Source organism: Thermosynechococcus sp. HY213 (assembly GCF_031460975.1).
In the GTDB taxonomy this organism is placed as follows: Bacteria; Cyanobacteriota; Cyanobacteriia; order Thermosynechococcales; family Thermosynechococcaceae; genus Thermosynechococcus.
This window is the reverse complement of sequence record NZ_JAVKVB010000017.1, coordinates 1-56663: the sequence shown is the minus strand read 5'-3', so window position 1 is coordinate 56663 and position 56663 is coordinate 1. Positions and strand designations below refer to the sequence as shown.

The 56663-nt window shown below is 53.5% G+C and carries 55 protein-coding genes and 1 pseudogene (1 of these 56 running past the window's edge); 30 read left to right on the top strand and 26 right to left on the bottom strand.

What is annotated here, in order from left to right:
• Positions 1–1354, top strand: the 3' portion of a protein-coding gene (locus RHK62_RS12305) for an acetolactate synthase large subunit (protein ID WP_206200397.1). The gene continues 284 nt to the left of window position 1, outside the view; 1354 of the gene's 1638 nt are visible here — the last part of the coding sequence; the start codon falls outside the window, past its left edge; it ends in the stop codon at positions 1352–1354.
• On the opposite strand, the gene RHK62_RS12300 is transcribed toward RHK62_RS12305, so the two are convergent.
• The 5 genes from RHK62_RS12300 to RHK62_RS12280 all read right to left on the bottom strand — a co-directional run bounded on the left by RHK62_RS12300 (position 1351) and on the right by RHK62_RS12280 (position 6692).
• Positions 1351–3090 (bottom strand): FAD-dependent oxidoreductase, encoded by a 1740-nt coding sequence (locus RHK62_RS12300; RefSeq protein ID WP_302677388.1) that lies wholly within the window; start codon positions 3088–3090, stop codon positions 1351–1353. The two genes, RHK62_RS12305 and RHK62_RS12300, sit on opposite strands and share 4 nt — an antisense overlap.
• Positions 3087–3734, bottom strand: coding sequence for a signal peptidase I (gene lepB, locus RHK62_RS12295; protein WP_302677389.1), 648 nt, complete (start codon positions 3732–3734; stop codon positions 3087–3089). The genes RHK62_RS12300 and lepB overlap by 4 nt, the downstream gene beginning before the upstream one ends.
• 132 nt (positions 3735–3866) lie before the next feature.
• A complete protein-coding gene (locus RHK62_RS12290; RefSeq protein WP_302678429.1) occupies positions 3867–4724 on the bottom strand; it encodes a fructosamine kinase family protein in 858 nt (285 codons plus the stop codon).
• Positions 4725–4735: 11 nt separating this feature from the next.
• Entirely contained in the window at positions 4736–4963 is a 228-nt protein-coding gene (locus tag RHK62_RS12285; RefSeq protein WP_011057657.1) for a Calvin cycle protein CP12, read from the bottom strand.
• Between the two features lie 127 nt (positions 4964–5090).
• On the bottom strand, positions 5091–6692 hold the full coding sequence (locus RHK62_RS12280) for an NAD(P)H-quinone oxidoreductase subunit 4 (protein ID WP_302678428.1): 1602 nt from the start codon (positions 6690–6692) through the stop codon (positions 5091–5093).
• A 312-nt stretch (positions 6693–7004) separates the two neighbouring features.
• Here RHK62_RS12280 and RHK62_RS12275 point away from each other — a divergent pair, with 312 nt between their 5' ends.
• From RHK62_RS12275 to RHK62_RS13145, 10 genes and pseudogenes are all read left to right on the top strand, one after another.
• Positions 7005–7346 (top strand): cation:proton antiporter subunit C, encoded by a 342-nt coding sequence (locus tag RHK62_RS12275; protein ID WP_149819866.1) that lies wholly within the window; start codon positions 7005–7007, stop codon positions 7344–7346.
• A 9-nt stretch (positions 7347–7355) separates the two neighbouring features.
• On the top strand, positions 7356–8780 hold the full coding sequence (locus RHK62_RS12270; RefSeq protein ID WP_310453776.1) for a cation:proton antiporter: 1425 nt from the start codon (positions 7356–7358) through the stop codon (positions 8778–8780).
• The gene (locus RHK62_RS12265; protein WP_206200391.1) at positions 8777–9166 is read left to right on the top strand and encodes a Na+/H+ antiporter subunit E; all 390 of its coding nucleotides are present in this window, start codon (positions 8777–8779) and stop codon (positions 9164–9166) included. The genes RHK62_RS12270 and RHK62_RS12265 overlap by 4 nt, the downstream gene beginning before the upstream one ends.
• Positions 9163–9423, top strand: a complete 261-nt coding sequence (locus RHK62_RS12260) for a hypothetical protein (RefSeq protein WP_181495024.1) — start codon at positions 9163–9165, stop codon at positions 9421–9423. Before RHK62_RS12265 ends, RHK62_RS12260 begins: the two co-directional genes overlap by 4 nt.
• Before the next feature lie 14 nt (positions 9424–9437).
• Positions 9438–9716, top strand: a complete 279-nt coding sequence (locus RHK62_RS12255; RefSeq protein ID WP_181496944.1) for a monovalent cation/H(+) antiporter subunit G — start codon at positions 9438–9440, stop codon at positions 9714–9716.
• Positions 9709–10239, top strand: coding sequence for a DUF4040 domain-containing protein (locus tag RHK62_RS12250; protein WP_302678426.1), 531 nt, complete (start codon positions 9709–9711; stop codon positions 10237–10239). The genes RHK62_RS12255 and RHK62_RS12250 overlap by 8 nt, the downstream gene beginning before the upstream one ends.
• Positions 10236–10895, top strand: coding sequence for a Na(+)/H(+) antiporter subunit B (locus tag RHK62_RS12245; RefSeq protein ID WP_302678425.1), 660 nt, complete (start codon positions 10236–10238; stop codon positions 10893–10895). Before RHK62_RS12250 ends, RHK62_RS12245 begins: the two co-directional genes overlap by 4 nt.
• Positions 10850–11095 carry a DUF2887 domain-containing protein gene (locus RHK62_RS12240; RefSeq protein ID WP_399375816.1) on the top strand — a complete coding sequence of 82 codons (246 nt, stop codon included), beginning with the start codon at positions 10850–10852 and terminating at the stop codon, positions 11093–11095. Before RHK62_RS12245 ends, RHK62_RS12240 begins: the two co-directional genes overlap by 46 nt.
• Complete coding sequence (locus tag RHK62_RS13150) at positions 11067–11387, top strand: DUF2887 domain-containing protein (protein WP_399372959.1); 321 nt, start codon at positions 11067–11069, stop codon at positions 11385–11387. Before RHK62_RS12240 ends, RHK62_RS13150 begins: the two co-directional genes overlap by 29 nt.
• Before the next feature lie 151 nt (positions 11388–11538).
• Positions 11539–11640 (top strand): annotated as a pseudogene (locus RHK62_RS13145) (IS630 transposase-related protein); the annotation flags it as partial.
• A 49-nt stretch (positions 11641–11689) separates the two neighbouring features.
• Here RHK62_RS13145 and hisH read toward each other — a convergent pair.
• Both hisH and RHK62_RS12225 read right to left on the bottom strand, forming a co-directional pair.
• On the bottom strand, positions 11690–12343 hold the full coding sequence (gene hisH, locus RHK62_RS12230; protein ID WP_302678424.1) for an imidazole glycerol phosphate synthase subunit HisH: 654 nt from the start codon (positions 12341–12343) through the stop codon (positions 11690–11692).
• A gap of 29 nt (positions 12344–12372) precedes the next feature.
• Positions 12373–12984 (bottom strand): cation diffusion facilitator family transporter, encoded by a 612-nt coding sequence (locus tag RHK62_RS12225; RefSeq protein WP_302678423.1) that lies wholly within the window; start codon positions 12982–12984, stop codon positions 12373–12375.
• Positions 12985–13133: 149 nt separating this feature from the next.
• On the opposite strand from RHK62_RS12225, the gene RHK62_RS12220 reads away from it, so the two are divergent.
• From RHK62_RS12220 to fumC, 5 genes are all read left to right on the top strand, one after another.
• Positions 13134–16772: a helicase-related protein gene (locus tag RHK62_RS12220; RefSeq protein ID WP_302677398.1), complete on the top strand. Its 3639-nt coding sequence runs from the start codon at positions 13134–13136 to the stop codon at positions 16770–16772.
• 143 nt (positions 16773–16915) lie between these two features.
• Positions 16916–20155 (top strand): DUF1156 domain-containing protein, encoded by a 3240-nt coding sequence (locus tag RHK62_RS12215; protein ID WP_310453775.1) that lies wholly within the window; start codon positions 16916–16918, stop codon positions 20153–20155.
• A 71-nt stretch (positions 20156–20226) separates the two neighbouring features.
• Positions 20227–20478 (top strand): Uma2 family endonuclease, encoded by a 252-nt coding sequence (locus RHK62_RS12210; RefSeq protein ID WP_302677400.1) that lies wholly within the window; start codon positions 20227–20229, stop codon positions 20476–20478.
• Between the two features lie 53 nt (positions 20479–20531).
• A complete protein-coding gene (locus RHK62_RS12205; protein WP_310453774.1) occupies positions 20532–23849 on the top strand; it encodes a Swt1 family HEPN domain-containing protein in 3318 nt (1105 codons plus the stop codon).
• 107 nt (positions 23850–23956) lie between these two features.
• Positions 23957–25360, top strand: a complete 1404-nt coding sequence (gene fumC, locus RHK62_RS12200) for a class II fumarate hydratase (RefSeq protein ID WP_310453773.1) — start codon at positions 23957–23959, stop codon at positions 25358–25360.
• Here fumC and RHK62_RS12195 read toward each other — a convergent pair.
• The 4 genes from RHK62_RS12195 to psbB form a co-directional block, all read right to left on the bottom strand.
• Positions 25312–26577: a dihydroorotase gene (locus tag RHK62_RS12195; RefSeq protein ID WP_302678418.1), complete on the bottom strand. Its 1266-nt coding sequence runs from the start codon at positions 26575–26577 to the stop codon at positions 25312–25314. The two genes, fumC and RHK62_RS12195, sit on opposite strands and share 49 nt — an antisense overlap.
• Before the next feature lie 3 nt (positions 26578–26580).
• Positions 26581–27915, bottom strand: a complete 1335-nt coding sequence (locus RHK62_RS12190) for a histidine phosphatase family protein (protein ID WP_255521539.1) — start codon at positions 27913–27915, stop codon at positions 26581–26583.
• 218 nt (positions 27916–28133) lie between these two features.
• The gene (locus RHK62_RS12185) at positions 28134–28232 is read right to left on the bottom strand and encodes a photosystem II reaction center protein T (RefSeq protein ID WP_011057371.1); all 99 of its coding nucleotides are present in this window, start codon (positions 28230–28232) and stop codon (positions 28134–28136) included.
• Between the two features lie 19 nt (positions 28233–28251).
• Positions 28252–29784 carry a photosystem II chlorophyll-binding protein CP47 gene (psbB, locus tag RHK62_RS12180; protein WP_149819834.1) on the bottom strand — a complete coding sequence of 511 codons (1533 nt, stop codon included), beginning with the start codon at positions 29782–29784 and terminating at the stop codon, positions 28252–28254.
• Between the two features lie 189 nt (positions 29785–29973).
• Between psbB and RHK62_RS12175 the strand changes: the two genes are divergently transcribed.
• Positions 29974–30300 carry a 2Fe-2S iron-sulfur cluster-binding protein gene (locus RHK62_RS12175; RefSeq protein WP_206200381.1) on the top strand — a complete coding sequence of 109 codons (327 nt, stop codon included), beginning with the start codon at positions 29974–29976 and terminating at the stop codon, positions 30298–30300.
• 28 nt (positions 30301–30328) lie between these two features.
• Here the strand turns inward: RHK62_RS12175 and RHK62_RS12170 are convergent, their stop codons facing one another.
• From RHK62_RS12170 to RHK62_RS12160, 3 genes are read right to left on the bottom strand one after another with little or no spacing between them, the layout of a single operon-like run.
• Positions 30329–31456: a DUF4350 domain-containing protein gene (locus tag RHK62_RS12170; protein ID WP_310453772.1), complete on the bottom strand. Its 1128-nt coding sequence runs from the start codon at positions 31454–31456 to the stop codon at positions 30329–30331.
• Complete coding sequence (locus RHK62_RS12165; RefSeq protein WP_310438599.1) at positions 31453–32076, bottom strand: DUF4129 domain-containing protein; 624 nt, start codon at positions 32074–32076, stop codon at positions 31453–31455. Before RHK62_RS12165 ends, RHK62_RS12170 begins: the two co-directional genes overlap by 4 nt.
• A 15-nt stretch (positions 32077–32091) precedes the next feature.
• On the bottom strand, positions 32092–32946 hold the full coding sequence (locus RHK62_RS12160; protein WP_302678415.1) for a universal stress protein: 855 nt from the start codon (positions 32944–32946) through the stop codon (positions 32092–32094).
• A gap of 278 nt (positions 32947–33224) precedes the next feature.
• Between RHK62_RS12160 and RHK62_RS12155 the strand changes: the two genes are divergently transcribed.
• The 3 genes from RHK62_RS12155 to RHK62_RS12145 are packed head-to-tail and all read left to right on the top strand — an operon-like array spanning position 33225 to position 34532.
• A complete protein-coding gene (locus RHK62_RS12155) occupies positions 33225–33746 on the top strand; it encodes a photosystem I assembly protein Ycf3 (RefSeq protein ID WP_149819824.1) in 522 nt (173 codons plus the stop codon).
• A gap of 10 nt (positions 33747–33756) precedes the next feature.
• The gene (gene gatC, locus RHK62_RS12150; RefSeq protein WP_302678414.1) at positions 33757–34050 is read left to right on the top strand and encodes an Asp-tRNA(Asn)/Glu-tRNA(Gln) amidotransferase subunit GatC; all 294 of its coding nucleotides are present in this window, start codon (positions 33757–33759) and stop codon (positions 34048–34050) included.
• An 11-nt stretch (positions 34051–34061) separates the two neighbouring features.
• Entirely contained in the window at positions 34062–34532 is a 471-nt protein-coding gene (locus RHK62_RS12145; protein ID WP_206200376.1) for a hypothetical protein, read from the top strand.
• 3 nt (positions 34533–34535) lie between these two features.
• Here the strand turns inward: RHK62_RS12145 and RHK62_RS12140 are convergent, their stop codons facing one another.
• The gene (locus RHK62_RS12140) at positions 34536–35495 is read right to left on the bottom strand and encodes an ARPP-1 family domain-containing protein (RefSeq protein WP_310453771.1); all 960 of its coding nucleotides are present in this window, start codon (positions 35493–35495) and stop codon (positions 34536–34538) included.
• Between the two features lie 162 nt (positions 35496–35657).
• Here RHK62_RS12140 and RHK62_RS12135 point away from each other — a divergent pair, with 162 nt between their 5' ends.
• Entirely contained in the window at positions 35658–36257 is a 600-nt protein-coding gene (locus RHK62_RS12135; RefSeq protein ID WP_206200374.1) for a hypothetical protein, read from the top strand.
• On the opposite strand, the gene folP is transcribed toward RHK62_RS12135, so the two are convergent.
• From folP to RHK62_RS12120, 3 genes are read right to left on the bottom strand one after another with little or no spacing between them, the layout of a single operon-like run.
• Entirely contained in the window at positions 36254–37096 is an 843-nt protein-coding gene (folP, locus tag RHK62_RS12130) for a dihydropteroate synthase (protein ID WP_302678412.1), read from the bottom strand. The genes RHK62_RS12135 and folP overlap by 4 nt on opposite strands.
• Positions 37093–38526 (bottom strand): MFS transporter, encoded by a 1434-nt coding sequence (locus RHK62_RS12125; RefSeq protein WP_302678411.1) that lies wholly within the window; start codon positions 38524–38526, stop codon positions 37093–37095. Before RHK62_RS12125 ends, folP begins: the two co-directional genes overlap by 4 nt.
• A 36-nt stretch (positions 38527–38562) precedes the next feature.
• Positions 38563–40041, bottom strand: a complete 1479-nt coding sequence (locus tag RHK62_RS12120; RefSeq protein ID WP_310453770.1) for a phosphoglucomutase/phosphomannomutase family protein — start codon at positions 40039–40041, stop codon at positions 38563–38565.
• A 192-nt stretch (positions 40042–40233) separates the two neighbouring features.
• Between RHK62_RS12120 and RHK62_RS12115 the strand changes: the two genes are divergently transcribed.
• From RHK62_RS12115 to cofG, 5 genes are all read left to right on the top strand, one after another.
• A complete protein-coding gene (locus RHK62_RS12115) occupies positions 40234–40836 on the top strand; it encodes a superoxide dismutase (protein ID WP_149819807.1) in 603 nt (200 codons plus the stop codon).
• Positions 40837–41039: 203 nt separating this feature from the next.
• Positions 41040–42032, top strand: a complete 993-nt coding sequence (locus RHK62_RS12110; protein WP_206200371.1) for a CHAD domain-containing protein — start codon at positions 41040–41042, stop codon at positions 42030–42032.
• A gap of 119 nt (positions 42033–42151) precedes the next feature.
• Entirely contained in the window at positions 42152–42397 is a 246-nt protein-coding gene (locus RHK62_RS12105; RefSeq protein WP_206200370.1) for a ferredoxin-thioredoxin reductase variable chain, read from the top strand.
• An 11-nt stretch (positions 42398–42408) separates the two neighbouring features.
• Positions 42409–42642 carry a hypothetical protein gene (locus RHK62_RS12100; RefSeq protein WP_149819801.1) on the top strand — a complete coding sequence of 78 codons (234 nt, stop codon included), beginning with the start codon at positions 42409–42411 and terminating at the stop codon, positions 42640–42642.
• A 58-nt stretch (positions 42643–42700) separates the two neighbouring features.
• Complete coding sequence (gene cofG / locus RHK62_RS12095; protein WP_206200369.1) at positions 42701–43648, top strand: 7,8-didemethyl-8-hydroxy-5-deazariboflavin synthase subunit CofG; 948 nt, start codon at positions 42701–42703, stop codon at positions 43646–43648.
• Here cofG and rsmI read toward each other — a convergent pair.
• The 3 genes from rsmI to RHK62_RS12080 are packed head-to-tail and all read right to left on the bottom strand — an operon-like array spanning position 43629 to position 45580.
• Positions 43629–44474, bottom strand: a complete 846-nt coding sequence (rsmI, locus tag RHK62_RS12090; protein WP_206200368.1) for a 16S rRNA (cytidine(1402)-2'-O)-methyltransferase — start codon at positions 44472–44474, stop codon at positions 43629–43631. The two genes, cofG and rsmI, sit on opposite strands and share 20 nt — an antisense overlap.
• Complete coding sequence (gene cbiT / locus RHK62_RS12085) at positions 44474–45076, bottom strand: precorrin-6Y C5,15-methyltransferase subunit CbiT (protein WP_206200367.1); 603 nt, start codon at positions 45074–45076, stop codon at positions 44474–44476. The genes rsmI and cbiT overlap by 1 nt, the downstream gene beginning before the upstream one ends.
• 18 nt (positions 45077–45094) lie before the next feature.
• Complete coding sequence (locus tag RHK62_RS12080; RefSeq protein WP_206200366.1) at positions 45095–45580, bottom strand: RNA-binding protein; 486 nt, start codon at positions 45578–45580, stop codon at positions 45095–45097.
• A gap of 341 nt (positions 45581–45921) precedes the next feature.
• Here RHK62_RS12080 and bchI point away from each other — a divergent pair, with 341 nt between their 5' ends.
• Positions 45922–46989, top strand: a complete 1068-nt coding sequence (bchI, locus tag RHK62_RS12075) for a magnesium chelatase ATPase subunit I (protein WP_310438593.1) — start codon at positions 45922–45924, stop codon at positions 46987–46989.
• A gap of 13 nt (positions 46990–47002) precedes the next feature.
• On the opposite strand, the gene RHK62_RS12070 is transcribed toward bchI, so the two are convergent.
• Both RHK62_RS12070 and ylqF read right to left on the bottom strand, forming a co-directional pair.
• Positions 47003–48520 (bottom strand): hypothetical protein, encoded by a 1518-nt coding sequence (locus tag RHK62_RS12070; protein ID WP_302678407.1) that lies wholly within the window; start codon positions 48518–48520, stop codon positions 47003–47005.
• Between the two features lie 28 nt (positions 48521–48548).
• Positions 48549–49397: a ribosome biogenesis GTPase YlqF gene (gene ylqF, locus RHK62_RS12065; protein WP_310438591.1), complete on the bottom strand. Its 849-nt coding sequence runs from the start codon at positions 49395–49397 to the stop codon at positions 48549–48551.
• A 413-nt stretch (positions 49398–49810) separates the two neighbouring features.
• Between ylqF and RHK62_RS12060 the strand changes: the two genes are divergently transcribed.
• The 3 genes from RHK62_RS12060 to RHK62_RS12050 are packed head-to-tail and all read left to right on the top strand — an operon-like array spanning position 49811 to position 52059.
• The gene (locus RHK62_RS12060) at positions 49811–51238 is read left to right on the top strand and encodes a form I ribulose bisphosphate carboxylase large subunit (protein WP_149819787.1); all 1428 of its coding nucleotides are present in this window, start codon (positions 49811–49813) and stop codon (positions 51236–51238) included.
• A 53-nt stretch (positions 51239–51291) separates the two neighbouring features.
• Complete coding sequence (rcbX, locus tag RHK62_RS12055) at positions 51292–51672, top strand: RuBisCO chaperone RbcX (protein ID WP_310438590.1); 381 nt, start codon at positions 51292–51294, stop codon at positions 51670–51672.
• Positions 51673–51702: 30 nt separating this feature from the next.
• The gene (locus tag RHK62_RS12050; protein ID WP_206200361.1) at positions 51703–52059 is read left to right on the top strand and encodes a ribulose bisphosphate carboxylase small subunit; all 357 of its coding nucleotides are present in this window, start codon (positions 51703–51705) and stop codon (positions 52057–52059) included.
• 134 nt (positions 52060–52193) lie between these two features.
• Here RHK62_RS12050 and RHK62_RS12045 read toward each other — a convergent pair whose 3' ends face one another.
• The 3 genes from RHK62_RS12045 to RHK62_RS12035 form a co-directional block, all read right to left on the bottom strand.
• A complete protein-coding gene (locus RHK62_RS12045) occupies positions 52194–54923 on the bottom strand; it encodes a valine--tRNA ligase (protein WP_302677424.1) in 2730 nt (909 codons plus the stop codon).
• A 25-nt stretch (positions 54924–54948) separates the two neighbouring features.
• Positions 54949–55686 (bottom strand): 3-oxoacyl-[acyl-carrier-protein] reductase, encoded by a 738-nt coding sequence (fabG, locus tag RHK62_RS12040; RefSeq protein ID WP_206200359.1) that lies wholly within the window; start codon positions 55684–55686, stop codon positions 54949–54951.
• Positions 55687–55814: 128 nt separating this feature from the next.
• On the bottom strand, positions 55815–56663 hold an 849-nt coding region (locus RHK62_RS12035; RefSeq protein ID WP_310453769.1), incomplete at its 5' end, for an Rpn family recombination-promoting nuclease/putative transposase.

Here is a 56663-nt window from a genome sequence, read left to right as displayed (position 1 = left end):
TACAGGGCAGGTAGGCACCGATCGCATGCACATCGAGTCCCACCAATATCTAGACTTGGTGGCCATGTTTAGCCCGGTAACCAAATGGAATGCCCAGATTGTCCGCCCCAGCATTACGCCAGAAATTGTCCGCAAGGCCTTTAAGATTGCCCAGAATGAAAAGCCAGGGGCGGTTCACATTGATGTGCCCGAAAACATTGCCGCCATGGAAGCTGAGGGCTATCCCCTCAAGCCTAGCCCGCCCGAAAAAACCTATGCCTCGTTCCAGAGCATTCTCAAGGCCGCTGAACTGATCAATGCTGCTGAGAACCCCCTGATCTTAGTGGGGAATGGCGCTATTCGTGCCCACGCTGCCGCTGCCCTCACCCATTTTGCCGAAAAGCTGAATATCCCCGTGGCCAATACCTTCATGGGTAAAGGGGTCATTCCCTATCAGCACTCCCTTGCCCTGTGGACGGTGGGACTCCAGCAGCGGGATTACATTAGCTGCGGCTTTGATCATGCTGACTTAGTGATTGCCGTTGGCTATGACTTGATTGAGTATTCCCCGAAAAGCTGGAACCCCGATGGCCGCTTGCCCATTATCCATATTGCGGCCACCCATGCCGAAATTGACAGCAGCTATATTCCTGTGATTGAGGTGGTGGGAGATATTTCTGATTCCCTCTATGAAATTCTCAAGCGGGCCGATCGCCAAGATAAGCCCACCCCCTATGCCGTGCAACTGCGCCAAGACATTGTGGCTGACTACTGCCAATATGCCCAAGATGAGAGTTTTCCCGTCAAGCCGCAAAAGCTCATCTACGACCTGCGTCAAGTCATGGGGCCAGAGGATATCGTCATTTCTGATGTGGGTGCCCACAAGATGTGGATTGCCCGTCACTACCATTGCGATCGCCCCAATACCTGCCTGATTTCCAATGGCTTTGCCGCAATGGGGATTGCCGTACCAGGGGCAATAGCGGCGAAATTAGTCTATCCGCAGCGGCATGTGGTGGCAGTCACCGGCGATGGCGGCTTCATGATGAATTGCCAAGAACTGGAAACCGCGCTGCGCATAGGAACCAACTTTACAACCATCGTCTTTAATGACGGCGGCTATGGCCTCATCGAGTGGAAGCAGCAGCGCTACTTTGGTGAATCTGCCTATGTCCACTTTGGTAACCCGGACTTTGTCAAGTTGGCCGAGAGCATGGGACTCAAGGGGTATCGCATTGAAGCCACCGCTGATTTTATCCCAACGTTGAAAACTGCCCTTGCGCAGTCTGTGCCCAGCATTATTGATGTCCCCGTGGACTACAGTGAGAATCTGCGTTTTAATCAACGCCTTGGGGAGCTAAGCTGCGAAACTTAGGCCACGCACGCCACCCGAATCCAAGGGGCGTAGGGGTTCATAAACCCCGTTACTGTGATTCGCTGCCCACTTTGATAGGTTTGCAGTTGCTCGTTGACGGTGGGGTGGAGTGTTACCAAAGGCCAAGACCACTGATCCGTGCGGAGTTGATACGCCTGTTCCCCTAGTTTCACAAATTCGCCGCTAACCGTTTGCATGCCGGCGCTCACGATCATGGGTGTCGGTTGGGCGATCGCCACCGTCGGCGGTAGGGGAACTGTGGGATCAAATGTATTGAGTGTCTGGAGTTGCCAAGCTTCCCATTCGGGATGTTGCGGCGGCAGGTTAAAGAAGGGAAAGATTGCCTGTCGGCACTCCTGAATCAGGGGCTTCAGATCAAGGGTGCCCACCAGTTGGTGCAGCGATTTCCCTTGGCGAATGGCTGTGGCGGCTAGCCACCCTGCCCCCTGTCCAATGCCCATTACCAGCGGTTGCAAGCGAGTGGCACCATTGGCAATATGGGTCACCGAGATATTTTTCTCTGCCACTAGAAAGCCCTCTACCGTCTGGGGAATCAACGACGTATAGGGAATCACGAAGGGCGTCCCCGTCCAACGACCGCCCCAACGAATGGACTTAGGGACAAGGGGGAGTTCCATCCCCGGATAGTGGTGATCGTTCGGATAGTTGCCGATGGCAATGCCCGTGTAGTGACCTTGGGCATCAACGGGTGGTGGCGCAGTGGGGAGAATATCCTGCTCGTGAATTGTGGTGACACCCATCAGGCGCCGACTTTCGCGGTAATAGGGATGGAGGGCATAGGCACCGCCCCCCAGTTGGTCAGGGAGTTGGGGAAACGTCTCTTCCGCTAAGCCATAGCGGCGACCCAACTGTTGCTGCACATAACGGGCAAAATCTTGGGCGTGCCAGCGTGCCTCTTGGCAAAAGGCCTGTCGCTCTTGGGCAGAGCCAATCAGCCGTTCCAGACCCACCCCATAGTCATTCCCCTGCTGCGGCCAGTTGAGGATAAAGCGGTTTCCCGGCAGGCGGCCATAGTTGAGAAAGTGCAGCGGGTCATAGCCTGCCCAAGCACCGTTAAACTTGTGCTCATCCCAAAGGGGAGAAGGGGGAATCTCTGGGGCAGTGGCACCCTCACCGTAGTCCTGTAAAACGACAATCCATGTGGGGGCTTGAACGGGATAGGTTTGAGTCAAGGCTGTGGGTGCTGGGGGGGCTGAGGGTTCTTGGGTGTCTGCCTGCCACTCCCACCCCCAGCGATGGGGAATTTCCCCCAAGGCAAGGAGATCCCCGAGTTCTGTGGCGTCAATCGTGATTTGGGCATGGAGGGTGAGGGTGGTCAATTCCACCCCGAGGACGCGATCGCCTTGGCGCAAAACCGCTTGGGGAAGTTCACCGACAAGCCACGTCAGGTTGGGGGTTGCCTTGACCCACTCGGCAAAAAGATCAGCGGCGACCTTTGGCTCAAAGGTAAAAAAACTCACCCAAGCATGATCTAGCCCCCCCACTTGGCGTTGGGCGATCGCCCGCAGAAACTCACCCCACAGCCCGGTTTGCCACGCCATGAGTTCATTGCCATCGGGCGCCGCCACCCCAGCACTGGTGAGCATGCCCCCTAGCCACGGCGTTTCACTGACCAGCACCGTTTGCGCTCCCATACGAGCCGCCGTTAAAGCAGCAGCTACCCCCCCTGTGCCACCACCCACAACGAGTACCTCGGTGCGCAGGGTTTGCCTCACTGTTGCGGTTCCTTGGGATCGGTAATCAACCCCCAACGATCGGGGGGCCAAAAGCGAATCGCCGCACGACCAATAATGTAATTGCGCGGTACCACGCCCCAGCAGCGGCCATCAAAGCTGTTATTGCGGTTATCCCCCAAGACCAAGTAGCTGTTGGCAGGAATCACCTGCGGTTGAGCCAGATAGGGCTGAATACCGGCACAGGTATCGACGGAGGTCAATGTCGAGGGAGCTAGATAGGGTTCGGGTAGGGGTTGATTGTTGATATAGACGCGCCCTTGGCGGAGTTCCACGCGATCCCCAGGCAAGCCCACCACCCGCTTGATAAAGGCATCACGAAAGCCTGCCTGTTGCAAGGCCGGAGTTGGATTGAAAACAATAATGTCGCCGCGATGGGGGGCATGGAAATAGTAGCTGATCTTTTCAATAATCAGGCGATCGTTAATCAGCAGGGTTTCTTCCATCGAGCCGGTGGGGATATAGCGCGCTTCTGCTACAAAGGTACGAATACCAAAGGCCAAGAGAGCAGCCAGCCCCAAGGTTTTGGCCATCTCCAGCCACCAAGGTTCTGTCGTCTTTTCGGCCTTGGCTGTCACTGATTCAGGGGTAGAAGCATTTGTGGGTGGCACTTTGCCATCGGACATAGGAAGGAATCTCGCAAACACTCAAAAATTGAAGCCATGCACTCCACGATACTACAGGGATGTGAGGCGAGGGAGCACTGTTTGATTTTAGAGTGCTTTGGCAAACGTTCTGTTCCACAGGGCAGCTTGTAGTTAAAGGATCTGCTCAATCATGTACTGGGCTTGAGTCCCATAACTGCCGCCAAAGAGATTGAAGTGATTGAGGATGTGGTACAGGTTGTAGATGGTTTTCCGTTGCCTATAGTCAGCCGCTAAGGGATAGGTGGCGTTGTAGCCCTCATAAAAGGCCGCAGGAAAGCCACCAAAGAGTTCACTCATGGCCAAGTCCACCTCGCGATCGCCATAGTAACTGGCGGGGTCGAAAATGACGGGTTCCCCCGTACGACAAAAGGCAGCATTTCCCGACCAGAGATCGCCGTGCACTAGGGTAGGGGTTGGCTCATGGTTCAGGAGTTCTGGAATGGCTGCTAGGAGCTGCTCCGCCTTGGGAAAGTGTCCACCCCGACGGCGAGCCAGATCAAACTGATAACGCAGGCGAGCATCGCGGAAAAACTCCCCCCAGTTGTCTGACCAAGGGTTGATTTGAGGAGTGGCACCAATGGTGTTATTCTCCGACCAGCCATAGCGATCGCCAGTGCTCTTGAGGTGCAACTGTGCCAGCTCTACCCCCATTTGCCACCAATCTCCGGCACTGGTGAGGGGCAAGTATTCCAACACTAAAAAACTCGCGTCCTCAACCACTCCCCATAGCAGGGGAAGGGGAACACGAATCGCTTGAACCTTGGCGATCGCCCGCAGGGCATTGGCTTCGGCAGCAAACATGGCCTGACGTTCAGGGCGATTGAATTTAACAAAGAGGGGTTGCTCAGGATGTTGCCACACATAGGTGGTGTTGATACTGCCGCCCCCTACCGCAAGGGCTTTACCCCCATGGAGCCGCTGACCCGTCGCTGCGGCAAATTGATCCCACAACTGTTGCCAGCGACCCACACCCTCAACCCTTAGTCGTCGTAAATGCGGCACTCAGCAGCATCAGGGTTGTCATCACAGTACTGCTGGAAGGAGGTTTTGTGATCTTGCTGCTCAGCGCGTTGGTGGGCAGCTTCCGCTTGCAGTTCCTCAAGGGCATCCCAAGCGGCGGCACACTGTCCAGAGGTTGCCCCTTCGGTGTCACAGATTTTGTGGGCTTCCTCGCGGGCTTGTTCAATTTGTTTCTCGAGATTACTCATAGAGCCTTTATTGAATCACCGTATTCAGTTTATGCAATCTGCCCAAGGGCAGGAATGCCGTTACTCCACTCTAGCAATGAATGCCCTGAACTGCCAGTTGGAGACGGTGCATTCCCACCCCTCACCCCTAGAGGGTACTGTCGGCAACGGTTGCTTCACTAACTAGGCTGGGGGCGGATTGGGTCAGTTGGGCATAGAGGGGCAGATGGTGCTGCACTACCGCCGGCAGAGCCGCATGGACATGGCTAGCGATCGCTGTCGTGGTCACATCGTAGGTTTGGGTGGCTAGCTTGGGATACATCCCCACAGCAATAATCGGCACCAACAGGGACAGGGCAATGAAGGTTTCACGGGGATTGATGTCCAACAGCAGTTTGTCAAACATATCGCCCGCTTGTTTGCCCGTAAAGACACGGCGCACCATCGAGAGCAGATAGACGGGCGTAATAATCACCCCAACAGCGGCAAGGAAAATCACCCCCACTTTGAAGGTCGTGGAGTAGGCATCACTGTTGGTCAAGCCCAAAAAGACCGTCAGTTCACTGACAAAACCACTCATACCGGGCAGCGCCAGCGAAGCCATAGAGCCGGCAGTAAAGAGGGCAAAGGTTTTCGGCATGGATTGGGCAATCCCGCTCATTTTTGCCATGGCCAATGTGTGGGTGCGATCGTAGGTCACCCCGGCCAAGAAGAAGAGAACAGCCGCAATCAAACCGTGGGAAAGCATTTGCAGCATCGCCCCATTGAGACCAATGCCATTGAGGGCACCAATGCCCAGCAGCACAAAGCCCATGTGGGAAATCGAGGAGTAGGCCAGCCGCCGCTTCAGGTTTTCTTGGCCAAAAGCAGTCAGGGCACCATAGACAATATTCACGACCCCAAGGGCAATCAGAACAGGGGCAAAGTAGATGTGGGCATCCGGCAACATTTGCAGGTTGAAGCGAATCAGGCCATAGCCCCCCATTTTCAAGAGCACGCCTGCCAGCACCATTGACACGGGCGCCGAGGCTTCACCATGGGCATCGGGTAACCAAGTGTGTAGCGGAAAAATCGGCAGCTTGACACCAAAGGCAATCAGGAAACCACCATAGGCCAGCAGTTCCAGCGCCAAGGGATAGTCCTTGAGACCCAAGGCCGCCATGCTGAGCGTAAAGTCCCCCCCATAGAAGGCCATCCCGAGGCCAGCAATGAGGATAAAGAGGGAACCAACGGCAGTGTAGAGGATGAATTTTGTAGCGGCGTATTGGCGTTTGGCTCCCCCCCAGATGGAAATGAGTAGATAGACGGGCACCAGTTCCAATTCCCAAATCAGGAAGAAGAGGATGAGGTCTTGGGCGGCAAAGACGCCAATTTGGGCACTGTAGAGCGCCAGCATCAGGAAATAAAATAAACGCGGCTTCTGCTTTACTTGCCAAGCCGCAAAGATTGCCACTGTGTTGACCAGACCCGTCAGCAACATCAGGGGGACGGCAAGGCCATCAACCGCTAGGGACCAGTTCAGGCCGATTTGCGGCAGCCAAGGCACGGTTTCCACCATTTGGATCTGGGCGGATTGGGCATCGTAGTGCTGCCAGAAAACCATTGCCGAGAGGCCAAATTCGAGGAGGGCGATCGCTAGGGCATACCAGCGGACTGTCTTCCCCTCACGGTCGGGCAATACGGGAATGAAAAAGGCTGCCACTAAAGGCAGCAGTGTCAGTACAGTCAGCCAAGGAAATTGGACATTCATCAGACAACCCCCCAAGGGACGAGTCCAGTACTCTGTTCACGCATCTGAATAAGAATATATACCTATTTGCCAAATGTTGCAAATTGTTAAGCATTTTTCTAAATTATAAAGTTTGTGGCACTTCTATTGACAAAAATCTATTCTATAAAGAATTAATATTGATCTGAATAAAGTCAAGATGGGGGTTGACGGGCTTAAGGTTCCTCACCGTTGGTTGCGGCAGTGCAGTTTTATAGCAACAGGCAAGGTGTAACGGCAAAGCAGAATGTTACAGTTTGTTCTAAATACCAGAGTGTCTGGGGGTGGGGTCTCATGATTTTCTTGGAAGCCAGTGTTTTTGTCACTATCCTCGTCGGGTTTCTAGCAACGATCGTCAAGAAAAACCTGCTAATGAAGATTGTGACGATGGATGTCATGAGCACCGGCGTAGTGGCTTTGTTTGTGGTCATTGCCACCCACAGTGGTCTGGTCACGCCCATTGCCCGTGGCGGAGCCTTTGATGCTGCCTATGCCGACCCCGTACCCCAAGCCGTGATTTTAACCGCGATCGTGATTGGCCTTTCGATTCAAACGCTGATGCTGGTGGCAGCAATGAAGCTAGCGCGGGATAACCCGACGTTGGAAACCCCAGAAATTGATCAAAAGTACCTGTAGGGAGCGGCAATGACGGCGCTGGCGATCGCTTGGATTTTGTTGCCCTTTGTGGCGGGTTTAACGCTTTACTTATTGCCCCCCTTAGCGCGGGGTCTGCCGCTGGCGATCGCCCTTGTTTCCCTCTGTGTCGGCTTAGGCATCACCATTAACCAAGTCAACACTGCGTTTGTCCTACTCGATAGCTTTGGCATTTCCCTGAGCATTGACCCCCTCAGTGGCTACTTTATTGTCACCAATGCCCTCGTCATTTTGGCAGCACTGTTACATACGTGGCAGGAGGGTTATAAAGCGTTCTTCTATGTGCTGCTGTGTCTGCTCCACGGCTGTGCCAACACCGTCTTTATTTCAGCGGATTTCCTCAGTCTCTACGTCAATATTGAGGTGCTGGGGATTGTTGTCTTTTTGTTGATTGCCTATCCCCGTAGCGATCGCCCCCTCTGGATTGGCCTACGCTACCTGATGGTGAGCAACGTGGCCATGCTCTTTTATCTAATGGGGGTGGCGCTCGTCTATCAGACAAACCATACCTTTGCCTTTAGTGCCCTGATGCAGGCACCGCCAGAGGCTGTGGCGCTGATTTTGATGGCATTGTTGGCCAAGGGCGCCATTTTCATTAGTGGGCTTTGGTTGCCCCAAACTAACGTCGTTGCTGCTCCCATTGTTGCTGCTCTCCTGGCCGGCATTGTCGAAAATGCTGGGGTGTTTAGCCTTGCTCGCGTCAGTCTGCTCCATAGCAACATTGCCGATATTGTGCAGCTGTTTGCCCTCGCCTCGATCTTTTTTGGCTCAATATTTGCCTTGGTGGCCGATGATGTACGACGGATGCTCAGCTTTAGTACCCTTGGCCACCTGGGATGGGTGATCATTGCCCCACCGGCAGCGGGTTTGTATGCTCTGATGCACGGCTTAGCCAAGGCCAGTCTTTTTTTGAGTGTGGGGGAACTGTGCCACTATCGTCTTAGTGAATTGCGCCAAGAGGGTCTGCCGCGCCCAGTGGCGATCGCCCTGATTATTGCCGGTTATGGCATTGTCGGTGTGCCCTTCCTTGCTGGATTCCCCGCTAAGGCCTTGACCCTGAGTTACCTTGATCCGTGGCAGCAGGGACTGCTCTATGGTGCTGGCTTTTTGACCGCCACAATTTACAGCAAATTCCTCTTTTTGCCCCGCTATCCCAGCAAGACCCCTATGGGCTATAGTGCCGCCACAATGGTGCTCTTGGGTGGGCTATTTCTGGCCAATGCCGGCTACATGGAAGCCTACAGTAGTGGCATGAGTTTGTTACGCGCCTTTTTGCCGCCCTTGGTGGGGTGTGGCCTAGTGGCCTTGGGGGTCTCCCGCTGGGAATCCGCTTGGCGAGGGGCTTGGGAGCGCCTAGAGCATCTTCTAGGGGTGATGCTGTTACTCTTACTTGGCTTGGTGGGGTTAGCGCTATGAATTATTTGAACTTTGCCCTGCGCCTGACGATTTGGCTACTGCTGACGGCGGACTTTGGCTTGGTCAATCTGGCGATTGGGATTTTGGTTTCGCTCCTGCTGCCCCAAGGGCGAGGGGGTGTGGCAACACTGCGGCAGTGGCTGAGTACCCTAGGAAAAGTGGCGATGGCTGTTCCCCGTGCCTACTTTGAGACAATTGAAATGATGGTGCGTCCCCATCGTCATGAAGCGATCGTCCGTGAACCCGTTGATCCTACCCGTGCCCCCGGTCTGATTTTTCTGGATATTTTTACGATTACCTTCACCCCCAAGACGATCGTGCTGCACTACGACGAGGAGGGCTGGTTTGAAGTGCATCAACTAGTGGAGCACAGACCCGAAAAATGACCGCCTTTTTAGTCATCATGCTGTTGATTCTGGGCATTCCCCTCTATGCTGCTTGGAAGGGGGAGCACATCTGGTCGAAGATGTTGGCCTTTGCCAGTATTGCCACAAAGGCAGCCATTATGATCTTGCTGGTGTCGGTGCAGCGGGATGATTGGATGATTGGCATTGTGGGGGTGATCATCCTTAGTGTGGGCAATGGTGCCCTGATGCTCTTGGCGCAGATTCTGCGGCGACTACGGGATGTCGCCAATCTTTAGGGAGGGGGTCAGTGATTTTACAGTGGATCAGTTATGCCTGTATTAGTTTTGGTCTCTTTCTTTGGCTGTGGGGAACATGGCCGCTGGTGGGTCGGCGATCGCCCCTCTATAAACTGCATTTTTTGTCAGTCTCCGATACCTTAGGTTCGATGGCGATCATGATCGGGGTGTTACTGCGCATTCCCCGCGAATGGCCGCTTCTGGTCTTGGCGTTGATCTCCCTCGCCCTCTGGAACACCATTCTGGGCTACGTTTTGGCCTACTGCTCCCAAGGGGAGGACACTGATGGATAGCTGGCTCATTGCTGTCACTGCACTCTTGCCTCTAACGGCTCTGATGCTGGTGTTTCAGGAGAATCCCTACCACGCCCTTGTCATTCGTGGCATTATTGGTGCGGTGGCGGCCCTGCTCTATGCCATTCTCGGCGCTGCCGATGTGGCGCTGACCGAAGCCCTTGTGGGAACAATGCTCTCAATTATGCTCTACGCCGTTGCAGTACGCTCTTCCTTGGTGCTGCGATTGGGCATCTTAGCTTCGGCACTCTCCAGCGATAGCTTGGATCACTTACTGGCAGCCATTCGTGAAGCCGTTGCTCCCTATCATTTGCGTGTTGAATTAATCATTTATCCCACCTTTGAGCAACTTAAAATAGCGCTCCGCGATCGCGAGATTCATGCCCTATGTGCTGAAGAAACCACTCAATTATTAACGATGACCCGTGTAGCACGCCTTTACACCATCCTCAAGCCCCAGCTCACCAATCTCACAGAACTCGTGTATTACCCCTTGCCCAGTGAAGAGGAGTCAGCGACATGATTTGGCTCTATGGCATTGCGGCAGTGCTGCTGCTGGTGAAAATGCTGATGATCCCCACCCTACCTGCGGTACCAACGCTTCCCATTGTCGAAACCCTTGTTAACCAGAGTGGCATTCCCAATGCCGTTACGGCTGTGATTTTGCGCAATCGCCTGTACGACACCATTTTTGAAGTGGTGGTATTCACTCTTGCCATCATGGGGGCACAGTATCTACTCAGCAATGAAAAACCCCTTGGCCACGTTAGCCGCTTTAATGATCAGCCCTCGATTGTTTTGGCAAGATTTGGCGCCACCATTTGCTCCCTTGTGTGTATTGAGTTGGCCTTGCGGGGGCACCTGAGTCCGGGGGGTGGATTTGCGGCTGGCGTTGCTGGCGGGACGGCGATCGGGCTTGTGGCCATTACCTCAGCTCCAGAATGGCTAGAAAGCATCTATCGTCGCTTCCATGCCGCCAGATGGGAAAAAATCTCCGTGATTGTTTTCATTCTCTGCGGTGCCAGCCTGTTGATGGGGGTGGCCTTGCCGGCGGGTCAGTTTGGCACGCTCCTCAGTGGTGGCTGGATTCCTTGGCTGAATATCCTCATTGCCCTGAAAGTGGCTTTGGGGTCGTGGGCGGCAGTGCTGACATTTATTCGCTATCGCGGCCTGCTTTAATCCATGCTCCCGTGATATATTCCCTAGCCCATGCGCCGCGACTCCCTCTTTTACCAACTTTTGCTCAACTGCCTCAGACGCTCTTTGAGCTGCTTGGAATTGACTATCCTAGGGGCTACCGCTTTGACTCCGTTGAACTCAAGCAAACCGCCTTCCGCATTGACGGTGTCTTTGTCCCCCCTGATCCCTTATTTTTGTGAAGTCCAGTTTCAAAGAGATAATACCTTCTACGAACGCTTCTTTGCTGAAGTCTTTCTCTATTTGCGTCTGTATCGCCAGACCTTCTCTGATGGGCAAGCCGTGGTCATTTATCCCAATCGATTACTTGCGCAGCGGAGTCAGACAGAAACAGACCTGAAGCAGCAAGCCATAATAGAGTTAATCATAACAACTGTCCTGTACAAGTTCACCACACTAAGTCGCGAGGAGGTGCTGCGGATGCTGGGGTTTACGACTGAAGAGCTGAAGCGGACGCGGTTTTATCAGGACTGACCTTGGGGAAGTGTCTGATTGGCTTGATTTCTATGCTTAGCCCATGCCCCCTGACTCCCTTATGAGCTATAGCTCGGACTTACGAGAGCGGGTTGTCTCCTAATATCAAGCAAGGCGGCAAAATCAGTGAAGCGACTCAAAGCATCCCGATGACCGTTTAATCGATCGTGCCCAGCGATTTGGGGTACAAGTTTCCACCGTTGGTTACACCCTCAATCAGATGGGCATCACCCGAAAAAAACAGATGCGCTAGCAAGAACGGTGTGATGAGCTGATTCGCAATTATTGGACTGGATAATATCTCATTCTTGATTAAAATGGCCATACTGGTGTTTGACGAGAGTGACAAAGTTGCGCAGTAGTTGCAGGCCGATCTTGCCCGACTTTTCGGGGTGAAATTGACAAGCAAAGACATTGGTGCGGGCGATCGCGGCTGTGACAGTTTGCTGACCATGACGGACGGTGGCGGCCACTAACTCTGGATCCTCAGGGGCGACAAAGTAGGAGTGAACAAAATACACCCAAGGGGTTGGCGGTAAATTCTGCCAGAGGGGACAGGCGGGTTGCGTCAAGGTCAGTTGGTTCCAGCCCATGTGGGGGATGGGGAGACCGGGTTCAGATTGAAAGCGTTTGACTTTCCCCGCAAAAATACCAAGGCCGGGTTCTCTGCCTTCTTCACTGCACTCAAACAAGACTTGCAGACCCAGACAAATCCCCAAAAAGGGCATCCCCTGCTGAATCACCCGCTGAATGACAGGCACCAGTTCCCGCTCGTGGAGATGGGTCATGGCGGGGTCAAAGGCACCGACACCGGGGAGAACCACGGCATCCGCAGCACAAATGTCACTGGCGCGATCGCTCACTAAGGGCATTGCCCCCACCACATCAAGGGCTTTACTCACGGAATGCAGGTTGCCCATATCGTAGTCAATAATGGCGATCGCGGGTGTGCTCACAGAAAGCCTCTCCCAAAGGGTAACCCTACCTATTCTACAGGGGTACTCATCCCTGCTTGCCTTGCATCCCGAATAATGCGAATCCCGCCCCAAAGCACAAGGCTGGCGATGCCAAACCCCACAATCAAATCAGGATAAGGAGACTGAAAAACGACCACTAGCGCCCCTGCTCCAATCACGCTGACATTGGCAATGACATCGTTTTGGGTAAAAATCCAGCTCGCCCGCATATGCACCTCCCCCCGCCGATGTTGGGCAATTAGATACAGACAGCAAGTATTGGCTACTAGCCCAAGGAGGGCGATCGCCATCATCCAATCTGCCTCTGGGGCACTACCGCTGACAAAGCGACGGATCACATCCAGCAAAATTAGGGCGGCTAGCGTTATTTGAAACAGGCCACTTAGACTTGCTGCACGGGTTTTCTGCTTGAGCGATCGCCCCACGGCATAGAGGGAGAGGCCATAGACGAGAGCATCGGCCAGCATATCAAGAGAATCAGCAATCAAGGCAGTGGACTGGGCAAGGACGCCAGTAATCACCTCCACAAAAAACATGAGCACGTTGATCAGCAGCACAATTCGCAGGGTTTTGCGCTCCGCCGCATTTCTTGCTTCGATGTGGCAACCACAATCGGACATGGGCTATTCCCAAACGTATCTAAATATCATGGCTGAAGTAGCTATAGGGTTGCTAGACCTCGAATAGCACAATTGTTTGGTTAATGAATGCTGTAAATTAGCTAATAATAATAAGTAATATTAGAACCTCTTAGCCTGCCGCATCACTTATGGCAAAGCTTGAAGACCTGACCCACGGTACAGCAGTCAAAGGCCTTCTTCCGAATCAAATTGTCACAGTGATTGACGCAACGTGGTATGGAAGTGACGTCGTTGAATTGACTTATAAAGATTTCAATGGACAGCCTCACACAGAACTGCTGTTTCGCGATCGCGAGCCAGCCTTGGAGATTGTTAGTGCAGCTCGCCGCTGGAGTTTTGACGGGGACGGGGCATTATTGCGGTTAGTGTCTGAAGCTCATCGCATTCGACTAGCACACTTATTTGATCCGTTGCTAGCGGTGCATACCTCATTGGTAGAACCTTTACCCCATCAAATTACAGCGGTGTACGGCCAGATGCTGCCGCGTCAACCGTTGCGCTTTCTCCTAGCGGATGATCCGGGGGCAGGCAAAACCATTATGGCAGGGTTGCTGATTCGAGAATTGCTGATGCGGGGGGATTTACAGCGATGCCTGATTGTTTGCCCCGGCAGTTTGACAATACAATGGCAGGAGGAGTTGTCCCAAAAGTTTCACCTGCCCTTTGAGATACTCACCAATGACCGCATCGAAGCGGCGCGTACCGGGAATGTCTTTACAGAAATCCCCCTGCTGATTGCTCGCTTGGACAAGCTCAGCCGCGATGAAAATCTGCAACTCAAGCTCAAACAAAGCGATTGGGACTTAATTGTTGTTGATGAAGCGCATAAACTTTCTGCCTCCTTCTTTAGCGACGAGGTTAAAGAAACCAAGCGTTATCGATTAGGTAAGCTACTATCTACCCTAGCGCGTCATTTTTTGCTGATGACGGCAACACCCCACAATGGCAGAGAAGAAGATTTTCAGTTATTTCTGGCACTCCTAGATGGCGATCGCTTTGAAGGACGCTTTCGCGACGGTGTACACACTTGTGATGCTTCCGATTTAATGCGGCGAGTCGTCAAAGAAGATTTAGTCAAATTTGATGGCAGGCTCTTATTTCCAGAACGCTTAGCACACACCGTAAAGTATCTTCTGTCTGATCTGGAAGCAAAGCTTTACCAGCAAGTGACGGATTACGTCAGGACAGAATTCAACCGCGCAGACGCCTTAGGGAGCGATCGCCGTAAAGGAACTGTGGGTTTTGCCTTGACGATTTTGCAACGCCGCCTTGCCTCCTCGCCCCAAGCAATTTACGAATCCCTGCGTCGCCGGCGGGAAAGACTAGAGACACGACTGCGGGAAGAAAAACTTCGTCGACGAGCAGACAGAACAAGGAACTCTTCTCAGCCCCTTTTCCCTGATTCTCTGAGTTGGTCAAATGATTTAGATAAGGAACTGCAGGATTTACCTGCCGAAGAACGGGAACAATGGGAAGAAGAACTCGTTGATCAAGCAACCGCTGCTCAAACCATCACTGAACTGGAGGCAGAAATTCAGCAACTGCGTCAACTAGAAGAACTGGCATTACAGGTGTGGCGCAGTGGTCAGGACCGCAAGTGGGAGGAATTATCCAAACTCCTACAAAACCAGAAGGAAATGTTTGATGCGGGTGGTCATCGGCGCAAGTTAGTCATTTTTACCGAGCATCGGGACACATTGAACTATCTGGTTGACAAAATCAGCAATTTGTTGGGTTCTAAGGAAGCTGTCGTTGCCATTCACGGCGCCATGGGTCGCGAAGAACGTAAAAAAGCTGAAGAAGCCTTTAAGCAGGATGTAGCAGTACAGATTTTGGTTGCGACCGATGCGGCCGGAGAAGGGATTAACCTACAGCGGGCACATTTGATGATCAACTATGACTTGCCTTGGAACCCTAATCGCTTGGAGCAACGGTTCGGGCGTATCCACCGCATTGGTCAAACCGAAGTGTGTCATTTGTGGAATTTGGTTGCTGAGGAGACTCGTGAAGGGGATGTGTATTTAGCCCTACTGAAAAAGCTAGAAATTCAGCACCAAGCACTAGGGGGCAAGGTTTTTGATGTTTTGGGCAAGGCGATCGCCGGTAAAGAGTTGCAGGAGTTAATGATCGAGGCCATTCGCTACGGCGAGAAGCCACAGGTGAGGGCGAAATTAGAAAGGATTATTGACAATCGCTTGGATATTAACCAGCTACGAAAACTGCTAGAGGAACGGGCACTAGCTCGTGATTGCATGGACATCAGTCAAGTCCAACAGATTCGCCAAGAAATGGAACGGGCTGAAGCTCGCAAACTGCAACCTCACTATATTGCTGCTTTTTTCCTAGAGGCATTTCGGCGCCTAGGGGGTAGCATTCGCCAGCGCGAACCAAATCGCTATGAGATTACCCATGTGCCAGCGCTCATTCGCGATCGCGACCGTCTCATTGGCATGGGTGCAGCGATTCCAAAACGGTATGAGAGGGTTTGCTTTGAAAAAAGCTTGATGAGTGTTTGCGGTAAACCCTTGGCAGAATTGATTTCCCCTAGTCACCCTTTACTGAGTGCCACTATTGACTTGATTCTGGAACAGCACCGGCATATTTTGCGCCAAGGGGCCATTCTGGTGGACGAAAATGATCCCAGTGAAGAGATCAGAGTTTTAGTCTATTTAGAACATGCCATCCAAGATGGCCGCATTGGGCAAGATGGTCAACGCCGAGTCGTCTCGCGGCGGATGCAGTATGTGGAGATGCGGGCCAGAAGAAGTGAGGATATAGAAGAGGGAAGAAGTGAGCAACAAAGCTACCATTTATCTCTCTCTCCTCGAAACGCAGGTTATGCACCTTACCTTGACTATCGCCCCTTGGCTGAAACGGAAAAACCTCTATTAGCGCCGCTGCTGGCTCAACTGCCCACTGGCGACGAGATTGAAAAGACTGCGACGAGCTATGCCGCTTGCCATCTTGTGCCTGAGCATCTCCAAGAGATCCGCCAACAAAAGGAAAAACTGATTGACAAGACGATCAGAGCAGTCAAAGATCGCCTCACCAAAGAGATTAACTACTGGGATCATCGGGCGGCAGAGTTGCATTTACAGGAGCAAGCAGGCAAAACCAATGCCAAGCTCAACTCTGTGAAAGCCCAACAACGAGCCGACGAGTTGTCTGCACGTCTGCAAAAGCGTCTAGCAGAGTTGGATCAGGAACGCCGATTATCCCCCCTGCCACCTGTGGTTGTGGCTGCGGTGCTAGTGGTGCCCATTGGGCTGTTGCAGCGGTTAGAGGGAAAACGAGAATCGACAGCCGCTATCTTTGCTAAGGAAACTAGGCGGGTAGAGCGAGCGGCAATTGCAGCCGTCATAGCGATGGAGCGATCGCTGGGGTATGAACCGCGAGATGTGAGTGATCACAAGTGCGGCTATGACATTGAATCCGTGGTACTGGGCACGGGGCAGTTACGGTTTATCGAAGTCAAAGGTCGGGTTGAAGGTGCTGAAACAGTTACCGTTACTAAAAACGAAATTCTGACGGCGCTGAACAAGCCCGATAGCTACATTTTGGCATTGGTGCAGGTGCCAGTGAGCCGCAATTTCCCTGAAGGAGATGCTTTTGCCCTACGTGAAGCGAGTGGAGAGTATCAAGTTGCGGAAAAAAACTGTGTGGTGCGCTATGTTCGTCAGCCCTTTCAACGAGAACCAGATTTTGCCGCTAGTAGCGTCAACTACAGTTGGAAGGAACTATGGAATCAAGGCAGTGAGCCAAGGTGAGGTATGGTTATGATGATTATTACCTGAAATAGCTTAAAATGTTGGCAAGAAACAAGGTTCTCAAGGCATTGCGCCAGTGGGTACGAGAACAAGTAACAGTGTCTTGAACTCAAACCATCAAATATTAAGATAATTTGCAAGTGATGACCTACCGCAAAAAACTCATTGAAGTTGCCCTGCCCCTAGAAGCCATCAACCTCGAATCGGCCCGTGAAAAATACATCCACCATGGCCATCCTTCCACGCTGCATTTGTGGTGGGCGCGGCGACCCTTAGCAACCTGTCGCGCTGTCCTATGGGCATCGTTGGTGGATGATCCTTCGAGTTGGCCAGACAAGTTCCCCACCGAAGAGGAGCAACAGCGGGAACGGCAGCGGTTGTTTGATATTTTGGCTCGGATTGAGGTGGTGCGGGATCGGAAAGGCAATGCAAAACAGGTGGTGCGGGGCTTGGTGTCTTGGGATGATGTCAATGATCCGAACTCTGGGGTGCTAGAGGCAGCGCAGCGCGAGATTGCCCGCTGCTTGGCGTGGGATAGAGGGGAAGAGCCGCCAACCGATCCCAAAGCGGTGCGGGAATACATTGCCCAGTATGCGCCACCAGTGTATGACCCCTTTGCCGGTGGCGGGTCGATTCCCTTGGAGGCGCAGCGGTTGGGGCTGGAAGCCCATGCCAGTGATTTGAATCCCGTAGCGGTGTTGATCAATAAGGCATTGATTGAGATTCCGCCGAAGTTCAAGGATCAAGCGCCGGTGAATCCGGTGGATTGCCCTCACCCCCCAACCGCCTCTCCCAGAGGGCGAGGAAGAGAAAGGGCAGGCTTAAATCGCTGGTATGGAGCACAGGGACTCGCGGCGGATGTGCGCTATTACGGAGAATGGATGCGAGATGAGGCGTTTAAGCGGATTGGGCATCTGTACCCGAAGGTTGCCCTCACCCCCCAACCCCCTCTCCCAGAGGGCGAGGAGGAGCTAGAGAAGTGGGAAATTTCTGTTCTGCCTCACCCCCCAACCCCTTCACCCCCCAGCCCCCTCTCCCCAAAAGAGCGAGTGGGAGAATCAGAACCCTCTCCCTCTGGGAAAGGGCAGGGTGAGGGAAAAGCAACGGTGATTGCGTGGCTATGGGCAAGAACGGTCAAATGCCCGAACCCGGCCTGTGGCTGCCAGATGCCGTTGGTACGGAGTTTTCAGCTTTCGACCAAGAAGGGGAAAGAGGCTTGGGTGGAGCCGGTAATTGATCACCCTCATCCCCTAGCCCCTTCTCCCATCAAGGGTGAGGGGACTCAAATCCGGTTTGTGGTGAAGTCGGGCAAAGGCAGAGCACCAGAGGGAACGGTAGACCGCAAAGGGGCACGCTGCATCGCCTGCGGAACGCCCGTACCGTTGGAGTATGTGCGATCGGAGGGCAGAGCCGGACGCATGGGACAGCAATTGATGGCCATTGTTGCTGAGGGACAAAATGGACGGGTGTATCTCGCACCCACCCCAGAACAGGAAGCCATTGCTAATTCGGCGCAACCCACTTGGAAACCAGAAACAGAGCTTATTTGTAAATCTGGGGTGATCAATGCACCGCTTTACGGCATGACCAAACACGCCGATCTCTTCACCCCGCGTCAACTGGTGGCGCTGACCACCTTCAGCGATTTGGTGGGGGAAGCACAGGCAAAGGCGACTCAGGATGCCATTGCTGCTGGGCTACCGGATGATGATGTGCCGTTGCATGAGGGCGGAACGGGGGCTAGAGCCTATGGAGAGGCGATCGCCACTTATTTGGCGTTTGCTACAGATAAAGCTAGCGATTACTGGTCCGGGCTTTGTAGTTGGGATTCTTCATACGAAAAGATGAGAAATACTTTTGGTCGCCAAGCAATCCCGATGGTCTGGGATTATGCCGAATGCTGCCCCTTTAGTAAATCTACTGGAAACTGGATGGCTTGTGTAGATTGGGTTTGGAAAGTAATTGAAAAATCTTTTAGTTCTAAAAATGGACAAGTCACTCAACATGACGCAACTGCTCCCCACCCCCACGACACCACCCCCAAACTCATCTCCACCGATCCACCCTATTACGACAACATTGGGTATGCAGATTTGTCAGATTTCTTTTATGTGTGGTTACGGCGTTCTCTTCAATTTATATACCCAAATCTCTTTGGTACATTATTAACCCCTAAAGCCCAAGAATTGGTTGCGGATAACTTCCGTCATGGCACCAAACAAAAAGCAAAGGAATTTTTTGAAGAAGGACTCGGCAAAACCTTTGAACGTCTCAATAAAGTTGTTCACTCAGACTATCCATTAACGGTTTACTACGCCTTCAAGCAAGAAGAAGACCCCTCACCCCCCGACTCCCTCTCCCAAAATGGGCGAGGGGGGGAAGAAGATATCGACACCGCTCTAATTCCCCTCTCTCGCTCTAGGAGAGGGGCTAGAGGTGAGGGCAGCAGAGCTTCAACCGGTTGGGAAACCATGCTAGAAGGCTTAATCAAAGCTGGCTTTAGTATCGATGGTACTTGGCCCATGCGTACCGAACTCGCCAGCCGCATGCGTGGACAAGCCTCCAACGCTCTCGCCTCCTCGATCGTCCTTGTTTGCCGTCCTCGCCCTGCGGATGCCCCCAAAATCACCCGTCGCCAATTCCTCAGCGAACTCAAACGCGAACTCCCCAGAGCCCTCAACACCCTGCAGCAGGGCAATATCGCCCCCGTAGACTTTGCCCAAGCCAGCATTGGCCCCGGCATGGCTGTCTTCTCCCGATATGCCGCCGTTCTGGAAAACGATGGCACTCCCATGCGCGTGCGCACTGCCCTGGAACTGATCAACCAAACCCTCGACGAATACCTCACCGAGCAAGAGGGCGAATTCGACAGCGACACCCGCTGGGCTCTCATCTGGTTCGAGCAACACCAATTCAATGAAGGGCCATACGGCGATGCCGAAACCCTCAGCAAAGCCAAAAATACCACCGTCCAAGGCATGGTCAATGGGGGCATCCTCGAAGCCAAGGGCGGCAAAGTGCGTTTGTTGACAAGAGAGGAAATCGCAAAGAGGAACGGGAAACGCGAAAAGAGAAAGGAGAAAAGAGAAGAGAGGAATGAACCGTCCACCTCGCTCCTCACTTCTCCCCTATGGTTGATCACCCAACTGCTGATCCATGCTTTGGATAAACAAGGGGAAACTGGCGCTGCCGAACTCCTCGCTCAACTGGGCGATCGCGCCATTTTTGCCCGCGATTTGGCCTATCGGTTGTATAGCCTGTGCGATCGCAAGAGGTGGAGCCAAGAGGCTCTCGCTTACAACAGCCTTGTGAGTTCTTGGCCAGAAATGACCCGTCTAGCTGCCACGATGCAAGCATCTACGCAGATTAACCTACAATTTTAGGCCTATTGTAGGCGTAATAAACTGCACACCAACTCCTTAATGGTTGAATGATTAATGATTAAAGTAACCCCATGATTGCCCTGAACCTACGCCCCACTCTTCAACTCACCGACAACCTTGCTTTTCTCCAAGCCAAAATGCAGGAGTATATAGATAATGGTGCTCATGGTGCTCAGCTGGGTTGGTTAATTGCTCCCGAAACCCGACAAGTTTATTGCTATCAACCCCAACAAGCCGTAGAAGTTTTAGAACATCCATCTTGCCTTTCAGGAGAACCTCTGTTACGCCACTTCGTGATGGATTTAACCCTGATTTGGGATTAGCTATCATAGTCTTACAGCTCTTGCTTGATCAGCCCTCTTGCCATAATCACACGATGAGCATTAGTAACTACGAACGAGTGGGACGCTCCCTAAATTTGCTTCTCGATGGGCTTTACCCCTTTGTGGAACGGGAAATGAAAGCCAGCTATGGCGATCGCTGGTTGCAAGAGGCTGCTCAATGCCTACCTGAGTATAACCAATACAACAATCCTGCAGAGGTCCTGCAGCAAGATGTATCTGCCCTGCTGATCGTCATTTGGGAACGGTGGAATGAAGTCTTCAAAACGATCTTAGGAAGGGCAGAGCGGACACTGGTCAGTGAGTTACGCGAAACTCGTAACAAGTGGGCACATACCAACACTTTTTCGACCGATGATGCCTACCGCGCCCTCGATAGCGTCAACCGCCTGCTCAGCGCTATTTCCGCTCCTCAAGCTGCCGAAGTTGATAAACAAAAGCAAGAATTATTGCGCATTCGCTTTGAGGAGCAAGCCCGCAATATCACCCGCCGCACCACCACCACACCGACGGAAGGGCAACCTATGGCCGGACTCAAGCCTTGGCGGGAAATTGCTACCCCCCATCCTGATGTTGCCTCCGGTCGCTTTCAACAAGCCGAATTTGCTGCCGACCTCTGGCAGGTCTATCTGGATGAAGGCTCTGACGAGTACCGCAATCCCAGCGAATTTTATCGCCGCACCTACATCACCGAAGGACTGAAACAACTGCTGGCCAACGCTCTACGACGGCTCAGCGGTCAGGGCGGCGATCCGGTGATTGAGCTGCAAACCAACTTTGGCGGTGGCAAAACCCACGCCATGCTGGCTCTATACCATCTGTGTCATGCAAGATCAAGTGCTGACTTGCCGGGGATGGAGCCGATCTTCCAAGAAGTAGGGCTGACGACACCGCCTCAAAATGTCAGTGTGGCAGTTTTAGTGGGCAATAAACTTCAGCCCAGCGGCATTGTCCCCTATAGACCCGAACACCAGCGCCAAAATCGCCCTTTGATTAAAACCCTTTGGGGCGAGCTGGCTTGGCAATTGGGTGGAGCCGAAGGCTATGAACTGGTGCGGCAAGCCGATGAAACCTCCACCAATCCGGGTGATGCTCTCAAGGTGCTGTTCAATCGCTTTTCCCCCTGTCTAATTTTGATTGATGAATGGGTGTCCTATGCGCGGCAACTGCATGAGCACAGTGATCTGGCCGGAGGGAGCTTTGATACCCAGTTTACCTTTGCCCAAACGCTGAGTGAATCGGCTAAGAATGCCAAAGATACCCTCTTGGTGGTCAGTATCCCCTCTTCAGATATTGAGATTGGGGGCGATCGCGGGAAAGAAGCCCTAGAGAGACTGAAAAATGCCATTGGTCGGGTGGAATCTCCTTGGCGGCCGGCAAGTGCCGAAGAAAGCTTTGAAATTGTCCGCCGCCGTCTGTTTCAGCCCATCACTGACCCCAATTTGTTTGTGCAGCGGGATGCGGTTGTCAAAGCCTTTATGGACATGTACCGCAACCAAAGCCAAGAGTTTCCTAGCGAGTGCAAAGAACCTGACTACGAGCGTCGCCTAAAAGCGGCCTACCCGATTCATCCGGAACTGTTTGACCGCTTGTATGCCGACTGGTCCACGCTCGATAAATTTCAACGCACCCGCGGCGTACTCCGCCTAATGGCCAAGGTGATTCATTGCCTGTGGGCACGAGAAGACCGCAGTTTGATGATCCTGCCTGCCCATGTGCCAATGGATGATCAGCAGGTTCAGGCGGAACTGACTCGCTATCTTGAAGACAATTGGCTACCTGTCATTGACAAAGATGTGGATGGTGCCAATTCCCTACCATTGACCCTCGATCGCCAAAACTCCAACCTAGGGCGCTACTCCGCCTGCCGCCGTGTTGCTCGCACCATCTACATGGGATCTGCCCCCACCCTGCGTGCTGCCAACCGAGGCATTGACGATCGCCGCATTAAGCTGGGCTGTGTGCAACCCGGTGAAACCCCTGCTACCTTTGGCGATGCCTTACGCTATTTGACGGATCGTGCCACCTACCTCTACGTGGACGAAAGCAAACGCTACTGGATTTCCACACAACCTAACGTTAACCGCACTGCCCAAGAACGGGCAGAACAAATCCTCAGCGATCGCGACCCCGTTTGGGCAGAGGTCATCCGACGGCTCAAAAACAATCAAAATCGCGGCGAATTCAGCGCCGTCCATGTTGCTCCCGACTCCACGGCGGATATTCCCGACGACTGTACTCAAGGGGTTCGGCTGGTGGTTCTGCATCCCCAACATGCCCACAGCAAAGGCAATCCTGACAGCCCTGCCCGCCAATGGGTGGAAGATGCCCTCAACCACAGGGGGAACAGTCCCCGTTACTACAAGAATACCCTGCTTTTTTTGGCAGCCGATAAAACCAAACTGGAAAACTTAGAACGCAACACTGCCCAATACCTAGCGTGGAAGGGAATCGTCGATGAAAAGGAAATTCTCAACTTAGATACCTTCCAGACCAAACAGGCAGAGACGAAGCTGAAACAGTTTGATAACGATGTTACGACTCTCCTCAACGAGACCTATCAGTGGCTTCTCGTGCCTCAACAACCTGATCCCCAGGGCAAAATTGAGTGGAGAGAAACCCGACTACAAGGGCAGGCTTCCCCCATTGTGCAAGCCAGCGACAAAGCCGTGCATGAAGGGGATCTATTACCGAATTACTCCGCCACTAATCTGCGACTTGAAGCACTTGATAAATATCTCTGGCGGCAAAGCGACCACATTGATCTCAAACAGACATGGGAATGTTTGACACGGTATCTCTATCTGCCGCGTTTGAAAAATCAAGAGGTTTTGTTAAAAGCAGTGCGCAGCGGTGTGGCCTCAACGGTGTGGGCAGATAACTTTGCCTATGCTGAAGGCGTTGATGACCAGACAGGCAAGTATCTCGGTCTGCAAGTGGGAACAGGCATTAACCCTAGCATTAGTCCCCAAAGCCTGCTAGTAAAGCCAGAAGTTGCTCAAGAACAGCTCAATAGAGAGAGGAGAGAGAATCCAGAAGAGAGAAAAGAGACTGCAGATGGTAGCTCAGTTTCCTTCACGCCTCACGCCGCACCGCTCACTCCGCCATCCTCTACCCCTATCCTCCGCAGATTTTATGGCAATGTGGAGCTTGATCCAAAGCGGCTGAACCGAGATGTGGCTACGATCGCCAGCGAAGTGGTTCAACACCTGATTGCATTGGATGGTACCGTTAAAGTTACCCTAGAAATCGAAGCTGAGATTCCTAGAGGGATTCCAGAAGAGGTTGTGCGTACCGTCATGGAGAATTGCAAAACACTCAAATTTAAGAATCAATCCTTTGAGCAGAGTTAACAGGGGAGCGCGCTGGAGGCAAGGTAGGGTTTAACGGCTGCAACTGTTGCTCCTGCTGCAATGATGCAATGATGAGAGATGGGTTTTCCCCCTCGGTATGACGAATCATGACAATTGCAACTCGCCTAGAATACGACTCCCTCGGTGCCATTGAGGTACCAGCGGACTGCTACTGGGGTGCCCAGACGGCGCGCTCCCTAAAGTATTTTCCCATCAGTCACGAGCGCATGCCCCTCGAGGTTATTCATGCCATGGCACGGCTGAAAAAGGCAGCCGCGATCGCCAACCGCGATTTCGGGGTTTTAGCTGCCGATAAAGCGGCATGGATTATGCAAGCAGCCGATGAAGTCATTGAAGGGCGCTGGGATGATCAGTTTCCCCTCTCCATCTGGCAGACGGGTAGTGGTACCCAAACCAATATGAATGTAAATGAGGTGATTGCTAACCGTGCCATTGAACTGGCGGGGGGGGTGAAGGGGAGCAAAACGCCAATTCATCCCAATGACCATGTGAACTGTAGCCAGTCTTCTAATGACACCTTTCCGGCGGCGATGCATATTGCCACAGTGATTGAGCTGCAGGAGCGACTGCTGCCGATGGTGCGGCACTTACTGGCCGTATTGCAGGAAAAGGTCACCACTTTTGCCGACATTATTAAAATTGGCCGCACCCACTTGATGGATGCCGTGCCTCTCACCCTTGGCCAAGAATTCTCGGGTTACGCCAGTCAAATTGCAGCCTGTCAAGCCCATATTGAGTACGCACTCCAGCATCTGTATCCCCTCGCCATTGGCGGTACGGCCGTGGGGACGGGTTTGAATGCCCCCGCCGGTTTTGGCGATCGCGTGGCGGCAGAATTAGCCCAAATGACGGGGTATCCCTTCTGCAAAGCCGAGAACCCCTTTGCTGCCTTGGCCGCCCATGATCCCTTGGTGATGCTCAGTGGTGCCCTGAAAACCTTGGCCGCAGCAATGATGAAAATGGCCAACGACATTCGCTGGCTGGCTTCAGGCCCCCGTTGTGGTCTAGGAGAACTGATCTTACCTGCTAATGAGCCGGGGTCGTCGATTATGCCGGGTAAGGTCAACCCCACCCAATGTGAAGCCCTAACGATGGTCTGTGTGCAAGTGATGGGCAACGACGCCGCAGTGGGCATCGCGGGCAGTCAAGGAAATTTTGAACTCAATGTTTATAAGCCCCTGATCATTCACAATGTGCTGCGATCGATCAAACTGCTGAGTGATGCCGGTCAAGCCTTTACCCAGTTTTGCCTCGTGGGCATTGAACCCAATCGGGAGCAAATTCAGCGCCATTTGCAGCGATCGCTCATGTTGGTGACGGCTTTGAACCCCCACATCGGCTATGACAAGGCAGCAGCCGTCGCGAAAAAGGCCTACAGCGAAGGTAAAACCCTGAAGGAAGCGGCGGTGGAATTGGGGTATCTTACGGCTGAGGAATTTGATCAGTGGGTGCGGCCAGAGTTGATGCTGGGTGAAAAGGACACTAATTGACCCCGCAGGGAGTGCTGCCAAAAGGGCGTATTGCGAGCGCGCGATCGCAGGCTTTGGTGCGTCACTGTCCAAGTCACCGTCGGATCAAAGAGCACAAAATTGCGACTGTGCAGTTCGAGACGGGGTGGCTCAATGCTCAAAATCCGCGCCGGTGCCGTACTGAGGGCATGCCACAGGTCAAGGGCACTCAAGTATTCCTTGACAACCAGTTCCTGCCAGAGGGCGGGTAGGGCTAATTCGAGACCAATGGCACCGGGGAGTGCCTCGGCAAAGGAAACCATTTTTTCTTCATAGAGCAAGGGGGTGTGGTCAATGGCGATCGCCTCAATAACCCCCGTTTTGAGTCCTTCGATCAGGGCTTGGCGATCGCTGGCCGTTCCTAGGGGCGGGTCAAGGCGCAGATGCGGATCGTAACTGGCTAGATCCTCAACCGTAAAGAGCAAATGTAACCACGACACACTGGCACTGACCTGTTCAGGTTTGTCCTTAGCAAGAATCTCGACACTGCGAGCGGTTGACAGGCGCATGAGGTGAATTGGGGTTGAGACGGTGCGTGCCAATTCCAAAATCGCCAATAGAGGAATGGTTTCACAGCAGACCAGTTGCTCCACCAATCCGAGACGAGTGGCTACCCCACTTTGCCGTGCCACCCCATTGGCGGCCAAGGCCGGGTCAAAGGGCCAAAGGGCAACGGGTTTGCCTAGGGGCTGGACATAGGTGAGTGCCCGCTGCACCAAAGGCCAATGGGTCAACCCCCGATCATCACAAAAGCCAACTACCCCACTGGCCGCCAGTTCCGCTAAATCGGTTAAAGCCGTCCCTTGGCATCCTTGGGTGAGTGCGCCCCAAGCCCGTACCTGTGACCAAGTCGTCCGCGGTATCTCCTGCTGCAGCCCTTGCCAGACGGCAGGATCATCAATCACGGGGTTTGTAGTCGGTAAGAGGGTTAAATGCTGCACCCCACCGGCAGCGGCAGCGGCCAAGAGTGTCTCAAGGGTTTCTCGCGCCTCATAACCCGGCTGACCACTGTGGCTATAGAGATCTACCAAGGGGGGAGCCAACACCCATTCTGATGCATCAATGATTTCGGCGTCAGCAGGTACCTCTTGGGGGGCGATCGCCACCAATTGATCCGCCGCCAGCAGCACATCGGCGCGATAATCTTGGCGGTTGACCGGATCCAGCAGCCGCACCTGTTGCAACAGTCGCCACACCATCGCCTACAAGGCTCCCGCCGCCGTCCGATCCAGCACGCCCCCCAAATGGGTGGTGATATTCACTGCCTGCAATCGCGGCAGACCGCCCTTGAGGGGATAGTCAATTACCGTGACGCTGCCATTGCCCTGCTTAAAGAGCCAGAAGTTTTCAATGCCTAGGCCAACAATGTGGCAGAGCAAGACCTTATTAGTGGCATCATGAGCCACAACCAAAACATTGTGGGGGGTGGGAGCATTGGTTTTCCAGCGCTTCAGCCACTCTTCCCATGCCTTAACCACGCGATCGCGCACCTGTTCGAGGTTTTCCCCATTGGGCATTTGCACCAGAGCCGGGGTGGTACGCCAGCGTTCCAGTTCCCCCGGATAGGCCGCCGCCACCTCCGGTTCAAACTTGCCCTCCCAATCCCCGTGGCTAATCTCGGCAAGGGCTGGTTCTAGCTCTAGCTCGACATCAGGGTGATACTGCAAAATCGCCAAGGCCGTATCCTTGGGCCGCCGTAGGGGACTACTCAAGGCATGGTGAAAGGGCACCTCCTTGAGGAACTCGGCCACCGCCGCCGCTTGGGCACGGCCATTTTCATTCAGGGGCACATCAATTTGCCCTTGGAAGCGTCCCTCGCGATTCCAGTCCGTTTCACCATGGCGTACCAGAAAGATGCGCAGCGTTTGCTCCTTGAAACGGGGTTGCGGAAAAGGATCATTGAGATGGCTCGTGAGATTGAGGGCTTCTAGTTGTGCGGGTTGCCGCAAGCCATTGCTGAAATTGAGGACACTAATGCCGCCATTGGCCTGCTGGAGCCGTAAATAGCCCTTGACCCCCAAGCCGAGACCCGTGCAAATCAGGGCACGATTCATACCGCTGTGGCCGACAATGACAATCGTTTCATTTTCGTGAGCCGTCAGCAGCGCTTCCAAAACCATGCCCGCGCGATCGTAGAGATCCAATAGCGGAAAAAACTCCTGGGTTTGGCCACTCTCCGTGGTGATTTTCATCATCAAGGTTTCTGGGGCTTCCTGCCAGCGGCGATAGTCCTCGGGAAACCGTGCCTTCACTTCGGCAAAGGGCAGATCTTCCCAAGCGGGCAGCGCAATCTCTTTGAGTAAATCAAGGGAATGGGGTGGCTTGAGTTGCGGGTCTTGGAGCTGAGCATGGATGCCCTCTGCGGTTTCCTTTGCCCGTTTCAGGGGACTGGTGTAAATCTTGCGGATGGGAATGCCCCGCAGGGCCAGACCCACTTGGGCTGCCATCCAGTGACCGCGCTCCGTCAGTGAAGAGGCATCACTGTGACCTTGCACCCGCTCTTGGACATTAAACGTGCTTTCACCGTGGCGGACAATGATGACTCGGGTACTCAGAGGTTTCTCCTTAACAATTCACAGACAACAAACTTGGCCATCCCACCTTGCCATACAGACTTTAGCAGAAACTGTGGCTTCAGGAGCGACAGATTCGAGAATTGGCGGGCATCATCTCTTGAGCATCACATAAAAATCAAAAAACCGACCGCAGGGGCGATCGGCAAGTATTAAAGACCTATTCGCTGATGGATCAGAGGCTACTTCTTGGTGATCCGAGGAGGCTCACGGAAGAAGATGGCAAAGAAGAACAGCGCGATAATGCAGGCAAAGATGAAAACGTAGGTGATGGTTTCCATAGTAGTCCCCTAGGAATGACTAGACAGCTTCTTTGCGACGAGTGGTGACATCGCCCACTTTTTGGTAGAAGCCCCATTCCACTTGCTCCGGCGACAGTTCGGGATCAATCCCAGAGAAGACATCGCGGAACAGCGTGCGGGCACCATGCCAAATGTGACCAAAGAAGAAGAGCAAGGCAAACACTGCATGGCCGAAGGTAAACCAGCCACGGGGACTGGTGCGGAAAATCCCGTCGGAGTTGAGGGTTTCCTTATCGAATTCAAAGATCTCACCGAAGATAGCTTTACGGGCATAGCTCTTGACGGTGGGTGGATCGGTGAAGGTTTGGCCGTTCAATTCACCACCGTAGAAGCTGACGGTCACGCCTTGTTGCTCAAAGCTATACTTCGACTCGGCACGCCGGAAGGGAATGTCGGCTTTGACAACGCCATTCTTATCGGTGAGGATGACGGGGAAGCTTTCAAAGAAGGCAGGCATGCGACGGACAAAGAGTTCTTCACCCTCTTTGTTGCGGAAGACGGCATGGCCTTTCCAAGCTTGGGCAATGCCATCCCCTTTGTTCATCGGGCCAGTACGGAAGAGACCACCTTTGGCGGGGTTGTTGCCAATGTAATCGTAGAAGGCCAGTTTCTCTGGAATGGCTGACCAAGCCTCTTCAAGGGTGGCGCCACTGGCGAGGGAGGCCTGCACACGGCGGTTAATTTCCTGTTGGAAGTAGCCACTGTCCCACTGATAGCGCGTCGGCCCAAAGAGTTCAATGGGCGTGGTGGCACTGCCATACCACATCGTGCCGGCAACAACAAAGGCAGCAAAGAAGACGGCAGCAATACTGCTGGAGAGTACCGTTTCAATATTCCCCATGCGCAGAGCTTTGTACAGCCGTTGGGGTGGACGTACCAGCAGGTGGAATAAACCAGCAATAATACCGACAATGCCTGCGGCGATATGGTGAGCAACCACACCACCGGGGTTGTAGGGATTAAAGCCATCGGGTCCCCATTCGGGTGCCACAGGCTGGACACTGCCCGTCAAGCCATAGGGGTCAGAGACCCACATCCCAGGACCAAAAAGACCGGTCAGGTGAAAAGCACCAAAGCTAAAGCAGAGTAAACCAGCAAGGAACAGGTGAATGCCAAACATTTTCGGCAAGTCGAGGGCAGGCTCACCGGTGCGAGGATCGCGGAAGAGTTCCAAATCCCAATAGACCCAGTGCCAGCAGGCCGCCAAGAACAACAGACCTGACAGGACGATGTGAGCGAGGGCAACCCCCTCAAAGCTCCAAAAACCAGGGTCAATCCCTGTTTCGCCAGTAATACTCCAACCGCTCCAAGACCCCGTGACCCCCAACCGTGCCATGAAGGGCAAGACAAACATTCCCTGCCGCCACATTGGGTTGAGAACGGGATCACTGGGATCAAAAATAGCTAGCTCATAAAGAGCCATCGACCCTGCCCAACCGGCGACCAATGCCGTGTGCATCAGGTGGGCGGCAATCAACCGTCCTGGATCGTTGATCAGGACAGTGTGGACTCGGTACCAGGGTAGTCCCATTGACTACGCTCCTCCTATACAAAAATTTAGCGTTTGCATGAACAAATTTTATTAAGCAGCCGGATCACGGTAACAACCGCTTCCCTACTAAGAGTTTAACGGCCAATTTACCCGTAACTTCAGCTACGGTTGGGCAGTTTTTCTGCCAAAATGAGAATGTATTAAGAATGGTAACTAGCGTCGGTTCCTATGGCAAGCAAAGCTGAATTTGTGGGCACAAATATTAAGTTTGTTAACGAAAACAAAGAAGTGATTGCTGCCGACGGCGCGAATCTGCGCTTAAAAGCAATGGAAGCGGGGGTTGACCTCTATACCCTCAAGGGCAAGCTCTTTAATTGTGGGGGCTATGGCCAGTGTGGCACCTGTATTGTTGAGATCGTCGAGGGTATGGAAAACCTCTCCCCCCGCACACCAGTGGAAGAACGCAAGCTCCGCCGTAAGCCAGAGAATTATCGCTTGGCTTGCCAAACCCTTGTCTATGGACCCGTGTGTGTGAAGACAAAGCCCAAAAGCTAGGTGAGGCTTGCTGATGGGGTCAATTAGACTAGTCAACCGTTTGCAGAGCCTGCACAACACTGGCGGCCTGCTCTAGCCACCTGAGTAACTGAGAATCGTCGAGGCTGTTGGTCACACTGAAGAGATCTTGCAGGAGTTCGGGCGATCGCCCGGTGGTGCGTTGCCAAGCTTGTAGGAGTTCAGCATCCTTGGGCAGATCGGCAGCAGTGGTTGCAAGGCCTAATTGGTTTGCCAGATCATAGCGGAGACGATCCTGAAGCTGTTTTAGAACAAACGTCCGCTGCTGTGCCCGTTGCAAAACGCCCGCTAGTGCTTCAATGTAGGCGGCACTATTACTGGAGACGGGTTCTTTCTCCAATAAGGGTGGGCCAAAACGTTGACTTTGCTGCCATAGCAAAAAGAGAACCAAGAGGGCAAGTTGCAACCCCACCGCCAACCAAGGGGTACGACTGAAGTAGTCGAAGAGGGTTTGAGGCACTGTCTCCCTGACCACATCCTCTGGGGAGCGTTGGCGATAGCCGTGGAGCCATTCATCAAAGTAAATCGTTGCCCCCGGCGTAACCACGTTCTGCAAAATCTCGGCCACAACGGCAAAGTTCGCAAGGGGGGGGTCACCGCCATAGACATTGGCCACCAGCCAAGGATAGACCCCAAGGATTCGTTGTCCATGGTTCTGGGGACTAGTGGCTTGCCTGAGATAGACAATTGAACCATGATCATCCTTGAGCAGGGGGCGATCGCCCCGCTGACGGGGGACGCGGCGGCGCGTTTCAATCAACACCTTGCCCTGAGGAGTGGAGAGGCGCTGTACAAAGGGGGCTGCGGTGGGTTCCCCATGCCAGTAAAAGCGCACCAGCGTATTGCCCTGAGCCAGCCACTCCAAAAGAGGCGGTGACCAGCCAATGGGACGACTACTTATTTGAATGAAAACGTGCCCCTCACCCTTGAGGTTGGCATAGTCCCGCTGCCAACGCGCCACTTGGAACCCCTGCTGCTCCAGATAGGCATAAAATTTCTGCGTGCCCCAAGGGGAGGGATCAAAGGAGGAGCCAGCGCGGCTACTGGGAGCCACCGCCAAAATCAGGAGACCAACCACCAACAGCACAAGGACAGCGCAGCCGAGGAAAAACCACTGGCGACGGTTGATCGCGATCATTGGTGGCGCTCCCGCAGGAAGGGTTCCACCTCAAAATAGGCGGCTTGACAGGTGGCTAGGGTTTGGGCATCCACCGCTTCGGCGCCATAGTAACTGCGACTGTGAACTTGAAAGAGGTGCTGAATACTCCGCCGCACGGCTGGCGATCGCTCCCCCAGTTGAAAGAGTCGCTCCAATTCCCGTAGATAGTCGCCATTGGTGCAGTGGGGCTGTAGCCGTAGCCAGCCCGCCTCCTGCAACCGATAGAGCAAGGCCATGTAGAGGGCACGGCAGGCTCCTCGGTAGTCTCTCGCCAATTGTAGGCTTTGGGCGAGTTCTAACCATTCCCGTACAGGTCTGGGGCGCTCCTCAAGGGTAGAAGCCAGTGTTGCTGAGGAGGATCGCGATCGCCGCTGCCACCATCGCCACAGGCTGCGCCCTAGGAAATAGAGGGCGAGTCCAAGGCCAACGAGCAAGACCCCTTGCAAGAACCAGCGTAGCCATGCCTCTAAGGAGGGGGAGTCCTGCCAAAATGGCTCCGTTTGCTGGCGAAAGAGTTGGAGAAAGCTGTACTCAAGGGCTTCACCCAATTGTCGCCACTGGCGATCGCCCTGCCAGCGCAGATCATCGAAAAAGGTCACCGTCGCCAGACCAGACTACGCCTCCGATTGTCGCACAAAGAGCACGGGGCACTCGGCATAGACCCGCACATAGTCAGACAGGGAGGTGCCCAAAAGGCGATCCAAGTCGGGTAAACTGCGAGCGATGGACGGACGCCGATCCGGGGAACCCAGAACGAGGAGATCGGCATTGGTGTCAACCGCAATGCGGCAGATTTCTTCACCAGGCTTGCCGGTGGTCAGGACACACTGGTATTCCACACCCCGCTGCTTGGCCACCGTTGCGGCTTCCGAGAGAATCGGATCTTTTTCAGCAGCCGTGCTAGGGGTATCAGCATGACCTTTGAGGTCGGGATTGACGTGGGCAAGAATGAGTTTGCCCCCCTTGACCCCCTCTATTAGGCGCACGGCTAAGTCCAAGGAGGCCTTGGCTGCAGCAGAATTATTGAGCGCTACCATGATGCGGTTAATTTTCTTCACAAAGAGGTCATCGCGCACCAGCAACATCGGTCGGGAAGACAGTTGAAACACATATTGGCTGACGGAGTTTTCGAGAATGGATTGCAGGCGCTTGAGTCCCCGCGATCCCATGATGATTAAGTCGGCATTGATTTCATCGGCCACGTGCAACACGGTATCTTTGGGATCCCCCTCCCGCAGCATGGTATTGACACTAATGACGGGGTCAAGATGCAGTCGGGCAACGGCTTCCGCTAGGAGTTTGGCACCCGCTTGACGTTGTTCGGCCATCTCCTCGGCAGTAATTTTCGGTGGAATCACGTGCAAAACAGTGACGGCAGCGCGTTGAATCGCTGGCAACTCCATCAGCGACTTGAGCATTTGTTCGGATTGTCCAGTTCCTGAGTCTGCCAATAGAATATTTTCAATCATAAATCTCAAACTCCCAACATCTGGTGAGCATCAGGGCACGGATGGCCACTACAGCCCTTTTCCCAAGGATGGCACACGCTGAAAACAGTCAAAACTGCTGGAGGATAGGATGCTCTCCTCATTCGTACACGCCACATCTCAAGAAAAGGGCTGTATGACGATCTTAGGTCTGGGTTAGGGGCTTCTTGGTGGAACGCTACAAATCTTAGGCATTGGCTAGGGGGCGCTCTTGGGAGTGCTTTTGATACACTAGGCAAGAGGCCGTTCAAGGAATCCCTATGCCGCGATCGCAACGGAACGACAATTTTATTGACAAAACCTTTACGGTCATGGCTGACCTCATTCTCAAGGTCTTGCCCACCAGTTCGCAGTCAAAAACCGCCTTTGCCTATTACCGCGATGGCATGTCTGCCCAAGCCGATGGCGAGTATGCTGAGGCACTGGAGAACTACCAAGCAGCCCTAGAACTAGAGGAAGACCCCAACGATCGCAGCTACATTCTCTACAACATTGGCCTGATCCACGCCAGTAACGGCGATCATGAAAAAGCCCTAGAGTATTATCACCAAGCCCTTGAACTCAATCCCCGCATGCCCCAAGCCCTCAATAATATTGCGGTGATCTACCACTACTTGGGCACACAGGCAGAGGAGCAACAGCGCTCCGAGGAGGCTGAACAACTCTTCGATCGCGCCGCAGACTACTGGAAACGGGCGATTCAACTGGCGCCCAATAACTATATCGAGGCGCAAAACTGGCTGAAGACCACGGGTCGCTCCAGCATGGATGTTTATTTCTAAGGGATTACCCATGGCAACAAAAGTTATTACCACAGAGGATGTGCGCAAGGTGGCTCACTTGGCTCGCCTCGCCCTTGAGGAAAGCGAAATTGAAGCCCTGACCCAGCAACTAGATAGCATCCTTGACTATGTGAACCAATTGAGTGAACTGGATGTCACGGATATTCCACCGACGACCCGTGCGATTGAAGTCAGTAATGTAACCCGTCCCGACGTGTTGGAGCCTTGGCCAAATCGCGAGGACTTGCTGGCGATCGCCCCGGATCGCGAGGATGACTTTTTCCGTGTGCCCAAAATTATGTAAGGCATCAGGCTGTGCGGCGGCGTCAATCCCACCATTTACAACTGGACTTATTTCCCTTCCTCTCGATCTTGGCCTGCACCATTGGCACGCTGATCCTGTTAGTGGTGGTCATCAGTGCCAGCAGCCTTGGGCGAGAACGTACCAATGTGCAAATTTTGGCACGGGAAAATGCCCAAAATGACGGGCGTACCCCCCGCTATCTAGAGTGCCGTCGCGAGGGGGTGATCATTCATCCGCGAAAGGTGCTTGTGCGGGCAGCAGATCTGGCCAAACCGACCTCGCCACTGGCCATTTTGTTGGCCAATCTCCGCCGTCAGCGCGATCGCGAGTACATTATTATTGCCGTGCGCCCCGATGGCTTTGACTGCTTTGAGGAGGTGCGCTACCAAGCAGAACGGGCGGGGGTGGCTCTCGGCTACGAACCCTTCAATGCGGAATGGGAGTTGTGTGTGCCGGCACCGGGGCGCAGCAATTGTCCCTAGGACTTAAATTTCCCAACCTGACCGCCGGCGTTTGGACTGGGTGATCTCGGTGGGAAAGGCGCTCAAGTGCACTACTCGCCCCTTGGCCACAAGGGCACTACCAATGACTTCGGGATGGGTGAGCCGCACATCCGTGCCTTCGGCCAAGGCCTCAAAGGTTTCAGCCGTTGCAGCCGCCACAGTCGTCAAAAAGGTTTTAGCATCGGCAGTTGTGACTTCTGAACCGTGAGAAAGAGAGGGTTTCAGGGCTTCAAGGCCGTAGCTGCGGCTGAATTTGGGGAGCAGTTTGCCAAAGGTAGCAGGGAAGTCAAAGAGTTCCAAGCCCAAAATTTGACCGTGCACGACGAAAAGCGCACCAATCTGCTGGGCGATCGCCCGAAATGCTTGGACGTACTCATCGAGGGAGTGGGCTTCCTTTTCATAAACATCAGCGAGGGCATCGGTGGCGGACTTGCAAGCAAAGAAAAGCAGATGGTCATCGACATCCGCCCAGATTTCCCCCTGATCAGCAAGGCGGCTTCCCCTGCGTTTCAACGACTCTGTAACATAGCGAAGTTTCTTGGCGCGCCCTGTGGCATGGTAGGCGCGATCAGCAGCGGCAAACTCACGGCAGCGGTAGTGCCAGCGACCCCGTTCAACACAGGAAACGGGAATTTTCAGATCAGTGTGGGCGGGCACCAGTACTGTGAGGTTAAGAATACGGTTTTGCTTGGCACCGACGAGTTCTTCCCCATCCACAAGCAGTACCGAGCGATCGCTCCAGTTATGGCACAGGAGTTCAGGCACATGCCCCCCTTCAGACACCTCGGTAATCTTCAGCAGGTTTTGGTTCATTGCTTCCGTCAGCGTCCAATAGTCGGGTTCTGCCACAATCGGGCGCAGCAGAGGAAACAGCGTCATGCCACCAAAGGTTTGGGGGGTGCCAATTTCAACGGTTTGTAGGAGTTCTTGGAGAAGATTCATGGGATCACCTCGCAAGGGTATACATCTGGTTATCCATTGCTGTTGTTAGGGATATGCATCCACCCAGAAAATTTGCGATCGCCCCGCCAGACCATCCTAATTAACAGGTGCCTTTGTCCTTAGAAATCGCTTATGCTCAGGGTGAATTCTTGAGAGGTTCCAATGCTCCCAGTCGCGATCGCCTCCCTACTCTTTGGTTTTGCCACCAATATGGATAACTTTAGCGTGGCCGTTAGCTATGGTCTGCGCCGCTATCGTATGAGTTGGCTGGGGAATGCTCTGATTGCGGCTCTTTCGGGTAGCAGTACCTTTTTAGCCATGGGGTTGGGTGGGTGGGTGCAGCAGTATGTGCCGTTGATTTGGACACAACGGCTTGGCAGTGGCTTACTAATAGTCATGGGGGCATCGGCACTGGGGGGAGTCTGGCTCAACTTGAATCATCCCTCTAAAACCACAAAGCCGAACTTATTACCAATTCTTGACTATGCCTATGACTTCACGCTCTACCAGTCGCTGCTGTTGGGTTTAGCATTGACCCTGACGAACTTTGCTACAGGGGTAGCTGCGGGTTTGGCACAGTTACCGATCGCTAGTGCTGTGATAGCGAGTACAGTAACCAGTTGGGTCTGCATTGGTAGTGGCTTTTGGTTGGGGCAGCAACTCCGCGAACAAACCCCCTTGCGCTTTGGCCCTTATTTAGAGGGCTTGGCGAGTCTTTTTCTCATAGCGGTGGGTGTCCTCAAGTGGCTTGAGTCTCCCTAGGGCGATCGCCAGAGCACATCGGCCATCCGACACACCTGCACCATGGCCGCCACATCATGGACACGCACCATCTCGACCCCTTGGGCAATGGCATGACAGCAGACCGCTGCAGTACCCCAAACCCGGTCTTTAGGATTGGGCAGGTTCAGCACGTCACCAATAAAGCGTTTGCGCGATGGCCCCAGCAGGAGAGGATAGCCAAGGCTGTGAAATTGTCGCAGTTCTCGTAAAAGGGTGAGATTCTGGGGCGTGGTTTTGGCAAAGCCAATACCGGGATCAATCATCAGATGCTCGGGGGGAATGCCGCTGGCGATCGCCCGCTGCGTTTGTTCCTGAAAATAGCGAAGCAAATCACCAATCAAATCCCCGTAGTCTGTTAAGTGCTGCATGGTGGCTGGCGTTCCCCGCCGATGCATGAGGATATAGGGCACCCCCAATGCCGCTACCGTGGCAAACATTTCCGGATCCGCCTGCCCGCCGGAGACATCGTTGACAATATTCGCCCCTGCCTCAACCGCTGCGCGCGCCACCACCGCATGGGTGGTATCAATGGAAATGGGAATCTGCGACTGCTGACGGATGCCCTCAATCACGGGCAACACCCGCGCTAACTCAGCACTAATGGGCACTTCACTGGCGCCCGGACGGGTGGACTCACCGCCGATATCAATGACATCAACCCCTGCCGCCACCATCTCAAAGGCATGGGCAACGGCACTGGCGGGATTAAAAAAGTCACCGCCATCGCTAAAACTGTCAGGGGTGATATTTAAGATCCCCATGATGTAGGTGCGCTCCCCCCAAACAAAAGCGCGATCGCCCACGTACCAGCCCTTCATGCACTAGCCTCTCCTTGCCGTTTAGCGTGCAGCTTTAAGAGAATCTCTTGGTGTACCGCTTGCGTAATCGGATAGAGGTAGGCCAAAACAATGCCAATAATGAGAAAAAAAGTCGGTAGCGGTCCAATGGCAATGCGGATTGCCAACAGTGCCGAGGGGGGCTGAACGGGGCGCGGTTCACCGGCAACGCTGGAGAGGTAGCCTGCCCACTGCAAGGCCTGACCGACGAGAAATAGCCCCAAGGCAAGACCAATTTTTTGCAGTAGCACCATAAAGGCATAGAAGATCCCCTCCCGCCGCTGGCCACTGTTGAGTTCATCGAGATCAATCACATCGGGAATCATTGACCAAGGGACAAGGTAGGCCGTTGAAACCCCAAACCCCGCCAGAATCGCGCAGATATAGACCAGCGTTGTTTGTCCCGGCTGCAATAAAAACAAGCCAGCTTGGGCAATCATCCACAGTGCCATGCCCATGTAATAGACCGCCTTCTTGCCAATACGCCGACTCACGGCACTCCAAACAAAAAGCATGATCATCGCCGTCGATTGCACCGCCAGCGCCACTTGCGTATATTCAGCGGGGGACATTTGCAACCAATCGCCAATAAAAAAGGGAATCAGTGAGGCAGTAATTTGCACCGCCAGCCAAGAACAGAGGTAAATGCCCATCACGAATAGGAAGGGCCGATTGCTAAAGACCAACCGCAGTTGCGTCTTCAAGGGTAAAGGGCTTTGGCCACTGCTGGGGGTATGCCGTTCAAACTCCCGTACCCGTCCCCGTGTGCCCCAGACACACCAATAGATGGGCAGCACAGATAATACAGCGGCAATGCCCCCCAGGACAATGTACTGAGTTTTGGGTTCCTGAATGACTTGGAAGAGAATTTGCGCCAACAGCAGCGAGCCAATACTGCCGCCAATGGAAAAGGCAAAGCGAAAACTATTCAGACTAGTACGTTCGTTGTAGTCTTCTGTCAGTTCTGGTGTTAGGGCGCTGTAGGGTAGGTTGACTGCGGTGTAAAACGTGTTAAAGAGGAGACCCATGAGAACGTAGTAGCCAAAGAGCAACCCTTGATCCGTCGTTGGTACCCACCAGTTCAAGAAAAAGCAAATGCCAAAGGGAAGGGCTGCTAGGATCATCCAGATGTGGCGGCGTCCCCACTTGCCCACAGGGGTGCGATCGCTGAGGTAGCCGATGATCGGATCATTGATGGCATCCCAGATTTTGCCAATCATCAACACACTGCCTGCCAAGCCCGCATTGAGGCCAGCCACATTGGTCAAGAACACCATCAGGAAAAACACCTGTAAATTGGCCGTGATGGCGGTTCCGAGATCACCGGCGCCAAAGGCAAGTTTTGTCCATAAGGAAAGGGGCGAACGGGCACTGGTGGCAGCGGAATTTGGGCTGGATGGGTCTAGTGGCATGATGCGTTGTCCATTACGATTGTTTTTTTTTAACGATTAGCCTGCCACTGCAACTGCCCATTGACTTGCCCATTCTAAAATGCGCTGCACTTCTTCAGGCGTTTTCCCTTGGCAGTAGAGGCGCAGCAGGGGTTCGGTGCCGCTAAAGCGAATCAGTAACCAACCGCCATCAGCTAGATGAAACTTGTAGCCGTCAATGCTCTCCCAGTGGCTCACGGGGCTATCCAAAATCTGGGTGAAGGGATGCGCTGCTAGGATTGCTTCTAGTTGTTGTCGCTGCGCTAAGGACGCGAGGGTGAGATCAACGCGATCGTAGGCACTGTAAAAATTCGTGGTTGCCTGCAACTGTTGATAGTATTCCCCTACGCTCAAGCCAGATGTCACTAGGGCTTGTAGTAGGTACAGTGCTGAGAGTAAGGCATCTCGCTCAGGAAGATGATGGCCATAGCCGATTCCCCCCGATTCTTCACCACCTAAGAGGACAGCTTCCCCTGCCAGCATGCGATCGCCAATGTACTTAAAGCCAATGGGCGTTTCAATCACCGCTAAACCATGGTGGGCGGCCACTCGCGCCACCAGATCAGAACTGCTAATGGATTTGATCACAGCCCCTCGGTAGCTACTGTGTTGTGCCAGATGATCAATCAAGATGGGAATAATTTCTTGGGCAGTGTACAGCACCCCCTCGCCATCAATGACTGCTAGGCGATCGGCATCACCATCAAAGACGAAACACACTGTTGGGGTGGCACTGTGTTGTTGTCGCAGTTGCTCTTGGGTTGCGGTTAAATAACGGCCAATGGGTTCAGGAGCACCTCCCCCAAAGAGGGGATCGCGATCGCGCCGAAACTCTGGTATCGCTAAATCCAACAAGCGCTCTAGCCCTCCTGCGGCCACCCCATGCATAACATCGGCACAAATCCGCAGCTTACCGCTGGCGATCGCCTCACGAATGGGTCTTGGATCAACATGAGTGCGCAAGGCCGCACAATAGCTGGGCCACGGATCAAAGGCTTGATAGTCTGTTTTGGCCTCACCCACGGGTGGCGGCTCTCCCTGAGCTAACTGCGCTTCAATGGCTTGGGTGACGGTCGTGGGTACGGAGCCACCAAAGGCGCCCTTCACCTTCAGTCCCGCATAGATAGCGGGATTGTGACTTGCCGTCATTACCAAGCCGCCAATGGCTCCCTCTGCTTTGACGGCCCAACTAAAGGCGGGGGTCGGTGCCGCACAATTTGAAAGCCACACCTCATAGCCTTGGCTCGCCAGTAATTGGGCAACGGCTGCGGCAAACTGTTCCGCTAAAAACCGGCGATCGTAGCCCACAATGATCCGAGGCGTTGTGCCCTTGCCATAGGTTTGATGGAGCACTGCCGCTGCTGCCTTGGCTGCCCGCAGCAAACGGTTAAAAGTAAACTCAGCGCCAATGATGCCGCGCCAGCCATCGGTACCAAAGCGAATCGGGGCATCCTCAGGAATCAAAACCTGATCGAGGCGAAGGACAGAAGCAACCATAGAACCCAAGACCCAAGAACCCCTCTGAACATATCATGCTGCGAGACAGCTCTTTTCTGAAGCGGAAAGGAGGATGATATAATTATTGCGAATTGTTAATTAGGCGATGGGCACTGCTGCTAGGTGCCTTTTGGCGATGACTGATCTCTAGTAGCCTAAACCTGCATCACCTTTAGAGAGGTATTGAGCACTATGGCATTTGTACAAGAACCCCTTCCCTTTGATCCGGGTGCCCTTGAACCCTATGGGATGTCTGCGAAAACCTTTGAATTTCACTATGGCAAGCACCATAAAGCCTACGTGGACAACCTCAATAAACTGACTCAAGATACGGAACTCGCTGACAAATCCCTTGAAGATGTCATTCGCATGACCTATGGCGATGCTGCCAAGGTGGGCATCTTCAACAATGCGGCTCAAGTGTGGAATCACACCTTCTTCTGGAATAGCCTCAAGCCCGGTGGCGGTGGCGCTCCTACGGGTGATGTGGCCGCCCGGATCAACAGTGCCTTTGGTAGCTACGATGAGTTCAAGTCCCAGTTCAAAAATGCAGCGGCGACCCAATTTGGTAGCGGCTGGGCATGGCTGGTGCTCGAAGCGGGTACGCTGAAAGTGACCAAAACCCCCAATGCCGAAAACCCCTTGGTTCACGGTCAAGTGCCCCTCCTGACGATTGATGTTTGGGAGCACGCCTACTATCTCGACTACCAAAACCGCCGTCCAGACTTCATTGATAACTTCCTCAACCAACTGGTGAACTGGGACTTTGTTGCTAAAAATCTAGCGGCTGCCTAAGTTTCCCAATTTTTTGTTCCGCTCTTACTGAATTACTTCACTGATTTCACTGATCCCCGTTCTGATCGAGCGGGGCTTTTTTTGCTGAGCCATGATTCGGCCACAACTATGGTTAAGTTAAAATTAAGATAAAAGTAACCTTGGTTAATAAACGTTAATTTAATAGTGGTATTCCTTTAGGCGTTGAGCAGGGAGGGGGTCTTATGGAAACCCTAGGGCATATCGCGTACGCCGCTTTTGAAAAGTACTACCGCAAAATTAGCAAACACGAGCCGGGGGTGATTCGCGATCGCGACGTTGAGGCAATTCACCAGATGCGGGTAGGTTTGCGCCGCCTGCGAACGGCTCTGGAAGTGTTTTGTAATACCGTACGTTTGCCCAAGGGAGTCTCCATTCAACGGGTGCGGGCGATCGCCGGCAGTCTCAGTCCCGTACGGGATTTGGATGTGATGATGCTGGCGCTCAAGGAGCAGTATTACCCTCACCTACCTCGCCCTGAGCAACAACAACTGGCAAAACTGATCAAAAAACTCGAAAAGCAACGGACAGAACTGCTACAAAAAGCCCTTCAATTGCTGCGCAGCGATCGCTATCGCAAATTGCAACAGGGGCTAGAAGAATGGCTAGCTGCCCCTCAATATCGTGAGATTGCTAACTTACCCACAGAACTGATTGCCCCAGATATTTTGTTGCCCTTGGTGTGTCAACTGCTACTGCATCCGGGGTGGCAAGTGGCCATTGAATGGCAGGGCGATCGCCCCCTTTTCCTTGCGGTGAGTAACCCGCCCCAGTGGCTGCAAACAGCGGGTGAAGATCTCCACGATCTACGCAAGCAAACCAAGCGGGTACGCTACCAAATGGAACTCTTTAGCAGTGTCTATGGAGACACCTTCACTGAACAGGTAGATGCCTTTGCTCAGTTGCAAGAACTCCTAGGCACACTTCACGATGGCGTTGTCCTCCATGACTTTTTCCGTACCCAACTTGGACTCAATCTTCGCCAAGCCTCTCCTTGCCTCGCAGAAATGATTGCCCTTGAGCAAACACGCCAGTGGCAAACTTGGCGCTCCGTCCAGCAGGAATACCTCAGCCCCGAAAAACGCCATCAAGTGCGCTCTCTACTCCTCATGCCACCAATGACAATAAGCGCCAATGGCAACTCCCTCGGTCATCCGATGATCTCCTCTGCCAACTGACAGAGGTCGGGCGGCAATGGTAACAATTGATGTTCAATTGTCCTAGGGCGATCGCCCTTGCCGATCCGTATGCGACGATAAAAATAAAACCCTTGCCGGTCCAGGAGAACAACAAGCAAATGAGCGTTGTAGAGCAACCAACCCTAAGTGTAGGCCTGCGGGTACGCGTTAAGACCCCTACCATCGTCTATCACCATCCCGATCACCGTAACGAACCCTTTGACATTCAGGGCATGGAAGGGGAGATTTTCGCCATTCTCAGCGACTGGCAGGGCCGTCCCATTAGTCCCAACTACCCGATTCAGGTGCGGTTTAGTCCCAAGTTCATTGCTCATTTGCACCCCGACGAGCTGGAAGTGATTTAGGTACGCTCTATATGCCTCCCCGTTGGCCCCGTAAGCCCGATCGCCGTGATCCGAGCTATCGCCGTTTGGACGATCGCATGAATTTTGCGGTTCATGTTGCCCTTTTTGCTGCTTTTAACTCTGGTGGCTGGTTTTGGCATCAGGTGCAACCCACGGCAGTACCCTTTATGCCAACGGTAACGCTGGTGTGGTTAACGTTATTGGCAGGCCATGCCCTCTACGTGTTCGCGATCGCCCGTTATTGAGAAATTATCTCCTTGAACGCAGTGGTGCTGAGATAAGAGCACTTTTTCGTGAGTCTCCATGAGCGATCGCACCATCACCTATAGTCCAGCTTTTACTCTTGTACCGACGTACGAGTGTTTTAATCGCTGTACCTACTGCAACTTCCGTCAGGATATTGGCACGAGTGGTTGGTTGAGTTTAGAGGCGGCGGCTCAACAGTTGGCAGGGCTTGACCCCCAACAGGTGCGAGAAATTTTGATTCTCAGTGGCGAAGTTGCCCCCAACAGTCCCCAGCGTTCCCAATGGTTAGAGCGTCTCTATGATCTAGCCGCCTTAGCCTTGGATCAGGGATTTCTGCCCCATACCAATGCGGGTCCCCTCAATCGAGCAGAAATGGCCGCTCTCAAGGCGGTGAATGTCTCGATGGGACTGATGCTAGAGCAATTAACACCGAAGTTGTTGCAAAGCGTCCATCGCCATGCCCCTAGCAAGGATCCGCAACTGCGTTTACACCAACTGGAACAGGGCGGGGAACTGGGTATTCCCTTCACTACGGGCTTGCTCTTGGGCATTGGTGAAGAGCCGCAGGATTGGGCAGAAACGCTCACGGCCATTGCTGAGTGTCATCGGCGGTGGGGACATATTCAGGAGGTGATTTTGCAGCCCCACAGTCCCGGCCAGCAACAGGAAGCAGCGTTGCCCCCCTTTGATCTGAGGCAATTACCGAACGTGGTACACTGGGCGCGATCGCTCTTGCCTGAAGACATCACGATTCAAATTCCTGCGAATCTCGTCACAGATCCAGAGGTCTTTCGGGCGTGCCTAAACGCGGGCGCTCGCGATTTGGGGGGCATCGTTCCCTTGGATCATGTCAATCCCGACTATCCCCATACCGATGTGACAGCCCTAAGGGAACAATTACAGGCGTGGGGATGGGAATTAGTGCCACGACTCCCCGTCTATCCCCAGTTTGTGGATGGGTTGCCGCCGCCATTGAGGGGGAAAGTCAAGGGGATGCCTGTTTGAGCTGGAGTCCCAGTTGATAGATGTCGCGCCGCGAAAGCCCTGTGAGATCTGCCAGTTGACGGCTGGCTTGGGTAAGGGAAAGGCCTTGGCTAAGAAGTGTCGCTAATTCGTCCGCGAGATGATGGGGATTCACGGCCACAGAGTGTTCAGGGGCACCGCCTAAAACCAGTGTGTATTCGCCACGGGGGGGATGCTCCTGTAGATAAGTGCAGGCAGTGCCGAGGGTTCCCCGCCAAAATTCTTCGTGGCGCTTCGTGAGTTCGCGGGCGAGGACGAGGGGGCGATCGCTCCCCAAGATTTGACGTAACTCTGTTACCGTTTGCAGCAAGCGATGGGGGGCTTCGTAGAGAAGAATTGTGCGCGTTTCCTGTTTCAGTGCTGCTAATCGCTGCTGGCGATCGCGCCCCTTAGTCGGCAAAAACCCTTCAAAACAAAAGCGATTCATCGGTAATCCTGCGGCCATTAAGGCTGTTAAGGCAGCATTCGCGCCGGGAATCGGTGTGACCGGAATGGCTGCGGCAATACAGGCCGTGATCAGTTCATAACCGGGATCCGACACCCCCGGTAACCCTGCATCGCTAACCAAGGCAATCTGTTGACCCGCCTCTAGGCGCTGAAGCAGTTGGGGCACGCGCTGTTGGGTATTGTGCTCATGGAGACTGATTTGGGGTGTGGTAATGCCAAAATGCTGTAACAGGCGGCCGGTGTGGCGTGTATCCTCCGCAGCAATGAGATCCACCGCCTTGAGAATGCGCAGGGCACGAGCGCTTATATCCTCAAGATTGCCAATGGGGGTACCCACCACCCACAGTTGCCCGCTGCCCATTAGGAAATTTTCTCGCCACTGAGAATAAAGATCGGTTCCACTGCTGCAAAAATTTGGTGGCCGCCCCGCGTTTCTAGGCGATTGATGACCGATTGCACCACCTCTAGGCTGCGGGCTTGGACTGTCGCGAACCCTTCAGAGAGGGCATAGAGATTTTCTAAACTGCTGGCGATCGCCACCAAGCGACCACCGGGCGCAAGATACTCCCACGCTTGCAGCAAAACTTCCTTAATCGGGCGCCCCCCCTCGAGACAAATGCGCTGCGGGGTGCGACGTAACTGGGGAAAGCAATCTGGAGCCGAACCAGCAACAATTTGCACATTTTTGACGCCAAAGCGATCGCAATTGCGTTGGATCAGATCAACGACTTCCTCATCCCGTTCAATGGCAATCACCTGTCCCCGCTTCGCCAAGCGTGCTGCCTCAACAGCGATCGTACCCGTGCCCGCGCCCACATCCCAAAGACAAGAGTCCGGCTCAAGCCGCAAATAGGAAAGCATCAATAATCGCGTTTCCCGTTGGGTGAGGGGAATACCTGGTAAGCGCTCAAAGAGATCATCGGGGATACCCGGGGTCACAAATGGCCAGGGATCCACCGTCATAGAAACTGCCTAAAACCTTTAAGCGTTGCTGCTTTGGGCGAGGAGCCGTTCCTTAAGCTGTGCTAAGGCATCTGCCCAGCGGGGATCCGGTTGAGCCGCCTCGGTATCCATGGAGCTATATTCAGCCGGCGCCGAATTGGCTGGGGTACGCCGCCCATTGTTTTTATTATTTTTGCGATTATTGCGGTTGCTGGGAGTGGGCTTTTCGGCCACTGTTTCTTCTTTTTCCTTATTTTCCTTAGCTTCAGATTTGGGCTTCTCGTTGGCTTTCTCAATCTTGAGGGGATTGTCCTTAAAGGTGTAGCCGTTGAGTTTCTCAATCACCTGATCCGCCACTTCCTCGGATTCAACGGTGACAAAGCCGAAACCGCGGCACTTACCAGTCTTGCGATCGGTAATTAGTTTGGTGGTGCCCACTTCGCCCACTTCTTGGTTAAATAGGGCTTCTAGCTCTTCGCGGCTCAGTTCACGCGGCAGATTGCCCACATATAAACGCACGGACATAAAGAAACCTCCCTTCGGCAGCTTAAAAACAACACGATTCAAAAATGGACAGTCGGGCGTGAGAAACCGCTCGCAACTGAGGTCTACGTCCCCCAAGGGTACGCAAAGCCCCTGCCTTGATTAGTGGTGTAAAATAACTGGATGGGTTCACAGCGATTGTTGCTAATTGAGAACCTGCATGGACGTAATGGAGCAAAAGCAATGAGAGCGCCTAGCTCCTTAATTGTTCCTACTTAGGGTATCACAGTTCCTCCACCTAGGGCTAGGATTTTGCGGAAAAATTTTGCTGTGGCAGCGCAAGCGCAATGTGGCACAATAATCAATGCTGTTTTTGCGATGTGATGCCTGTGACTGCGACTGCTGTCCCTCGTCGGCCTGTTTTTCCCTTTACGGCAATTGTCGGTCAGGACGAAATGAAACTGTCATTGTTGCTCAATGTCATTGACCCCAAAATTGGTGGGGTGATGATTATGGGCGATCGCGGCACGGGCAAATCAACCACCATTCGCGCCCTCGCGGATCTGCTGCCGGAAATTGAGGTGGTGGCCGATGACCCCTTCAACAGTCATCCTAACGATCCCGATCTCATGAGCGACGCAGTGAAGGTGGCGGTGGCGGCGGGTGAACCCCTTCACACCATTAAGAAAAAAGTGCCGATGGTGGATCTGCCCTTGGGGGCAACTGAGGATCGGGTTTGCGGCACCATTGATATTGAAAAAGCCCTTGCGGAGGGGGTGAAAGCGTTTGAACCGGGTCTTTTGGCGAAGGCTAACCGCGGCATTCTCTATGTGGATGAGGTGAACCTGCTCGACGACCATTTGGTGGATGTGCTGCTGGATGCCGCTGCCTCCGGCTGGAATACCGTTGAGCGCGAAGGTATTTCAATTCGTCACCCAGCACGGTTTGTCTTAGTTGGCTCTGGTAACCCCGAAGAAGGGGAACTGCGACCGCAACTATTGGATCGCTTTGGCATGCACGCCGAGATTCGCACCGTTAAGGATGCCACCCTGCGGGTAGAAATTGTTGAGCAGCGATCGCAATTTGATCAAAACCCCGAAGCCTTTTTGGCCAAATACCAAGCTCAACAGGAAGCGCTGCAAGCCAAGCTAGTTGCTGCCCAAGCCCTCTTGCCGAGTGTCACAATTGACTACGAACTGCGGGTGAAAATTTCCCAAGTCTGTGCCGAGCTAGATGTGGATGGCTTGCGGGGAGACATTGTCACCAACCGCGCTGCCAAGGCCTTGGCCGCCTTTGAGGGACGCAGCGATGTTACCGTCGAGGATATTTCACGAGTGATTGTCCTGTGTCTGCGGCACCGTCTGCGCAAGGATCCCCTTGAGTCAATTGACTCCGGCTACAAGGTGGGCAAAGTCTTCCAAGAGGTTTTTGGTGTGGAGATTGCTGCTTAGGCTGGGATTGGGATTACTTCAGTTGCTCTAGTCCCCACTCGTAGAGCGATCGCGCCACCCCTTTTTCTGGCATTTGTTCTTGATTGAGAACTTGGCAAAGGACATTTAACAGCCCTTGATGAATTTCTGCTGGGGATGTCTCTGGGGAAACACCGGCCAACTGAGTCAACTCTTTACGGCCGATCGCTCGATTGCGGTGAACAACGCCATTGCGATATTCATTGACCGTCCCCAGCTTTTTAACAAGGTCATCAGCGGGCGATCGCTGCTCCGCTTTTGCCCAGGCTCGCCACAGCACCCCCAATGTCGGATCACGATAGTTGCCCTCCTGCAAAAATTCCTCACCTAAGTGCCCCTGAGTGCGCCAATCTTCCTGTTCGCATCGCCAAAACAGGAGCCGTTCAAGCATCTGGGCAAATTGCATAAAGGCGAGGGTATAGTTCGCCTGCTGCAAGCTCAGATCAATCAATAGCTCAAATTCGCAAATTTTCAAGAACTTGCTGGTGGCCGTTTCACTATTGGGACAACGATTGACCGTCGCCTCGCGCCACTGCTGCCGTTGATCTTTGCGAGCCACTGCTCTCGTAGACCCTTGATCCAGCCAGCGTTCCCCCTGAATTCCCTTGAGAAAATCTTGAATACTCCAGTTTGTTGCTAAGGCAAGGCGATCGGCCAACTGATAGAGCGCTTCATGGCGATCGCGATGGGCTTCAAGGAGTACCTTTGCGGCAGCAAAGTCGCCCCGTTTCCATGCTGTGGCAATCCGCTGGCGTTCCAGTGGCCAAAAGACCTCACCTAAAGACACCTCTTCAAGAGATTCAGCACTGCGAGCAGACTGATTGCTTGGATCAAAGAACGGTTTTGGCTCTGTCGGGATAATTTTCCTAACGGGATACTGACGCATGAGAACTGCCGCAATCATGTTCAAAGCATCTGCCATTTGAGGGACAGACCCCTTTGTTTGAATTTGCAACTGCCAATTGCCAGCCGCGTTCTCTGGCAGACGCTTAATATATTGCTCTAACTGCTTTTCCGTGAAGTCCCACAGGGCTTGCCTCTGATTCACATCAACCGGACAGTTCCAAACCGTGACGTTGAGGTGGGGATAGCGCTGCCGAATCGCCCCTGCCATCAACTGCGCCAACCAGCAAGTATCCATGGCGTAAAATTGCCAGCCGACCGACTCTGGCTGATCTGTTCCCCAGAGAATCACCTCCGCAGGTTCCGTTGGCGTGGCATAGTGTGCTGCCAAGATTTGCTCATCCAGCAGCAAAACCACGGGTGAAAAGTCATTCTTAGCTTGACAATGCCGATAAACGATTTCACTTAAATAGCGCACGTTGTGGCGGTGCTTTGCCTCAGGATCATGAAAACCCCGTTGGATGCCAAATTCCTCGTACAACTCACTCAGGTGAGGTGGCGCATTCCCCTTACGGGCAGGATCACCATCAGCTCCAAAATTGCGCACAATACCGTCTTTGCACCGCCAGCCCACCTGTCGGTTGCCCACAGTAATCATCAGTGTTTTCATGGCACAGCAATTAGAATTGCAGAAATACTTACATATTATCTTGCAAAGGGGGACGCTCAAGGGCGATCGCCCCCAAGTAACCGCGGCGATAGTCTTGCAACAGTTGTCGGGCTGCCCGTTCTAAGTCACCATGGTAGCGGTTAGTGGCGAGATCATGAAGATAGGTTTCACCCGTGTCGGTAACGGCTAAACCGTAGCGATCGCTGAGGCGATCGGCGTGTCCCAACTGGTGCAGTAGCTCAACAAGAATTGGTGCCACGCGACAAGGGTCGTAGGCAGCTTCGCCAATGTCATCGCAAATGGCCAGTTTTACCGCCGCCTCTTGATTCTTAAAATTCATCGGCAAGACCCCGGGGGCATCCAAAAGTTCCAAGGTGGGAGACAAACGTACCCAGCGCAGTTGCCGGGTTACCCCCGGCCGAGCGGCACTCTCAACCACCCGCTGCCGCAAAAGGCGATTAATCAGTGCTGACTTGCCCACATTGGGAAACCCCAGAACCACAGCCCGTACGGCTCTTACTTGCATGCCCCGCTGTTGACGGCGTTGATTCATGGCAGTCCCTGCCCGCACCGCCGCCTGTTGGAGTTGGCGAATCCCTTCACCCCGCTGCGCATTGGTGAAAAAGACGGTTTCTCCTTGGGTCTCAAACCATGTCAGCCACTGCTGGCGATCGCGATCGCTAATCCTGTCCATGCCATTGAGCACTAAGAGGCGGTGCTTGCCACTAGCCCACTGACGAATTTGGGGATGGTAACTGGCCAGGGGAATCCGTGCATCCCGCACTTCTAAGATCACATCCACCTGTTTCAGTTGTTCCTTAAGGGCGCGTTCTGCCTTAGCAATGTGGCCGGGATACCATTGAATGATCGGACTCATAGAAATTCCACTCCCTTTTTTGCAAAAACAATAGAGCGATCGCCCCCCATGAACGCCATTCAATTGATTTCAGATAATCCTCAATCGTTTTTGAATAGACAGAGCACTATGGTTGTGCGCCTCTGATTAGAAACCTATAAACAACTCTAAAGATTGATAACCCAAACCTATAGAATAATTAAGAATCTCCAAAGCAAAAGTTATTGCATTGGGTATCAACTAAGCTGATGCTTAAGCATAAGACCTACGACGATATCACAGGCTTGCGGATGGTTGCATCATCTCGCTGAGTTTTGCATTGCTCAATTTTGCCCCATTTTGGGGGAATCGTAGCGTTCACACTACCCATTGCAAAGGTTGCCCGTAGAGATTGCTCTATTCGGCACAGTCACTGTTAAAGAGGAAAAACGTCTATGGCCTATACGCAATCCAAATCCCAGAAAGCTGGGTATCAGGCAGGGGTAAAAGACTACCGCCTGACCTATTACACCCCTGATTACACTCCCAAAGATACCGATATTCTAGCGGCCTTTCGTGTGACCCCGCAGCCGGGCGTGCCCTTTGAGGAAGCTGCCGCCGCCGTTGCCGCAGAATCCTCGACAGGGACATGGACCACCGTGTGGACCGACCTGCTGACCGACTTGGATCGCTACAAAGGTCGCTGCTACGACATCGAACCCCTGCCGGGTGAAGATAATCAGTTCATCGCCTACATTGCCTACCCGCTGGATCTCTTTGAAGAAGGATCCGTCACCAACATGCTGACCTCCATTGTGGGGAACGTGTTTGGTTTCAAAGCCCTCAAAGCGCTGCGTCTAGAAGACCTGCGGATTCCGGTGGCTTACCTGAAAACCTTCCAAGGCCCCCCCCACGGGATTCAAGTGGAGCGCGACAAATTGAATAAATATGGTCGTCCCCTCTTGGGCTGCACGATCAAGCCGAAACTGGGTCTGTCGGCGAAAAACTATGGCCGTGCCGTTTATGAATGTCTGCGCGGTGGTCTGGACTTCACCAAAGATGACGAAAACATCAACTCCCAGCCCTTCCAACGCTGGCGCGATCGCTTCCTCTTCGTTGCCGATGCCATTCACAAAGCCCAGGCCGAAACTGGCGAAATCAAAGGCCACTATCTCAACGTAACCGCTCCCACTTGCGAGGAAATGCTGAAGCGGGCAGAGTTTGCCAAAGAACTGGAAATGCCCATCATCATGCATGACTTCCTGACCGCAGGGTTCACTGCCAACACTACCTTGGCCAAATGGTGCCGTGACAATGGCATGCTACTGCACATTCACCGCGCTATGCACGCTGTGATTGACCGTCAGAAAAACCACGGCATCCACTTCCGGGTCTTGGCCAAGTGCTTGCGGATGTCTGGGGGTGACCACATCCACACCGGTACCGTTGTCGGTAAGCTGGAAGGGGATAAAGCCATCACCCTTGGTTTTATCGATCTGTTGCGGGAAAACTACATTGAGCAGGATCGCTCTCGTGGCATTTACTTCACCCAAGACTGGGCCTCGATGCCAGGAGTGATGGCGGTGGCTTCTGGTGGCATTCACGTCTGGCACATGCCCGCACTGGTGGACATTTTTGGTGATGATTCTGTGCTGCAATTTGGGGGCGGCACACTTGGTCACCCTTGGGGGAATGCACCGGGGGCAACTGCGAACCGGGTCGCCCTTGAAGCCTGCATCCAAGCCCGCAACGAAGGTCGTGACCTGATGCGCGAAGGCAGCGACATCATCCGCGAAGCCGCTCGCTGGAGTCCAGAACTGGCTGCTGCCTGCGAACTCTGGAAAGAAATCAAGTTCGAGTTTGAAGCGCAAGACACGATCTAGGTGGTGCAGTTGGGGTTCAATCGGAGCTACGGCAACGATTTCCCCGTAGGTCTATGGATGTCAAGCACATTGCGAAGCAAACCACCAAAACCCTGATGAGTTATCTCACCTATCAGGCCGTGCGAACCGTGATTGGGCAACTGGCCGAAACCGATCCACCGCGATCGCTCTGGCTACACCAGTTCACGAGTCAAGAAAGTATCCAAGATGGTGAACGCTACTTGGAAGCTCTCTTTCGCGAACAGCCCGATCTCGGTTTTCGCATCCTCACGGTACGCGAACATCTCGCGGAAATGGTGGCGGACTATCTACCGGAAATGTTACGTGCGGGCATCCAGCAGGCCAACTTGCAACACCGCTGTCGACAACTGGAGCGGATGACCCAAGTGGCGGAAGCCAATGTTGAAAGCAGCAATCCAGAAACCCCTGAATAGTTTGTTGACTGTGAACCAATTGAGGAACCTATGAAAACACTGCCCAAAGAACGTCGTTACGAAACTTTCTCCTACCTGCCTCCCCTCAGTGATGCCCAAATTATGCGGCAAATCCAGTACGCGATTGATCAGGGTTACCACCCCTGCGTAGAGTTCAACGAAACCTCTGATGCTGAGATTCACTACTGGACGATGTGGAAGCTGCCCCTGTTTAACTGCACCAATGCCCAAGAGGTGCTCAACGAGGTGCAGCAGTGCCGCTCGGAATATCCTAACTGCTTTATCCGGGTGGTGGCCTTTGACAATATCAAGCAGTGCCAAGTGATGGGCTTTATTGTCTACAAGCCCAATCAGGCCAACAGCGGCTACGGCGGCTATCGCTATTGAGGCTGAGATTTTCTCAGTCCATTTTAGGGGGGGGAAACACCCCCCTATTTTTTATTGCACGTTAATGAGGCGAGCGATCACACAAGTAGGCTTCAACTGCTTGCGGTGCTGTTTTCTACTGATCAGGGTTGGGTTTAGGCATCGGCACTTAGCGACTGGAGTCGGCGCTGAATAATCGCGAGTTGCTGTTGGGCAGCGGTCAGTTGCGCCTGAGCCGTAGCCACCACCTCTGGTTGGGCTTTGTTAACAAAATTGGGGTTGTTGAGGCGAGCCGTTAAAGATTGAATGTCTTTGGTCAGGCGATCGCCCTCCTGCTGGAGTTTGGCCACCAAGGCTGCCACATCCACGACCCCCGCTAGGGGAATGAGCACCTCGCTTTTGCCAACCACACCACTAAACACCTGCTGCGGAATTTGCAGGTCGGTGCCAATGGTTAGCGACTCAAGGCGCGCTAGGTGTTGAATATCTGCCGCCCCAGCCTCAAAGATCGGTGCTTCCTCAGCACTGGCCTCAATCAAGGCCGTAATATACAATCCCGGCTTAATCCCTGCCTCTGCCCGCAGATTGCGAAGGGTGCGGATGGTTTCAATCAAAAGGCTAAATTGGGCTTCAAGGTCAGGGTCAATGGCGCGGCGATTCACTTTCGGGTAGGGTTGTACCGCTAAAACTTCACTGTCTCCCACCTGATGCAGCGTGTGCCAAATTTCCTCGGTGATGTGGGGCATGAAAGGATGGAGCAGCTTCAGGATACCATCGAGAACCGTGGCTAGCACCTGTTGCGCCGTGCGCTTAGCTTTGGCGTTTTCCCCTTGCAAACGGGGTTTCACCAGTTCAATGTACCAGTCGCAAAAATCCCCCCAGATGAATTCGTAGAGTCCCTTAGCCGCCTCCCCAAGGCCATAGCTTTCAATGCGTTCGCGGGTGGTTTGAATGGCCGTGTGGTAGCGACTGAGAATCCAGCGATCGCTGGCCGCCAAGTCCCGCCGCTGTGGTGTCCCCAACTGGCTGGGGGTTTGTCCCTCTAGATTCAGCAACACAAAGCGAGAGGCATTCCAGAGCTTGTTGGCAAAGTTGCGAGCCGCCTCGACGGTTGCCGATTCATCGGTTTTGCGGTTGTAGGCCAAGCGAATATCCTGACCGGCGCCTACCACTTCCTTGACCAAGCTATAGCGCAGCGCATCAGTACCGTATTTTTCAATTAAGATCAGCGGGTCAATGCCATTGTTGGCAGACTTGGACATTTTCTTGTTGTTTTCATCCCGCACCAAGCCGTGGATATAGACATCGCGGAAGGGGATTTTACCCGTGAAGTACTGCCCCATCATAGTCATCCGCGCCACCCAGAAAAAGATGATGTCAAACCCGGTCACAAGGGTGGTGTTGGGGTAATAGCAGCGATAGTCTGGCGTATCATCGGGCCAGCCGAGGGTAGAAAAGGGCCATAGACCAGAGGAAAACCACGTATCCAGTACGTCCTGATCCTGCTGGAGCTGAATCTCCTTGCCAAATTGGGCGATCGCCTTGGCGCGGGCAGCGGCCTCATCCATGGCCACCACAAAGGGCGTGTCATCGCGCACTTCGCCTTCGGTTTCACTGACCACATACCAAGCGGGAATTTGATGCCCCCACCACAGTTGCCGTGAAATACACCAATCCCGTAAGTTCACCAGCCAATCGCGATAGACCTTTGCCCAGCGATCGGGGATAAAGCGGGGGGAGTGCTTTTTATCCAGTGCCTTGAGGGTAGCATCCGCGAGGGGACGAATTTTCACAAACCATTGAGTAGAGAGGAGCGGTTCAATGGGGACTTTGCCGCGATCGCTATAGGGAACGGTGTGTTTATAGTCCTCCACCCGTACCAAAAAGCCCTCTGCCTCTAGGCGAGCCACCACCTGTTTACGCGCCACAAAGCGATCCAGACCTGCAAACTCGCCAGCATTCTCATTGAGGGTGCCATCCTTATTCATCAGGTTAATCATGGGTAGGTGATGGCGTTGCCCCATGACAAAATCATTGGGATCGTGGGCTGGGGTGACTTTCACACAGCCGGTGCCAAAGGTCGGATCTACTAAGGGATCGCCAATAATGGGAATTTCCCGATTCATCAGGGGAAGCCGCAGCGTTTTGCCAATCAAATGGCGATAGCGATCGTCCTCAGGGTGAACCGCCACCGCTGTATCTCCCAGCATCGTTTCTGGCCGGGTCGTCGCCACCTCCAAATATCCTGAGCCATCCGTCAGCGGATAGCGAAAATGCCAGAGATGCCCCTGTACTTCACGGTTTTCCACTTCTAAATCCGAGACTGCCGATTGACTGGCGGGGCACCAGTTCACCAAATACTTACCGCGATAGATCAGCCCTGCTTCATAGAGGCGATTAAAGGCGGTCAGCACCGCCCGCGACAACCCCTCGTCCATGGTGAAGCGTTCGCGCGACCAATCCACCGACAGTCCCAAGCGACGAATTTGGCCGACAATCGTATTGCCCGATGACTCCTTCCACGCCCAAGCCCGCTGCAGATAGGCCTCTCGTCCCAAGGCAAAGCGGTTGGTGCCCTCCGCGTGCAACTGTTGATCCAAAATCGTGCTAACAGCAATACTGGCATGGTCTGTCCCCGGCAGCCAGAGGACGTTGCGACCAATCATGCGGTGATAGCGAATCAGCACATCAATCAGGGCGTGCTCAAAGGCGTGACCCATGTGCAAACTGCCGGTGACATTCGGAGGCGGAATGACAATGCAATAGGGCTTGCCAGGGTGGTTGGGATCGGCGTGAAAGACACCACTGCTTTCCCAAAGCTGTTGCCATTTGGCCTCGGTTTGCTTGGGATCGTATTGACTGGGGAGGGTAATCGCGTCGGTCATGGGTTGCTGCACTACTCCAAGGCGCCTAGGCCATCACCATACCACCATCCACATTGAAGACTTGCCCCGTAATGTAGGCGGCTGCCGGATCCAAGGCCAAAAAGCGCACCATCCCTGCCACCTCTGTGGGTTCGCCATACCGCCCTAGGGGAATGAATTTAAGAATGTCCTCTGCCTTGAGTCCAGCGGTCATCTCAGTGGCAATAAAACCGGGGGCAACGGCATTCACGGTAATGCCCCGACTGGCGAGTTCTTTGGCCACAGTTTTGCTAAACCCAATCACGCCTGCTTTGGCAGCACTGTAGTTGGCTTGGCCAGGGTTGCCCATTTGCCCGGCTACCGAAGCAATGTTGATAATTCGTCCCCGCTTTTGCTTGAGCATCAGTTTACTCACCGCACGGGTACACAGGAAGACCCCCGTCAGGTTCAGGTTAATCACCGCCTGCCAATCCTCGAGGCTCATGCGCAGCAGCAGCGTGTCGCGGGTAATGCCGGCATTGTTGACCAGCACATCGACGCGGCCATAGGTGTCCACCGTTTTGGCCACAAGGGTATCGACCTGCTCAGGGATAGATACATCGGCAGCAATCGCGATCGCTGTTCCCCCTTGCTGTTCAATCATTTGCACCACTTCAAGGGCAGCTTCAGCAGAACGGGCGTAGTTGACAACTACAGTGGCTCCTTCTTTCGCCAGTTCGAGGGCGATCGCCCGACCAATTCCCCGTGAGGCACCAGTGACAATGGCAACGGCTGCTTCGCTCAAATCAGTTCTCTCCTAAGGGCAAAAATGCTGCACGTATGGATAGTCCATCACAAATTTTAACAGCCGATGTTACCCCTCTTGGGTCTAGGGCATGTCAACCCAATAGATCAACACGCGAGGCAGTATTCTTAGGCGGAGTGATCGAGCCAATCAGACACTGCCTCTAGGTCAGTGAAGTCTAGAAGTGCTTCTGCCAACGCTTCGATTTGATCGGGAGAGAGCTGACGAATCCGTTCTTCAAGGTCATTGGGCACACTACCAAACCGCCGCCTTAACTGCCGTAGGACAACGGCTGCTTCTCCTTGCTGTAGTCCTTGTTGCAATCCTTGTTGCAGTCCTTGCTGTAGTCCTTGTTGCAATCCTTGTTGCAATCCCTGCTGTAGTCCTTGCTGTAGTCCTTGTTGTAGTCCTTGCTGTAGTCCTTGTTGTAATCCTTGCTGTAATCCATCCTCTCGTGCCTCAGCATAAACCTCTTGATAAAATCGCGTCCGCTTCAGTTCCTCAGTGGTAAACCCCAGCATGCGCAGCACCTCCTCGCGACTCAGCTCCGTAAACTTGTACAACACAATGGTGGTGATTAACTCCATTATGACTTCTGGCCTTGGCACTGCCTCTGTGCGAGTCCGCTCTGCCAGCAACCGTGCTGCTGTCGGCATCTCTGCTTCGGGTAACACGGTGAGCTGCATCAGGGCTAGGCTCAATGGCAACGCCTCAAGTGACCCAAGTTCATTCAGATAGACCCGATGCAGGCGATCGCTATTCACTAACAATTGATACGGCTCAAAACACTCTTGTTCTGCTTGGCGATTGGGATAAATAACCACCGCTTGCCAATCAGAGAAGGTCTGGCGATACACACGCAAGTAGAGAAAGATTTCTGCAAAGAAGCGTTCGTAGAAGCTGTTATCGCGCTGAAACTGCACCTCACAGAAATAGACGGTTCCTGAGGGGTCAGGGGGCACGAAGACGCCATCAAT

What these genes read in the sequence shown, in the direction of transcription:
- RHK62_RS12210 (WP_302677400.1), top strand. Translation starts at nt 20,227, where the DNA reads ATGATTGCCCTGAACCTACGCCCCACTCTTCAACTCACCGACAACCTT.
- RHK62_RS12050 (WP_206200361.1), top strand. Translation starts at nt 51,703, where the DNA reads ATGAAAACACTGCCCAAAGAACGTCGTTACGAAACTTTCTCCTACCTG.
- RHK62_RS12245 (WP_302678425.1), top strand. Translation starts at nt 10,236, where the DNA reads ATGATTTGGCTCTATGGCATTGCGGCAGTGCTGCTGCTGGTGAAAATG.
- RHK62_RS12105 (WP_206200370.1), top strand. Translation starts at nt 42,152, where the DNA reads ATGAGCGTTGTAGAGCAACCAACCCTAAGTGTAGGCCTGCGGGTACGC.
- rsmI (WP_206200368.1), bottom strand. Translation starts at nt 44,474, where the DNA reads ATGGGCAGCGGGCAACTGTGGGTGGTGGGTACCCCCATTGGCAATCTT.
- RHK62_RS12080 (WP_206200366.1), bottom strand. Translation starts at nt 45,580, where the DNA reads ATGTCCGTGCGTTTATATGTGGGCAATCTGCCGCGTGAACTGAGCCGC.
- RHK62_RS12285 (WP_011057657.1), bottom strand. Translation starts at nt 4,963, where the DNA reads ATGAGTAATCTCGAGAAACAAATTGAACAAGCCCGCGAGGAAGCCCAC.
- RHK62_RS12135 (WP_206200374.1), top strand. Translation starts at nt 35,658, where the DNA reads ATGCTCCCAGTCGCGATCGCCTCCCTACTCTTTGGTTTTGCCACCAAT.
- RHK62_RS12265 (WP_206200391.1), top strand. Translation starts at nt 8,777, where the DNA reads ATGAATTATTTGAACTTTGCCCTGCGCCTGACGATTTGGCTACTGCTG.
- ylqF (WP_310438591.1), bottom strand. Translation starts at nt 49,397, where the DNA reads ATGAGTCCGATCATTCAATGGTATCCCGGCCACATTGCTAAGGCAGAA.
- RHK62_RS12115 (WP_149819807.1), top strand. Translation starts at nt 40,234, where the DNA reads ATGGCATTTGTACAAGAACCCCTTCCCTTTGATCCGGGTGCCCTTGAA.
- RHK62_RS12170 (WP_310453772.1), bottom strand. Translation starts at nt 31,456, where the DNA reads ATGATCGCGATCAACCGTCGCCAGTGGTTTTTCCTCGGCTGCGCTGTC.
- lepB (WP_302677389.1), bottom strand. Translation starts at nt 3,734, where the DNA reads ATGTCCGATGGCAAAGTGCCACCCACAAATGCTTCTACCCCTGAATCA.
- RHK62_RS12185 (WP_011057371.1), bottom strand. Translation starts at nt 28,232, where the DNA reads ATGGAAACCATCACCTACGTTTTCATCTTTGCCTGCATTATCGCGCTG.
- psbB (WP_149819834.1), bottom strand. Translation starts at nt 29,784, where the DNA reads ATGGGACTACCCTGGTACCGAGTCCACACTGTCCTGATCAACGATCCA.
- rcbX (WP_310438590.1), top strand. Translation starts at nt 51,292, where the DNA reads ATGGATGTCAAGCACATTGCGAAGCAAACCACCAAAACCCTGATGAGT.
- RHK62_RS12140 (WP_310453771.1), bottom strand. Translation starts at nt 35,495, where the DNA reads ATGAATCTTCTCCAAGAACTCCTACAAACCGTTGAAATTGGCACCCCC.
- bchI (WP_310438593.1), top strand. Translation starts at nt 45,922, where the DNA reads ATGCCTGTGACTGCGACTGCTGTCCCTCGTCGGCCTGTTTTTCCCTTT.
- RHK62_RS12275 (WP_149819866.1), top strand. Translation starts at nt 7,005, where the DNA reads ATGATTTTCTTGGAAGCCAGTGTTTTTGTCACTATCCTCGTCGGGTTT.
- RHK62_RS12120 (WP_310453770.1), bottom strand. Translation starts at nt 40,041, where the DNA reads ATGGTTGCTTCTGTCCTTCGCCTCGATCAGGTTTTGATTCCTGAGGAT.
- cofG (WP_206200369.1), top strand. Translation starts at nt 42,701, where the DNA reads ATGAGCGATCGCACCATCACCTATAGTCCAGCTTTTACTCTTGTACCG.
- RHK62_RS12100 (WP_149819801.1), top strand. Translation starts at nt 42,409, where the DNA reads ATGCCTCCCCGTTGGCCCCGTAAGCCCGATCGCCGTGATCCGAGCTAT.
- RHK62_RS12125 (WP_302678411.1), bottom strand. Translation starts at nt 38,526, where the DNA reads ATGCCACTAGACCCATCCAGCCCAAATTCCGCTGCCACCAGTGCCCGT.
- RHK62_RS12205 (WP_310453774.1), top strand. Translation starts at nt 20,532, where the DNA reads ATGAGCATTAGTAACTACGAACGAGTGGGACGCTCCCTAAATTTGCTT.
- fumC (WP_310453773.1), top strand. Translation starts at nt 23,957, where the DNA reads ATGACAATTGCAACTCGCCTAGAATACGACTCCCTCGGTGCCATTGAG.
- RHK62_RS12270 (WP_310453776.1), top strand. Translation starts at nt 7,356, where the DNA reads ATGACGGCGCTGGCGATCGCTTGGATTTTGTTGCCCTTTGTGGCGGGT.
- RHK62_RS12250 (WP_302678426.1), top strand. Translation starts at nt 9,709, where the DNA reads ATGGATAGCTGGCTCATTGCTGTCACTGCACTCTTGCCTCTAACGGCT.
- folP (WP_302678412.1), bottom strand. Translation starts at nt 37,096, where the DNA reads ATGAAGGGCTGGTACGTGGGCGATCGCGCTTTTGTTTGGGGGGAGCGC.
- RHK62_RS12070 (WP_302678407.1), bottom strand. Translation starts at nt 48,520, where the DNA reads ATGAAAACACTGATGATTACTGTGGGCAACCGACAGGTGGGCTGGCGG.
- cbiT (WP_206200367.1), bottom strand. Translation starts at nt 45,076, where the DNA reads ATGACGGTGGATCCCTGGCCATTTGTGACCCCGGGTATCCCCGATGAT.
- gatC (WP_302678414.1), top strand. Translation starts at nt 33,757, where the DNA reads ATGGCAACAAAAGTTATTACCACAGAGGATGTGCGCAAGGTGGCTCAC.
- RHK62_RS12175 (WP_206200381.1), top strand. Translation starts at nt 29,974, where the DNA reads ATGGCAAGCAAAGCTGAATTTGTGGGCACAAATATTAAGTTTGTTAAC.
- RHK62_RS12045 (WP_302677424.1), bottom strand. Translation starts at nt 54,923, where the DNA reads ATGACCGACGCGATTACCCTCCCCAGTCAATACGATCCCAAGCAAACC.
- RHK62_RS12110 (WP_206200371.1), top strand. Translation starts at nt 41,040, where the DNA reads ATGGAAACCCTAGGGCATATCGCGTACGCCGCTTTTGAAAAGTACTAC.
- RHK62_RS12280 (WP_302678428.1), bottom strand. Translation starts at nt 6,692, where the DNA reads ATGAATGTCCAATTTCCTTGGCTGACTGTACTGACACTGCTGCCTTTA.
- RHK62_RS12160 (WP_302678415.1), bottom strand. Translation starts at nt 32,946, where the DNA reads ATGATTGAAAATATTCTATTGGCAGACTCAGGAACTGGACAATCCGAA.
- RHK62_RS12060 (WP_149819787.1), top strand. Translation starts at nt 49,811, where the DNA reads ATGGCCTATACGCAATCCAAATCCCAGAAAGCTGGGTATCAGGCAGGG.
- RHK62_RS12215 (WP_310453775.1), top strand. Translation starts at nt 16,916, where the DNA reads ATGACCTACCGCAAAAAACTCATTGAAGTTGCCCTGCCCCTAGAAGCC.
- RHK62_RS12195 (WP_302678418.1), bottom strand. Translation starts at nt 26,577, where the DNA reads ATGGTGTGGCGACTGTTGCAACAGGTGCGGCTGCTGGATCCGGTCAAC.
- RHK62_RS12260 (WP_181495024.1), top strand. Translation starts at nt 9,163, where the DNA reads ATGACCGCCTTTTTAGTCATCATGCTGTTGATTCTGGGCATTCCCCTC.
- RHK62_RS12225 (WP_302678423.1), bottom strand. Translation starts at nt 12,984, where the DNA reads ATGTCCGATTGTGGTTGCCACATCGAAGCAAGAAATGCGGCGGAGCGC.
- RHK62_RS12220 (WP_302677398.1), top strand. Translation starts at nt 13,134, where the DNA reads ATGGCAAAGCTTGAAGACCTGACCCACGGTACAGCAGTCAAAGGCCTT.
- RHK62_RS12155 (WP_149819824.1), top strand. Translation starts at nt 33,225, where the DNA reads ATGCCGCGATCGCAACGGAACGACAATTTTATTGACAAAACCTTTACG.